Consider the following 57,671-nt stretch of genomic DNA (forward strand, 5'->3'; position numbering starts at 1 on the left):
AAGGAGCCCTTTCTCTTGTAGTCAGAGATACAGAGCTGAAATCCACTCTGGAAAGTTTCAGAAATCATGGAATCACTCCAAAACTTGTGATCACCGACAGTCAGGTTTTCTCAAAGGTGTCAAAAGATACCCCGGATACGGTTCCTCTCACCTCCTTTTCCATTCTGTTTGCCAGATATAAAGGAGATCTTGCCACAGTGGTACAGGGCGCTGCCGCTCTTGACAACATTCAGGACAACGATAAGATCCTGATCGCGGAAGGATGCACTCACCACCGTCAGTGTGACGATATTGGAACCGTAAAAATCCCTAACTGGATCCGAAGCTATACAAAAAAAGAACCGGAGTTTGTTTTCACCTCCGGAACAGAATTTCCTGATGATCTGAAGGATTACAAACTGGTTGTACACTGCGGCGGCTGTATGCTGAATGAAAGAGAGATGAAATACCGGATTGCCTGCTGTCAGGATCAGAACGTTCCTGTTACAAATTACGGTATTCTGATCGCCCGGGTCACAGGAATCCTGAAAAGAAGCCTTGAACCATTTCCTGATATTTATAAACTGATATAAAATTTCTGGAATTTTTATTCTGATTTCACAAAACCATAACATTTTATCTCTATACTTGATACCGTTATCCGGGAATGAGTATAAATAGTACATAATGAGGAGGAACTCTATGAAGTTTACAAAAATGCAGGGTATTGGAAATGATTATGTATATGTCAACTGCTTTGAAGAAACCATTGCCGATCCTTCGGCTGTTGCAAGATTTGTCAGCGACAGGCACTTCGGTATCGGCTCTGACGGTCTGATCCTGGTCAAGCCTTCCGATGTGGCAGACTGCGAAATGGATATGTATAATCTGGACGGCTCGCAGGGAGCCATGTGCGGAAACGGGATCCGCTGTGTGGCAAAATTCGCCTACGATCACGGCATCGTCCATAAAAAGAATATTACTGTTAATACAAAAAGCGGAATTAAATATCTGGATCTTGATATCAAAGACGGAAAAGTCTCCTCTGTAAAAGTAAATATGGGTTCTCCCATTCTTACTGCAAAAATGATCCCTGTCGTATCAGACAAAGAACAGGTGATCAACCAGCCACTTGACGTAAACGGAACTATCTGGAATATCACTGCTGTTTCCATGGGCAATCCTCATGCAGTTACCTACATGGAGGATGTAAACAGTCTGGACATTGAAAAGGTAGGGCCTATGTTTGAAAACCACATTAATTTTCCGGACAGGATCAACACAGAATTTGTCAAAGTCATTGACAGACGCACTCTCCAGATGCGTGTATGGGAAAGAGGCTCCGGAGAGACACTGGCCTGCGGAACAGGCGCCTGCGCAGTAGCTGTGGCCTCCACCTTAAACGGCCTGGTTGACGAGGACGTGCCTATTACCGTTAAACTTCTGGGCGGAGATCTTCAGATCCTCTGGAACCGCCAGGAAAATCTTGTTTACATGACAGGCCCGGCAACTACAGTGTTCGAGGGCGAAATTGATCTTTCTTCTATATAAAAGAGTACAGAAACAGTAACAAAACAAGACGGACACACTCTGACTGAGAGAATAAAGTGAAATCCTCTCAGCGAGTTGTCCGTCTTGTTTATATCTTATAGATTTTATGTGTAATCAGCCCTGCTGTTCCTGGAATTTACGGTATTCTTCTACGGGCATGTCCAGGCCTGTATACAGCTTATAGGCTGCCGCGCCCTGCCACAAAAGCATTCCCCTGCCGCCAATGGTTTTGCAGCCGGCCTCCTTTGCTTCACGGAGAAGCCTTGTCTCCTCAGGATTGTAGACCACATCAGCCACAACCAAATCCGGGCGGAACATACTCTTATCTGTAATGAGAGTGGTGTCTTCATGGGGCTTCATGCCTGCCAGAGTGCCATTTACCAGAATATCCGCCTGGGCAATTTCTTCTCTCAGTCTGTTTTCATCATCCAGGCAGAATACCTGAACCTTACATTCCGGAGCCTCTTTTTTCAGCTTCTCCGCTGTCTGATGAGCTCTCTCAAGAAACGGATCATCAGGATTAAAAACAGAAATAGAAGCAGCTCCGTCAAGGGCGCACTGTACCTGAATGGCTGTAGCTGCTCCGCCTGCTCCAAGAACCACCATTTTCTTTCCTTTTACCTCAACTCCATGCTCCTTCAGGTTCTGTACAAAACCAGTTCCATCTGTAATATGACCTACAAGCTTCCCGTCCTCATTTACAATGGTGTTTACTGCTCCAATAATCCGTGCTGCCGGTGAAAGCTCGTCTACCAGTCTTGCAGCCTCATTTTTGCAGGGCATGGTAACATTGGCTCCTCTCATCTTAAAAAGCCGCATGGCATCCAAAGCTGCGCCTACCTGGTCTTCCTTAATATCAAAAGCCATATATGCATAATCCTGTTTATGATACCGGAAGCTGAAGTTATACATATCCGGTGAACCGGAATGTCCTACCGGGCTTCCGATCAGCATCATAAGTCCTGTTGTTCCCTTTATTCTCTGTTCCATATCTTCTGTCCTCCTGCCATTTTCTGCACCAGCTCTTCACAGATTTCCTGAGTGCTTTTTTCGTCTGTCTCAATGATCAGATCAGCAGCAGCCTCATATTTTTCGCGGCGTTTTTCCATCAGCTCAGAAATATAGGAAACTGTTTTATTTCCCTCCAGAAGCGGCCGGTCATGGCTATCTTTTACCCGCTCCAGAATCGTTTCCGGTGCAGCGGTAAGAAGAACCACGCATCCGTTTTTCTTCATTTCCTTTACGTTTCTCTCTCTCATGGGAACACCGCCGCCGCAGGAAATTACTGTGTTGGTCTTTGCCTGCATTTCAATAAGCAGATTTGTTTCCAGATCCCGGAAATATTCTTCCCCATGCACTGAAAAAATATCGGAAATGCTCATTTTTTCTCTTTCTGCAATAATCTGATCCATTTCCACGGTATCCATATTGTATTTTCTGCTGAGGTATTCAGAAACCGTACTTTTTCCCGCGCCCATAAAGCCTATCAGAACAATATTACAGGAAAACGGCTTATTGTGAGCCTGCTGCGTTTCCTTTATCAAATTTTCTTTCATTCATTTTACCTTCCGTTCCTTATTTTCCCGGTATCCTGTGACCTGCTTATGCCCAAACAGGTATACCATTTTCTTAAAGTATAACACTTACGTATCACTTTAACAATATAAAGTGTAAAAAGGTTCTGTCTGAAAGCTTACACACTCTCAGACAAAGACTTTCCACTTATTTTATATTATCCCAGAAATCCAAGAATCTGCTCTGCCACAAACACTGCCACGCAGGCGCAGAGAGCTACCGTAAGAAGACTTTTTTCCCGGTATGCTGCGATCAGAGCAGCGCCAAGGCCTGCTGCCCCGGCAATCATTCCGGAAGACGGCGCGGTAAGTATGGCCGGAAATGTCATTGCTGCCAGACAGGCATAAGGCACATAAAATAAAAAAGACTTCACAAACGGACTTGTAATCTCCTTTTTAAAAAGCACCAGCGGAAGCATACGGATCAGATAAGTAACTCCCGCCATAACCAGTATATAAACATAAACACTATGATTCATGAGTTTCCTCCTCTCCGTCCCCTATAGGACAGAAATAAGCTGCAGCCCCGGCTACGATCAGTGTTGTAAAAATAATCACAAAGCCGGATGATATCCTGTTCAGCACCGGAACCACTGCAAAAACAGCGCTGATAGCCATGGCTCCTGCCACTACCGCCCGTACCGGTCTGTGTTTCTTTGCCGGAGGTATGATCAGCGCCAGAAACATACCGTAAATAGCCACGCTCAAAGCGCTGGACAGAAAGCCCGGCATGATATTTCCTGCCATTGCCCCTACAAAAGTTCCCAGTGTCCAGCCCGGAATCGCTGCGCACATTGCCCCGTAGTGATACCAAGGATTCAGTTTTCCACTTCGGCTTATACTGAGTCCAAAGATCTCATCCGTCATACCAAAAGCCACAAGAAATCTGTGCCCTGACGGTATATTTTTCTGCAGCTTCTGAGAAACAGAAAAAGACATCAGACTGTATCTCAGATTGATCACAAGCTGCGTAAGAGCCATTTCCCACAGAGAACCGCAGGCAATAATAATCTCCAGACCTGCAAACTGGCCTGCCGAGGTAATATTGGTCAGAGAAAGAAGGGTTGCCTGCCATACAGACATTCCTCCCGCAACTGCCATCATTCCAAAGGTAAAGGATACTGCAAAATATCCCAAAGAAACAGGAACCCCATCCCGGAGTCCCTGCATGAACTGTTGTTTATTTGTGTTCTGTTCCATTGTATCTCCACTCCTCATTTATGTATGATTATACATTTTTCCGGTGGAATTGTAAACAGAAATTTTTTGTCTGCATAATGTGTTTTTGCGTATTTTTTCACAAATCTTCTGTTTATAACCCTGATAACAGAAGTCAGATATTGCTGCTCCTTCCGTTCCCGGTAATCCGGTCAGAATATATTCCAAATCGCCTTCCGCCATGACATTTTGCCCTGTATTAAAATTATACAATGTATAAAAATGCAATATTCTTTATAAAACGCTCCTTCCGGAAGCGTTCTTTTTCCGTTGCGGTACACGCCAGAAACGTGTATACTGATAAATGAAATTTTATTCACCTTTTTTACAGGTATACACTTTAAGGAGGTTTTCCATGGAAGAGGAAATCATTGAAATCAATCTCTCCGGTTTTTGCCGTACCTGCAACAGCATGCAGACTGTCACCTGCGAATATATTCCCACCGAAAGCGGCAGGAAACTGGATGTTATGAACTGCGCCCACAAAACCTGCCGTCATCATGCAGCCTGCGCTATTTACCGGGAAGCCCATGAAAACGAGCAGATATGAATTCTCTCATATCTGCTCGCTTTTTCCATCTTTCCTTTACTCTGCTTTTTCCAAAATCCTGTAATAGGATCTTGCTGTCACTGCATAGATCACGCCATAGACTGCTGCAAATATAATCACTGTTACTGCCGTACATATAAGAAACAGCCTGGTATTTGACATGCCCACCAAAAGAAGCAGCCTTTTCATCAAAGGAAATGCCATTCCAATATGGACACATGCCGTAATCAGCGGAAGGAAAAATACCATAAGAATCTGTCTGTGAATCGAGGCTTTTACTTCTCTGCGGCTCATTCCCACTTTTCTCATGATCTCAAAACGCGCCTTATCCTCATACCCCTCAGAAATCTGCTTGTAGTAAATGATCAGCGCTGTTCCCATAAGGAACACTCCGCCCAAAAGGATTCCCACAAACAGCAGTCCTCCATTCAGCCCGTAAAAGTTTTCTCCTTCCTCTGCATAAGAACGACTGGAAACATAATCCTGTTCCTGAGCAAAATATCCCTGCTCTTTAAACTTCTGAATACTGTCATTCAGCATCTGCCTGCACTTAATGGCTGCCGCATCATCTCCCGGCACCTGAACTCCAATGCTGGATGTAATGGAATATCCGCCGCCCTTCGCTTCATTCTGCAACTGATTGATTTTTTCAAAGGTTTTTTCATCTGCTACAAAGTACAGAGTTTTTACAAAATCCATACTCAGCTGACCTGAGATCTCCGGGCGCTTTTTCAGTCTGCCGGATATTTTAAATTCCTGGTTCTCCAGAATAATGCTGTTTTCTTCTGTTCCGTAAGCCAGAAGACTGCCTTCAGGCACATCCTGCTTTTCTCCTGTCACCTGTTCACTGAAGCTGTCCGGAATAATTACCAGCGTTGCAATATTCTGTGTCTGTGACTGTCCTGCTTGCGGATCCATATTTAACCGGTTTCCTTCCATAACGCCTATGAGAGAAAGATAAATCTGAGACTCCACACTTTCTACCGGAATATTTTTTTCTTCCAGTTCCGTTCTTATAAACTCCTGCGCCATATACGCTTCTTCCGGAGAATGTCCGTGGAAATCCACATTTACGTCACAAGGGTACTGAGAACGGATAGTATCCTCGATTCCCATATTCAGGCTTACCGTAGTAGACAGCATCAGAAGCACTCCTGTACTCAGAATACAGATGCTTGCAAGACCTACCGCATTCTGTTTCATCCGATAGAGCATTCCCGAGACACTGGTAAAATTCTGAAGCTTATAATAAAACTTTTTTCTCCTGCGCAGCAGCTTCAAAATCACAATACTGCCTGAAGTAAATACCAGATATGTTCCTGCCATAACAAGAAGGACTGCTATAAAAAAGACTCCCAGCGCATCAATAATCGATTCTGTGGTAACTGCCAGATAATATCCGGTTCCCAGACAGCCAAATCCCGCAATGGCCATAAAAAGCTTGCTTTTTGGTTCCCGCTCTCCTGCATTGCCTCCGGACAGCAGTTCTACCGGCCGGCTGAAATGCACCCGCCTCAGATTATTAAAAAGTGTCAGTACAAGAATCACTCCATAGGATACCGCACAGACCTTGATTCCTTTCCAGGAAATATAAAATCCAAACTTTGCGGGAATACGAAGGATTTTCAGAAGAAGCAAAAGCGCCAGCTTACTTCCAAGGATTCCTGCCGCCAGTCCTCCTGCCAGGCTCGCAATACCTGTGAACACTGTTTCCACAAGCATCAGATGACTGATGTGCCTTTTTTCCATACCAAGTACATTGTAAAGTCCCAGCTCCTTCTGCCTTCTTTTCATCAGAAAGCTGTTGCAGAACAGAAGAAAGATCACTGAAAAAACGCCGAGAATAAAGACTCCCATGCTCACAATGGCTGCCACATCCCTGCCGCCTCTCATATTTACAGTGTCCGGGCTGGTGACAATAAACATCATGATATAAAGGACTGCAATACATCCCATACAGGAAAGCATATACGGAATATAGGTTCCCCTGTTTTTCTTAATATTGGTAAGCGCAAGTCTCAGAAACATCCCTTTACGCATAAGCCTCACCGCCTGTCATCAGAACTGTCAGCGTATCTGAGATCATCTGATACATTTCCTGACGTGATTTCGTTCCTCTGTAAATCTGATGGAACACTTCTCCGTCTTTAATAAAAAGAACTCTGGAGGCATGACTTGCGGCCTGGGCGCTGTGTGTTACCATAAGAATGGTCTGTCCTGCATCATTGATCTCCCCAAACATGGACAAAAGAGAAGCTGCTGCTCTGGAATCCAGGGCTCCTGTAGGTTCGTCTGCCAGAATAATCCTCGGATCTGTGATCAGAGCCCTCGCTACTGCCGCCCTCTGCTTCTGTCCGCCGGAAACCTCATAGGGATATTTCTCCAGGATCTCTGTAATGCGAAGAGCCTTTGCAACAGGCCGGATCTTCTGCTCCATTTCACGGTAATCCTCCCCTGCCAGCACCAGTGGAAGATAAATATTGTCTCTGAGGCTGAACGTATCCAGAAGGTTAAAATCCTGGAATACAAATCCCAGATTATTTCTCCGGAAAGCGGAAATCTCCTTTTCCGTTAAATGGACAATGCTTTTTCCATCAAGAAGCACTTCTCCCTCTGTAGGACGATCCAGAGACGCCAGGATATTCAGAAGCGTTGTTTTTCCGGATCCGGATTCTCCCATGATCGCCACAAATTCTCCGCTTTCTACAGAAAAAGTCACGTTGGCAAGCGCCTGAACCTGATTTCCTCCAAATCGCGTACTGTATATTTTCTTTACATTTGTTACTTCCAGTAAAGCCATGATTCTGTTTCCTCCCGTCATACGCGCCCCTTTCACTTCCATATCTGACATTTCCTGTGTGCAGCGCGCAGTTTTATTTTGTAACCTCAGTATACAGAAAAGAGAAACCGTATGCCATAACTTTGGCTTACAGTTTCTCTCTGTATGTGACATTTTTGTAAGGTTGACAGGAATTACATAGCCTCTAATTCCGGAGTAGCTCTGAAAGCATTTCTTTTTCGGTCCAGAATTACCTGTTTTTCACTTCCAGAATCAAGAACAATATTTTCCTCTGACTTTTCTTCCACAAGAACATGCACTACATCAAGCTTTCTGCGTCTGTCTCTGCCTGTAAGGGCATTTACCTGTGCTGCAAAACATGCCTCCGATGCTTCCGCATCCAATTCTGCCATTGCAACAATATGATTAGAAGCAATGTAGTTACCGTTTCCGGAAATCAGCCGTATGATAACCGGTCTTTTGTCCGCCGGTTTTATCGACTCCAAAGACACTGTTTCCGAAATGTGATTAGCAATAATGGAATTATTACTGCCGCTGATTCTGAGAATACCAAACTGATCATCCAGACCATTATCCACACCGATCAGCGGTGTCCACGGCTCATTATCCCGGAGAAAATGATTAGAAGAAATCATATTTTCCGAACATGCTCCTTCAAACACCAGCATTCCAGGATAAAAACCATGAAATCTGTTTCCTGTGATTGTAGATTTCGCCACATCTTTAAAGGTGACACTGCTGGTTCCACGGGGAAAAATATTGTTGGCATTAATCAAAAGGCCTCCAAAATTCTGTGCAAATATCGAATACCCCTTATATCCGGCTCCCATAAGATTATCCGTAATCTTTGAGGCCTGTCCCCAGCCTCGAAGCTCAATGCAGTTGCCACATTCCGCAATAAAATTATCATGAATGGATAATGCATCTGCATGATAAACTGTAATTCCATGTTCCAGATACACAAATCCCATACCGGTAATCCTGAACGAGTCCTGGGCGCTTCCAACATAAATTCCTGTTTTTCCATTTACATATGTATTTTCCACATTGTCAATATCAGTTCCATCATCCACAAAATGCAGACCGTCAATACAGAAATTTTCAAATTCCACAGAGCTGATCCGGGGATTTCCTTCACGCTTCACATAAAATGCTGCTCCATCTTTCTCATCATCCTCTGGATTTACATCTAAGTCTACGAGAATACGGCTTCCGCCCGGCCAGATCTCATGCAGATCCTTCCACTCCTTTTCCGGAAGATTATAACGGATACTGGAAGATACAAACCCATGGCCTGTTCCCATAATCTTTAAATAGCTGAGATCAATGACCACCTGAGTGCGAAGATGATAATCCCCTGATGGAATAAAGATTACTGCTCCCGGTTTTCCTCCTTCACAATGATCAGAATCAGACTGTCTCCTCTTGATATCTGCTATAATACTATTAAGAACTTCCCCAATATCTTCATATGGATTTCCTGTATCCCAATTTGTCACATCATAATAATTTTTATCGAACATTCTTAAAACCTCCTGTTCCATACTCCTCATCTAATCTAAGACAATTTTAATCCATATGTTTCCAGACCGGATATCACTGCTTTCCCACCATACGCACTCATGAAGATCTGATTCTGTTCATCTGATGCAAATACATTATTGGAATGATTATTACTGTACTGATCTGCAAAAATTTCAACCGAACTGCGATCCACAAAAACATGAACATCCAGTTCATTTTTTTCTTTCAGGTTTAATATACTTCTAGAAATCCCTTTGCTCCATCCGTCTCCAAAATTTCTGTCCACACTCATTTCCCCCTTTTTCAGGTCAAAAAGGCAGACTGTATTTTTTCCGTCTCCACAGCGCAGCTTTATCTCTACCTGATCTGCCGTGGTTTCCTGCAAATCCAGATTAAACTTTATTTCATAACAGATTCCATCACCGGCTTTAATTTCTGTTTCCTGCTCTTCAAGCACAAATTTTTCTTTTTTTATTGGATTCACACGCAGATTTTCCAGCTCTTTTACAGGAACAAACTGAAGTAAGCCATCTGGTTTCTTTCTTACTTCCCTTGGAAGATTAAAAAATCCACTCCATCCCTCTCTGTATGACGGTCCCCAGTCCTTCCATAACGGCATCCATTCCCATTCATTCGCCCAGGCAACCATAATTCTTCTGCCATCCATTGTTTCAAAAGATTGTGGAGCATAGTAATCCAGACCCCAGTCAATTTCCTTACTTATATAATAATCAAATTTTCCAGTTTCATAGTCAAAGTCTCCAACCATATACACAGAGGTATGATCTCCTGCTCCCATAGGGGAGAATGTCAGAACATACTGATCTCCTGCCTGAAAAAAGTCCGGGCATTCCCACATAAATCCCCACTCTCCTCGACTTTCTGCAAGTACATTAAAAAATGACCAGTGAAACATGTCTTTTGATCGGTAAAGCAGGGCAAGACCTTTGTTATCCCGACTTGCACCGCACACCATATAGTACGTGTCACCGTGTTTCCATACCTTTGGATCCCGGAAACAGTCTGCCTTAATCCCTTTGGGAGCTCTCAGAACAGGATTTCCCCCATATTTTTCGAAATGGATTCCATCTGTACTGTATGCAATGCACTGAGTCTGTTCTACTCCATTTCCATTATTTGCCGTCCCTGTATACATCAGGAACAGCTTATCTTCACAGACAATGGCGCTTCCGGAAAAGCATCCGCCCTTAGGATAATCATCATATGACTCACTTGGAGCAAGAGCCAGGGGAAGGTATTCCCAGTGAATCAGATCTTCACTGACCGCATGTCCCCAGTACATACAGTCCCAAAATGCCCCATAAGGATTACACTGATAGAAAAAATGATACTTTCCCCTGAAACAGATCAGTCCGTTCGGATCATTCATCCATCCTGCCTGAGGCATAAAATGATACTCCTGTCTCATGCTTCCTTTGCTGACAAGCTCTTTTTTTCTGTCTATTTCTTCCTGAGCTCTCTGGATATTTAACTGCATTAAATTTCTTTCCATAACCTGCTCCTGTCCTTATCCTTTTACTGCACCGGCAGTCATTCCCTGCACAATATATTTCTGAGCAGCCAGCGAAATGATCATAACCGGGAAACTGAATAGAAATGCTCCTGCACACATAGGTCCTAAATCAAGATTATATGCTGATAAAAATCCTGCCAGGCCTACAGTAAATGTTTTGGCATTTGTGCTGGTCAGAAGAAGAGCAACCAGAAAATCATTCCATGCAAGAAACAGAGTGAAAATAAATGCTGTTGCCAGTCCCGGCTTGCAAATTGGAAGAATCACTCTCCAAAAAGTCTGCAAACTGTTGGCGCCATCCATATACGCTGCTTCGTCCAGCGTAGTGGGAACTCCTTCATAAAAGCTCAGCATAGTCCACATAACAAATGGCATGTTAATGGCTGCATATACAATGATCAGTGCAATTTTTGTGTCATAAAGCCCAAGATTACAGATCAGTTCATAAATCGGCACTACAATGCTAGACGTAGGAATCATTTTCAGACACAGCACCAAAACGATTAACAGAACTGACAGCTTTGCGCCTGATCTCTGAATAGCATAAGCCGCAAGAGAACCAAGGATCAGGGCAATGATTGTGCTGATAAGAGCAACTGTCAGACTGTTGAACAAAAACTTCATCGCATCCATTCTTTCCAACAGTCCGGAAAAGTTTTCAATTGAAAAGACCTTGGGGAAAAATTTCGGCGGAACTGCAATCACCTCTGACCCCGGCTTAAATGCACAGCAAATCACATAAATATATGGAAAGAGCCAGCCCACTGTAAGAATCACTGACAGAGCGATTCCAAGCTTTTTTCCTGTTTCTCCTTTTCTCTTCACTATTTTCGCCTCCTATTACACTGATTAGCTGTTCTTTTTCTTTGGATTCCATAAGCTCTGCATAAAGACCAGGGTAAATACAACCAAAACAACAATGAATACAACTGCCATAGCGCTTGCATAGCCAATATCATTGTACCTTGTCAAAGTTTTATAGATCATAATACTGATCGTTTCCGAAGAACTGTTAGGACCTCCCTCTGTCATAGCCCAGATAATATCAAAGGTTCTGGCAGCATCTATGATTCTTACAGACAAAGCAGTCAGCAAAACTGGTTTAATCACAGGGAGTTTGATATAAAAAATCTGCTGCAGAAGATTTGCGCCATCAATTTTTGCTGCTTCTGTCATACTGGAATCAAGTCCCTGCAGACCAGCCAGTATCATCAGCATCATAAAAGGAGTTGTCAGCCATATATCTGCAATACAGCAGGCAATCAGCGACCATTTTTCGTCTGCAAGCCATAAAATGTCGCTGCTGCTGGATAAAATTCCGATCCGCGCCAGAAGCTCGTTTACTATTCCAAAGCTGGAGCTCATCATTAATTTCCAGGTAAGTCCTGCAACTAAAGGCGCAATCATAAGAGGAGCCATCATAAAGGAACGAATAATCTTGCTTCCCTTATAATCCATTTCAAAAAACAAAGCGAACAGCAGTCCCAGAAGCGTCTCCACACCAACTGCAATCACAATGTACAGCAATGTATTCTTTAACTGTTTTAAGAATCCTCCTGCTGTAAATGCCCGGATATAATTATCAAGCCCTACAAATGTCCTGTCTCCTGTCAGCCCAATATCAAAAAAGCTGTCTGCCACCATGGTTATAATTGGATAGATCAGAAACGCACCCATAAATATCGCGCCTGGCAGGAAAAATAATAATAAGGTTTTCTTTGAAATTAATTTCATACCCTTTACCACCTTTTCGTACAGGGAAAGTCTCCCCTGTTACATTCCGATTGCTTCAATTTCTGTCCTGGCAGCTTCCAGAGTCTCCTGTATATCTGCGCCTCCCAGACAAGATTCTACAACACCAGTAAGAACTTCCTCAATCTGTGCCCAGGTTGTCACCATAGGTCTTGCCTGTGTCTGTTCTGCTCCCAGAGTTTCGAGAACTGCAGTTGTATGCTCATTTCCTTCTGTTTTTCCGGCTTCCTCATAAACAGAAGTTCTTCCCGCAATCTTCAGGGTAAGATCCATGTAATCTGCATTATGATCATACATAAATTCAACATATTTCTGTGCCATTTCCTTGTTCTCAGAATTTTTCATCACACACTCATACCATGGACCTGTGGTTGCTCCGATTCCTGCTTTTCCGGCTATCATCGGCGCACATCCTACCTTGTCCGCTCCCAGTGCTTCAACAGCTGCCGGATACTGATGGCTCCAGTTTAACTGCATTGCCGTTTTTCCATTTGTAAAAAGCTCCTGAGACTCTGTGGCTGCTGTGGAAAGAGAATCTGACGGAGTATAATCTGCCCCTGCAGTATCCACCATAAACTGCAGCGCATCTGCATAAGCCTGGTCAGTGATGTTTACATTACCATCTTTATCAAATACAAGCCCCTCTGCTCCGGCCTGACATGCGAAATCCAGGAAAGAACATACTGCATCTGAACCGCTTCCAAATACTGTAGTTCCATACATATCATCTGTTTTTAATTCTTCTGCAAGAGACTGATATTCTTCCCAGGTTTTCGGTACTTTGTCCTCTGGAATCAGATCCTTTCTGTAAATCAGAATCTTAGAATTTACCCACATGGGATATCCAAGAAGGTTTCCATCAATAGTTCCGCTTTCTTCGAGAGTTGGAAGGAAATCGCTGCTATCTGCATCTTTAAGCGGTTCAATAGCATCTGCAAAAGCTGCCAGCCATACTACATCCATACACGCTACATCATGGGCTGCCTGTTTTGCCTTGATCTCTGTAGACAATTTATCATACATTCCTGTATAGGCAACTGCATCTACAATAACCTCACAGCCTGTTTCCTCTTTAAAATCTGCTGCAGTTTCCTTTGCAAGGGCCTCTGCCGGAGATCCGCTCTCTACTAATACAGTGATACTGTCTTTTTTATCTGCTGTTTTTTCTCCTTCAGTGCTTCCACATCCTGTAAGCATAGTTCCTGCAACTGCTGCCGCCATCACCAGACTTAAAGCTTTTTTTTTCATGTTAAAATTCCTCCTTTTCGCTTATACTTTCCATTCCTTTTGATGGACTCATTATAGTTCATCTGTCTTTTTATGTCAAACGTTTTCATAATATATTTTCATTTATGTCAGTGCGCACAATATTATATTGTATATTTTGTATAGTTTTACCGATATATTTGTCATTTTAATAAGCTATATCAATTCTTTTTCTTCTTTGTTATGAAAATATTTTCATATTATATCAGTGTTTTTTCTTTTATTTTTCATGTAATTATGTTATAATCATACTATCAAGAAAATATTTCCAGCTTCATGACATTCGATATTTTAATAATGTGAGGTTTTATTATGAATAAAGTCAAAATTACAGATATTGCACAAAAAAGCGGTGTTTCCCTTACTACTGTTTCCAGGTATTTTAACCATCCGGAGCTTCTTTCACCGGAAACACAAAATAAAATTAAAGAAGCGATCAAAGATCTTAATTACAGCCAGAATAATCTTGCCCGTATTCTTGTCACCGGTCAGTCCAATCTGGTAGGCGTTATTTTTCCTCACCTTCATTTAAGCTTTTACACAGAACTTCTTAATCAGCTTGTAAAATACGGTAAAGAAAAAGGCTACAGTTTTATTATCTACACCTCTAATAACTCCAAAGAGGAAGAAATGCATCTGATCCAGAACCTGATCTCCTACCGGATCAAAAGTCTTATTTTATTAAGCCATCTTCTTTCTCCCCAGGAGATCGAAGCTCTTCCTGTACCGGTAATTTCAATTGAAAGAGCCGGAGGAAACTTTAAGCAGATTAACAATGATAATTTTACAGGCGGAAAGCTGGCAGCCGATTTGCTGATCCGCAACGGCTGTGAAGTTTTTATCCATATTAATAATGATTTCAGGGAAGACTGGCCTTCCTTTAAGCGTATCCTGGGATTTGAATATGAGGTCAGAAATCTTCCCTATGAGCGTTTTATCCAGACTGATCTTACAGATCCTTATATGCCCTCTGCCACAAAAGCAATGGAAGATCTGGTTACTCATATTACCACAAAATATGCCGGCAAAAAACTGGGCGTGTTCTGTTCCAATGATGACATTGCAGGGCTCTTTGAACGCCAATGTATCAAAAAGGGAATCTCGATTCCGGAAACAGTTGAGCTGATCGGGTATGACAATTCTCCCGGCTCCAACAATGCAATCCTGCCCATCACCTCTGTCGATCAGAATATATCCCTGATGGCACAGATTGCAATCCAGTCTCTGGACAATTATATTCCATATGAAAGCATGGTTCCTGCTGCCCTGATTGAAAAGGAAACAACCAGCCGTTCCCCTCTGTAACTTTCACAGCAATTTACAGTTATTTTCATTGTTCCATATTTTTTACAAAAAAAGAGCGCACCACATGCTGACATGTGATACGCTCTTTTTTCATTCTTTTAAAACAACTCCGCCCTCCGGCGGCCAAGGCTCAGATAAACTCGTGTTCCCTTTCCCGGTTCTGATTCCACGGAAATACCATGATCCAGCCTTTTCATGATCTTTCTGGAAAGGTACAGGCCGATTCCTGAGGATCTGGTCTCCGTTCTTCCATTATATCCGGTAAATCCCTTTTCAAAAATCCTCGGAAGATCTTCCGCGCTGATTCCTGCCCCCGTATCCTCAATCACCAGCGTATGGGGACGGGATTCCGAAAGATAAATCCGTATCTCACCTGTCTTTGTGTACTTTAAGGCATTGGAAATACACTGCCCGATCACAAATCCCAGCCATTTGGGATCTGTCAGAACCTTTTCCTGTGTTCTCTCATAGTCAAGCTGCAGCTTTTTCCCGATAAAAACTGACGCGTATTTGTGAATCTGCTCCCGAATGATCTTATCCAGATCGCACTCTGAAAATTTCATATCCGAAGACATATCCTCAGATCTCAGATACCCCAGAACCATTTCCACATATTCTTCTACCCGAAAAACCTCTGCAAGAGCCGTTTTATTTTCCTGAGGCTGTTCTCCAAGAAGCAGTCTGAGGGCGGCAATAGGTGTTTTTATCTGATGCACCCACATGGTATAATAATCCGCCATCTCTCTGTAAGAGGTCATCCTGGCTTCCTCTGCTTCCATCCTCATTCGGTTCAGTTCATGGATCATCTGCTGAAGCGCCGCCTCGTTGTTGTCCTGGGGCAAAGGAAGCTTTTCCAGATCCAGAGGAATACTTTTTGCAATCTGAGACAAAACCTGCGCTTTGCTGCGGAACCTGAAATATCCATACACAAATGCTCCCGCGAACAAAGCCATACATAATAGGCTTCCATAAAGAACCGGCTCATCAGGACAGTTATACAGCCATAATACCATTGCCATGATTCCGGTTGAAGCCAGGAACAAAGCTGCTGTTTTCCATATTTTTTTCAGATACCCTGCCATTTCTGTCCTCCGTTACTGCACTATGTAGCCCAGCCCTTTTCTTGTGAGAATCATATTTTCAAGGCCGATTCCTTCCAGCTTGCGTCTCAGGCGGTTGACATTTACTGTCAGAGTATTGTCATCTACAAAATCATCATTTTCCCAGAGCATCTGCATAATCGCTTCTCTTGAAACTACGTTTCCTGCCTGAGAAAAAAGAAGGTTCAGTATCCGAAGTTCATTTCTGGTAAGCTCAACGGCCTGTCCCTGATAGCTCAGATTTCCGCTTCCCAGATTCAGGACAGCGCCTCTGTGTTCCAGAAGGTTCCCACTGTTTCCAAAGGAATATGTTCTTCTCAGTATCGCCTGAACCTTTGCAGAAAGGACCTCCAGATTAAAGGGCTTGGCAACAAAATCGTCTGCTCCTCTGGTCATTGCCATAACCATATTCATGTCATCTGCCGCAGAGGAAAGAAAAATAACAGGAACCTGCGATACCCGGCGGATTTCTTCACACCAGTGAAATCCGTTAAAATACGGAAGCTTCAGATCCAGAAGCACCAGATGGGCTTCGGAACGCACAAATTCTCCCATAATATCCCTGAAATCCTCCGCTGCCGTTACCTGATATCCCCAGGATTCCAGATGTTTTGTTATCAGAGAACAGAGCATCTCGTCATCTTCTGCGAGAAATATCCTGTACATTAAAGCTCCTCGTCCACATACTTCTGTATGTTGGATGCATTTACATATTTTTTCAGATGCTCTCCGTCTGTGATCACCAGGGTAGGCGCCTGCATAATGCCGAACTGTCTCGCCATATCCGGGTTCTGTTCTGCGTCAATGATCTCCAGCTCCTCGCCCTCCAGCATTTTTTTCGCCATGCGGCAGTTTGGGCAGGTGCTTGTGGTAAACAGGTATTTATGGGTTTCTACAGGCTGTACCTTTACGTCGTCCTCTGTCATTGTGACTACACTTGTATGGACTTTTTTCAGGGAAGAATGCACAACGTCATAAAGGGTTCTGTTTTTATATTCCTGAGCCTTTCCGTCATTCCAGTTCTGGACCGGACGGTAATAGCCTGTAATACGGCTGTATACCTCAGCCTTTTTGCCGCATTTCGGACAGGTAAAGTGCTCGCCACTTAAATATCCGTGCTCGCTGCATACAGAGTAAGTAGGAGAAATCGTATAATAAGGCAGCTTATAATTTTCTGCGATTTTCCGCACAAGAGAAGCGGCGGCCTTCCAGTCAGGAAGCTTTTCTCCCAGAAATCCGTGGAATACTGTTCCTGATGTATAAAGGGTCTGAAGCTCATCCTGGATATCAAGAGCGTCAAAAATATCCGAACTGAATTCAACCGGAAGATGAGAGCTGTTTGTATAATACGGGGTATCGCCCTCTTTTCCTGCTGTTTTAATGTCAGGCCAGCGTTTTCTGTCATGCTTGGCAAGCCTGTATGCTGTGGACTCCGCCGGTGTTGCCTCCAGATTAAACAGCTCGCCCTGATACTGCTCCTGATAATCGGAGAGCCGGTTTCTCATATGCTCCAGAACTTCTTTTGTAAACTTCTGGGTACGCTCATCTGTCATATCACAGCCCAGCCATCTTGCATTCAGCCCCGCCTCGTTCATTCCCACAAGGCCGATCGTGGAAAAGTGATTGTCAAAGCTTCCCAGATACCTCTTTGTGTAAGGATAAAGTCCCTCATTTAAAAGTCTGGAGATCACCTGTCTCTTGATATGCAGAGATCTTGCCGCAATGTCCATCATATGGTCCAGTCTGCGGTAAAACTCTTCCGGATTTCTTGACTGATAGGCGATTCTCGGCATATTAATGGTAACCACCCCTACAGACCCCGTGCTTTCTCCTGAGCCGAAAAAGCCGCCGCTTTTTTTGCGAAGCTCACGAAGATCCAGACGGAGACGGCAGCACATGCTGCGGATATCACTTGGCTTCATATCACTGTTAATATAATTGGAAAAATACGGCGTTCCGTATTTTGCTGTCATTTCAAAAAGAAGCTGATTATTCAGAGTATCTGACCAGTCAAAATCCTTTGTAATGGAATAGGTGGGAATCGGATACTGGAAACCTCTTCCATTGGCATCTCCCTCGATCATGGTTTCAATAAAGGCGCGGTTTACCATATCCATTTCTTTTTTGCAGTCCTTATATTTAAAATCCATTTCCTTTCCGCCAACAATTGCAGGCAGCTCTGCCAGATCATCCGGGACTGTCCAGTCAAGAGTGATATTGGAAAACGGAGCCTGTGTTCCCCAGCGGCTTGGAGTGTTGACGCCATAAATAAAGGATTCAATGCATTTTTTCACCTCACGGTAAGACAGCTTATCTGCTTTGACAAAGGGCGCAAGATAAGTATCGAAGGAAGAAAATGCCTGAGCTCCCGCCCATTCATTCTGCATGATCCCCAGGAAATTTACCATCTGATTACAGAGTACGCTTAAATGCTTTGCCGGAGCAGAAGTAATCTTGCCTTCAATACCTCCAAGCCCCTCCTGGATCAGCTGTTTTAAGGACCATCCTGCACAGTAGCCTGTCAGCATGGAAAGATCATGGATATGAATATCCGCATTTCTGTGAGCGTCTGCAATCTCATTGTCATAGATCTCAGACAGCCAGTAATTGGCAGTGACAGCTCCGGAATTGCTGAGGATCAGACCTCCTACTGAATAAGTAACTGTAGAGTTCTCTTTTACGCGCCAGTCCTCCACCTTTACATAACTGTTTACTATTTCTTTGTAGTCCAGGATCGTGGATTTCATATTTCGGATTTTTTCCCTCTGCTTGCGGTAAAGAATATACGCCTTTGCCACATCGCTGTAGCCGGCCTGGATCAGAACGTTCTCCACACTGTCCTGAATATCCTCCACAGTGACCCTGTCATCCTGAATCTTATCCTGAAAATCAGCTGTCACACGCAGCGACAGAAGATCGATCATATCCTTGCTGTAATTCTTTTCTTTTGCATCAAATGCTCTGCTGATAGCAGACGAAATTTTAGCCATCTGAAATTCAGCAATTTCCCCATCACGTTTTACTACCTGAAACATAAGTCCTTCTTCCTCCCTTGCTTTGCTCGCTCTTATTTTCTGCTGATAGATTACATTGTAGCAAAGGTCACAGGTTCCGTCAACCGCAAAAACCACCATATATTGTGCGATCATACCTTTCACACTCTATATGATGGTTCTGTTTTCCTGTATTTACAGGCTTTCCGGTGTTTTTCAAAACCCGGAAATTTATTTTTTTATACAAATGTGACCTGCCTTGTTATCCAGGACAGCCAAAATTACAGCGCTCCTGTTACAATCAGCCCCGGGGCATAACATTCACAAAAAACTCTGCAGGGATTTTTGCCTGGACAAAAATTCCGTCCTCTCTGTATTCCTCAGAGAGAAGCTGTCCGTATTCCCGGATCATCTGGATTTTTCCGGCTTCTTTATAAGCATACAGCTCCTCAATATAAATCTGGCTTTCTGCCAGAAGCCGGGATAACAGCTCTCTTAACTCACACAGTCCCCTGCCTGTTCTGGCAGAACATTTTACCGTATAGTCTGCCCGCAGATCACGCAGCTCTGAATCAGGCACAAGATCCTGTTTATTCAGAAGTGTAATGATCTTTTTTCCGGAAACACCCAGCTCCTTCAGAGTTTCATAAACAACCTGCATCTGCGTTTCTGCTCTGGGATTGGAAGCGTCTACCACATGGATGATATAATCTGCATATTTTGCTTCCTCCAGAGTGCTTTTAAAGGCTTCCACCAGATGATGAGGAAGCTTTCTGATAAACCCTACTGTATCTGTCAGAAGGATCTGCTGTCCGTCATCAAGATCCATTACTCTTGTTGTGGGATCAAGGGTTGCAAAAAGTTTATCCTCCGCCTGCACTCCTGCTCCGGTGAGAGTGTTCAGAAGCGTAGACTTTCCTGCATTGGTATACCCCACAATAGCAGCGGTCTTCAGTCTTCCCTTTGATCTGCTGCCGCGGATCAGCTCACGGTGTTTTTCCACCTGTACCAGCTCCGCTTTCAATGCCGAGATTCTGGTGCGGATAAGACGTCTGTCCGTCTCCAGCTTTTTCTCGCCGGGTCCCCTTGTTCCAATACCTCCGCCCAGTCTGGACAGGGAATCTCTTAATCCTACCAGACGTGCGGACCGGTAACGGAGCTGAGCAAGCTCCACCTGGATCTTGCCTTCGCTGGTCACTGCTCTTCCCGCAAAAATATCCAGAATCAGCAGCGTTCTGTCCATAACCTTACATTCCAGCTCCCGCTCCAGATTATTCAGCTGCGATGGTGAAAGCTCATCATCACAGATAATTCCGTTTGCATCAAGAGCAGTCAGGAGATTTTTCACTTCCTGAATTTTGCCTTTTCCGATATAGGTTCCCGGATGTACTGCTTCTCTGTTCTGAATGACCTTTGCCGCAGTTTCTGCTCCTGCAGTTTCTGCCAGCTCCTGAAGCTCGTCCAGGGATGCCTCCACATCATCTCCGATATCAGTCTGAACGCCTACCAGGATCACCCGCTCCTGAATTTCCTTAAAATCATACAACTGCATATCAACCCTCCCAGGATGTCTGTTCTTCTGCCGAAGCTGTGTCCTGTCCTTCTTCCGGGGCAGGTTCCTCTACATTTTCCTGCGCGATCCTGGACTGGAGAAATTCCAGTTCCTTCTTTGCTTCCTGGTCATCGGGATACATTTTCATATACTCCTGAGCCTTTGAAAAAGCGGTGTTAAAGTCAAGCTGTTTCTCATATGCAACAATTTCATTAAATAAAAGCTCCTGCATCTCGTCTGTATCTGCAGCCTCAAGTCCGCTGGCAATATTTACCAGTGCGCTCTGATAATCTCCGTCTGCTATATCACACAGAGCCAGCCCGTTGTATCCCTCTGCCTTACGGCTTTCTTCTGCGTTCAGATAATCCTGATACATGGATCTGGCGGCAGCCGTATCATTCTGTGCAAGGCATACCATTCCCAGTAAAGAAAGTGCCTCCACACTGCCCTTTTCGGAAGCCTTTGTCAGTTCGTTCCTGGCATTTTCATAATCCTGCATATAGTAATAAATACGCCCCCGCTCGCAGTAATCTTCTGCATTCCCGGGCTCAGTTTTCAGAATTGCTTCCAGATACCGTGTCCCGTCAGCCTCCATGCCTCTGCTCTGGTAGGCTTCGTAAATCTGAAGAGCCATGTCATAATCGGCTTTCTCTCCGTATGCCTGTTCAAAATTTGATGCCGCCTCATCATAGGCATCCATTGCAAGCGCCACACAGCCTGTTAAAAAATACAGATCTGCATTCATGGAATAATCAGACGCCAGAGTCTGACAGTCTGCCATGGCGTCATCCGGAAGCCCTGCTTTCAGCTGTGCAGTTGCACGGTATGCAAGCAGATCCTGCCTTATGGATTTTTTTACCCGGTTCTGTGACAGCGCCTGAGTAAAGCTCTCCACAGCTCCCTGATAATCTCCCAGGCGCAGTTTTGCGATTCCTGCGCCTCGTAGAGATTCCACTGTCTTATAGCTGTAGGAAACAGAAGTCTCATAACCTGTCAGCGCTTCCTGATAACTTCCCTGCTCCAGATTTTCTTCTGCCTGCTTATAAGTATTCTGTTTTTCACTTCCGCAGCCTGTAAGGAGAGACGCTCCTATACAGACTGCCAGTATCCGTCCGATTTTTCCTGTTTTCATGTATATCCTTTTTATTCTACAATAAGCCCTTCGGCTTCGATCACCTTTACCACATTGTCCACATGTTCCGCACAGATATCTTCTGTTCCTGCTTCTACCATAACCCGGATCAAAGGTTCTGTTCCGCTTTCTCTTACAAGAATGCGTCCGTCTGTGCCAAGGGCTCTGGCAGCTGTCTCTACAGCCTCTTTTACCTTTGGATTTTCTCTTGCCGCCACTTTATCCGCAACACGTACGTTTCTCAGGATCTGCGGGTAAACCTTCATCTCTTTTGCAAGATCACAAAGAGTGGTCTTTTTCTCCACGCAGGCCTCCATCAGCATCAGAGAAGTAAGGATTCCGTCTCCGGTGGCTGAATACTTGCTGAATATAATATGTCCGGACTGCTCTCCTCCAATACTGTAATTGTTTTCCAGCATATTTTCCGCAACATATTTATCCCCTACTGCCGTCTGCTCATAGCTGATTCCCTCGCGCTCCAGAGCCTTATAAAGTCCCATATTTGACATAACCGTGGTAACTACTGTATTTCCGTTCAGCCTTCCCTGCTCTCTCAGGTATTTGCCGCATACATACATGATCTTGTCGCCGTCGATAATGTTTCCTCTGTGATCCACTGCAATACAGCGGTCTGCATCGCCGTCATAAGCAAATCCCACATCCAGGCCTTTTTCCACAACAAATCTCTGAAGCACCTCAATGTGTGTAGAACCGCAGTTGGTATTAATGTTTGTTCCGTCCGGCTCATTATTGATCACATAGGTTTTTGCCCGGAGAGCGTCAAACACACTTTTGGCAATTGCAGAGGAACTTCCGTTTGAACAGTCCAGACCCACACGGATGTTTTTGAAATCACGGCATGGAATAGAGATCAGATAACCGATATAACGGTTTCTTCCGGAAGCAAAATCTACTGTTCTTCCAATATCCTCGCCGGTTGCCAGAGGAAGCTCTTCCAGCTTTCCATCCAGGTAAGCCTCGATCCTTGCCTCTACCTCGGCTTCGATCTTCTGTCCGTTTCCGTTGAGAAGCTTGATTCCATTGTCATAAAAAGGATTGTGGCTTGCAGAGATCATGATTCCACAGTCAAAATCCTCTGTGCGGACCACATAGGAAACGCTGGGAGTTGTGGTCACATGAAGAAGATATGCATCTGCTCCGGAAGCTGTCAGACCTGCCACCAGCGCGTATTCAAACATATAGCTGCTTCTTCTTGTATCTTTTCCGATTACGATCTTCGCCTTATGATCGCGCCCGTAATACCAGCCCACATAACGTCCTACTTTAAAAGCATGATCTACTGTAAGCTGCACGTTTGCCTCACCGCGAAAGCCGTCTGTTCCAAAATATTTTCCCATAATAATTCCTCCTTGAAGTCCATTGTGCCGACACAACGGGAAACTGCTTATTTATAAAGTGTCTCCGGATAAACGCCCTCTTTTGCAAGTCTGTCAAAAGCAGCGATCACCACTTCTTTGTCTTCCTGATAGGTCACCCCAAACCAGGTATCCTTTGTATCCAGTACATCAACCTTTGCTTTTCCTTCCTTGATCAGACGGTCGATCATCTCCGGCAGAAGATATTCTTTTTTGATATCCGCAGCATCAAGACCCTGAAGAAATTCCACAAAGCCTTTTTCCAGCACATCCATAAATGCAGGAGTCAGGCCCCACATATTCATGGAAACAAGGCTGTTTACATCCAGCTCTTCTGCTGTTCCGTCAGCGCTTCTGGACTCTGCGCCGTTCTCAGTCTTATAAATGTCATGAGTCTCTGTCACGCCAACCAGCGCTCCGTTTTCAATGTGGCAGACGCCTCTGGTTACGCTTCCGTTATCGCTGAGGGTATTTCCAAGACGGAATCCGGCCATACAGATATGAAGAAGTCCATCCTCCGGCTGCTTCTGCACCAGATAGTCATGTACTTTTACATATGCTTCTTTTCCATAATAATCATCTGCATTAATTACCATAAACGGCTCGGACAGAACATTCTTTGCCGCAAGAACTGCCTGACCTGTTCCCCATGGCTTTGTTCTGTCAGCCGGCTTCTCAAAGCCGTCCGGAAGATCTTCCAGTGACTGAAACGCATACTCAACTTCTGTGATCTGTTCAATTTTATTGCCGATCACAGCGCGGAATTCCTCTTCCAGATCCTTTCTGATAATAAAAACAACTTTGTTAAAGCCTGCCTCCAGAGCGTCATAAATAGAATACTCCATAATAATCTCGCCATTTGGGCCAACCGGCGCAAGCTGTTTGATTCCTTTTCCAAAGCGGCTTCCGATTCCGGCAGCCATGATCACCAGTGCTGTTTTTTTCATTTTATTCTCCTCCATTATATATTATCTATGCTGATATCTGTATATTTTACATTTTACAGACTTCAGTACTGTAATATTTTTATTTCTTACGCTTCCTCATTGTTGAGATTTGCCAGTTTAGCCGCCTGATCAGCCGCAATCAGACTGTCAATGATCTCACTGAGGTCGCCGCCCAGAATGCTGTCCAGACGATGCAGGGTAAGCTTGATCCTGTGGTCTGTCACACGCCCCTGAGGGAAGTTATAAGTACGGATCTTCTCGGAACGGTCTCCTGTTCCGATCTGGCTTCTTCTTGCCTCGGCTTCTGCATCGTGCTGTTTTGCAATCTCCATTTCATACAAACGGGAACGCAGTACCTTCAGAGCCTTGTCTTTGTTTTTCAGCTGTGATTTTTCATCCTGACAGGAGATCACGATTCCTGTTGGAATATGGGTCAGACGTACCGCAGAGTCTGTGGTATTGACACACTGACCGCCGTTTCCCGACGCACGGAATACATCAAATTTACAGTCGTTCATATCCAGGTGGAAATCAATCTCCTCCGCCTCAGGCATGATAGCCACCGTACAGGTAGAGGTATGGATTCTTCCGCCTGACTCTGTTTCCGGCACTCGCTGTACCCGGTGAACGCCGCTTTCATATTTCAGTCTGGAATAAGCGCCGTTTCCCTGGATCATAAAAGTGACCTCTTTAAAGCCGCCGATTCCGTTCTCATTGAGACTCATCATCTCTGTTTTCCATCTGAGGCTTTCCGCATATTTCACATACATACGGTAAATTTCCGCTGCAAAAAGAGCAGCCTCATCGCCGCCTGCGCCTGCGCGGATCTCCACAATAACGTTTTTGCTGTCATTTGGGTCTTTGGGAAGAAGAAGGATTTTGATCTCATGCTCCAGCTCCTCCACGCGTTTTTTTGCGTCGGAAAGCTCTTCCTTGAGCATCTCTCTCATTTCTTCATCTTTCTCTCCTTCCAACATGGAAAGGCTGTCCTGAATAGTTTCTTTATTCTCTTTGTATTCTTTATAAGCGTCCACGATCGGCTGCAGATCGCTCTGTTCCTTCATAAGCTTCTGGAACCGCTCCTGATTATCTGTAACTCCCGGTTCTCCCAGCTCATTGAGAACCTCATCAAACCGGATCAGAAGATCCTCCAATTTATCAAACATTCTGTTCCTCCTGTTACTTTATTCTTAGGCAAAAATTTTTGTTCTGGGATTCTGTCCCAGAACCACCCTGTCAAGTCCCGCAAGATCTTTTTTGACCGTTACCTGTTCAAAACCTGCATTTTCCATAATTCCGGTCACTGCCTGGCCCTGATCCCAGCCGATTTCATAGACAAGCCAGCCGCCGGGCTTCAGGTACTTCCTGCACTCCTCTGTAATCCTTCTGTAAAAATACAGTCCGTCCTCTTTTCCGTCCAAAGCCATATATGGGTCATGAGTCCGTACTTCATCCATCAGAGTCTCTATCTCCCCTGTTGGAATATACGGAGGATTTGACACAAGCATATCATACTCTCTCTGTGTTTTTCCACTGGTTTCAGAAAAATATTCCCCGGAAAACAGATCACTGTGTACCAGAACGGCTCTGTGATCCAGTCCCAGCTTCCGAACATTTTTTTCTGCAACCTGAAGAGCTCCCTCCCAAAGGTCTGCCCCCGTGCCTTCTGCCTCCGGAATTTCCTTCAGAATACTCAGAAGGATACACCCGGAACCTGTACACATATCAAGGATACGCGGCTTCTCTGTTTTTTTCAGAAGGTTCAGCGCCTCTTCCACAAGAATCTCTGTATCCTGCCTTGGCACAAGCACTCTCTCATCCACAAAAAAATCATATCCCATAAAGCAGGCTGTTCCGGTCAGATGCTGAAGAGGAATGTGTTCAGCCCTTTTACGGCAAAGCTTAAGATATGCTTTTTCCTGCCCCTCTTCTGTCTCCTGATCCATATGCGCATAATAATATGCCCTGTTTTTTCCAGTAATATATTCCAGAAGGAGCCAGGCATCCAGCCTGGCTTCACCTATTTCTGCTGTCTCCAGGATCTCAGTTCCTTCCCGCAGCAGCATTTCAAGAGTTTTCATTTGTTTCTTCTCCCGGCTTCCAGCCGAATTCCTCTTTCAGATACGCTTTCCAGTCAAAAACTGCTTCTACCGCAGCAATAGCCACCTCAACCATATCCTCCGTAGGTTCTATTGTTGTAAGCTTCTGCATGGCAAGTCCCGGTTTGCTTAAAAGACACGCAAGCTTATTGTCAGTTCTACCTGCCCACTGGATCATCTCAAAAGAAATTCCTGCTACAACCGGCACCATCAGAAGTCTTCCCAGCAGTCTCACCCAGTAAAACGGAACCAGCACAAAAATAAAATGCAGGAAAATGCTGACCAGCATGACCAGAAATAAAAAACTGGTTCCGCAGCGCTTGTGCTGCCGGGAGCTTTTCATAACATTTTCTACGGTAAGGGGCAGTCCGTGCTCAATACAGTTGATACATTTGTGTTCTGCGCCATGATACATAAAGGTTCTCTGGATATCTTTCATTCTGGATATCAGAAGCATATACCCCATAAACAATGCCAGCTTCACAAAGGCTTCCGCCACTGTTATCACAACCTCAGATGCGCCTACATTCTTTAAAAGACTGGCAAGAGCATAGGGAAGCAGCATAAAGGCGGCTACCGATATCACAATGGAAAACGCTACTGTCGCGTAAAGCAGCCATTTAAACTGTCTGTCCTCTTTTCTTTTTTTGGCAGCGCGCTCTTCCTCTGAAAGAGCCGCATTTTTTTCAGCCTCTTTCTCATCCTCTTCATCGCCTGCAATCTCCGCAGAGTACATGAGACATCTGGTTCCCACTACCAGACTGTCCACAAAGCTGACCACACCCCGGATCAGAGGCTTCCGCCAGATTCCGGCATTGCCAAACGTACATTTATAATCTTCTACCTTTAACTCAATTTCTCCGTCAGGACGGCGGACAGCAATGGAATACTTATCCTTATGCCGCATCATGATTCCTTCCATAACTGCCTGGCCGCCGATATTTGATGACTTCATATTTTCATATTCTCCATCTGTCATAAGCTCTTTTGTCTGAAAGCAAAGACAGGTTGAGATTTCCCAACCTCAACCTGTTCTCACGTTTTCATATTGTTTAATTATTTGTTTAAGCCGTATTTTCTGTTGAACTTATCAATACGTCCGCGAGCCTGTGCAGCCTTCTGCTGTCCTGTGTAGAACGGATGGCATTTAGAGCAGATTTCCACATGGATATCTTCTTTTGTAGAACCTGTTACAAATGTGTTTCCACAGTTGCAGGTTACAGTTGCCTGATGATAATTCGGATGGATTCCTTCGCGCATGATTTTCACCTCTCTGTATTTCTTTCTATTATTTTCTATTCGTGTATGAGTAGACGAATTTATTATTTTACAGCCTCCTGAGTATAACATACTCCTTTCATAAATGCAAGATATTTATAAAAATTTCTGTTTTTTTGCAGTCTGTACAAATTCCGCATTTGTTCTGGTTCTGGAAAACATATTCAGAATCTGCTCCACGGCCTCATCTGCCTTCAGACTGTTCAGAGCCTTGCGCATGGAGGATACGGTCTCCTGCTCTTCATGGCTGAGAAGAAGATCCTCGCGGCGGGTTCCGGATTTCTGAATATCAATGGCAGGAAATACACGTTTTTCCTGAAGCCTGCGGTCAAGCACCAGCTCCATATTTCCTGTTCCCTTAAATTCCTCATAGATCACATCGTCCATCTTGCTTCCTGTATCTACAAGCGCTGTGGCAAGGATCGTAAGGCTTCCGCCCTCTCTCATATTGCGGGCTGCGCCAAAAAATCTTTTCGGCATATGAAGAGCCGCAGGATCAAGACCTCCTGAAAGGGTTCTTCCGCTTGGCTGCACACAGAGATTATATGCTCTGGCAAGCCTTGTAATAGAATCCAGAAGAATGGTCACATCCTTTCTGTGTTCCACCAGACGGCGGGCTCTCTCCACAACCATTTCCGATACTCTTTTGTGATGCTCCGGAAGCTCATCAAAAGTGGAATAGATCACCTCAACGTTTGGCCCCTGGATCGCTTCCTTAATATCTGTCACTTCCTCCGGGCGTTCATCGATCAGAAGAATGATCAGATGCATGTCCGGACTGTTTCTTAAAATAGACTTGGCAACATCCTTAAGAAGGGTAGTCTTACCTGCCTTTGGCGGAGAAACGATCATCCCCCTCTGTCCCTTTCCGATAGGACTGATCAGATCCACGATCCTCATTGCCATACTTCCCCCCGGGCGCTCCATCTGAAGCCTTTCATTTGGAAATACGGGAGTCATATCCTCAAAATTATACCGTTTCTGCCCTTCGCTGGGATGAAATCCGTTAATAGAAGTTACATATAAAAGAGCGCTGAATTTTTCCCCCTGAGTTTTAATGCGGATATTTCCCTGAACGATATCTCCGGTTTTCAGATTAAATCTGCGGATCTGGGCCGGAGAAACATAAGTATCATTCTCTCCCGGAAGAAAGTTTTCACAGCGGATAAACCCATATCCGTCCTGAAGGACCTCGAGAATTCCATTGGCTTTCTGGCCGCTGTCCAGCTGCGCTGTTTCTGCCGGAATCTTTGCATCATCCTGCTGTATATAGCTTCCTCTGTTTTCATTCTGACTGCTGAAGGCTCTCGGATTTTCCTCCTGACTGTATCCGCTTCTTCTGTCTTCGTTCTGATTATTATATGTTCTCGGATTCTCCTCCTGGCTGTATCCGCTTCTTCTGCCTTCATTCTGATTATTATATGTTCTCGGATTCTCCTCCTGGCTGTATCCGCTTCTTCTGTCTTCGTTCTGACTATTATAAATTCTGGAATTTTCATCCTGAGTATTTCCGTATCTGCGGCCTTCATTTTGGCTTCCATACGTTCTGAAATTCTCTCCCTGAGTATTTCCGTATCTGCGGCCTTCATTCTGACTGCCGTGATTTTTCGAAAACTCGCTCTGACTGTTGCCGTATCTGCGGCCTTCACTGGCGCTGTTATAGGTTCTCGTTCCGCCCTCCTGCCAGTTATTTTTTCTTCTGTTGTCATAAAATGCCCGGGATTCCTGAACATGTCCATTCTGTCTGTACTGACGCACCGGAGTCTGATGTTCCTCCTGCCTGTCTTTCTTTTCTTCCCGGATTTCTTCTTTCTGTACAGTTTCCGAAATTGCTCCTGTATCTTTCCGCTCCTTTTCATCCTCCTGAAGCATACGTTCAATCAGTGCTGGCTTCCTTAACGTGGAAATTCCTTTCAGGCCTCTTGCCTTTGCCAGCTCCTTCAATGTCGCAAGTGACAAGGATTCGTATTTTTCTCTCATAAAAAATTCCCTCAGCCTTTTCTAAAAATAATACCCGGTTAATTCCGGAACTCTATATTATGATATAAATATTTTACGGGATACTCTGTCGGAACCGACACGAACATCAGAATTCCGGAAAACAGATAGTCCTGTTTTCCGGATAAACCGTCTTTTTCCCGGGATCACTGTCCCTGATACTGTAGATTTTCAAATTTTATTCTAGCATATTTTATTTCTTCTGTCTACCGGATGAAACCTCTTACTTTATTCTGTTCACTAAAGCCCGGTCAAAATGCCTGCCAGAGTTCCCGGCAAAACATCAGCCTGCGGACAATGCCCCATATACGCCATCTTCCGTAGCAGAACAGCTTCATTTCCGATTATCTGTAAAAATAAAATTTTTCATTTTACTTTTTGGTGAAAGATCAGTGAACGATATTTCCTACAAGTCCATAGGATACAACATACATGATCACAGTTGCCATAATAATTCCTCCCAGAATAGCCAGAGAAGATTTTTTGATATCAACTTCCAGAAGAGAAGCGATCAGCGCTCCTGTCCATGCCCCTGTTCCCGGAAGAGGAATTCCCACAAACAGCATCAGCCCCCAGAACTCATACTTTTTGATCTGGTCGCTTTTTCCCATAGCCCTGTTTTCAAGCTTTTCAATCAGACCATGAAAAATCTTTGTTTTTTTCATAAGTTTAAAAATCTGTCTGATAAACAGAAGAATAAACGGAATCGGTATAATATTTCCTATTATACATATGGGAATGGCTGTCGCTGCCGGAATCTTCAAAAGCGAAGCTGCCAGAAGTCCACCTCTCAGTTCCAGAATCGGAACCATTGAAATAATAAAAATAACCATCTCTGCCGAAATAAACTGGGACAGATTATCTGTAAACCACTGTACTAATACTTCCATATTACCTCCTGCTAATTAAATTTTTTGCTCATTCAGATAATTTCTGAGAAATTCTGTAAGAACTTCCATTTCCTTTTGCGTTCCTATTGTAATACGCAGATGATTACCTGTTCTTTTTCCCGGAAAATACCGGACATAAATATGATGCTCTCGAAGCGCCTGGAATAATTTCTCCGCCGGACAGCTCTCATGAGAAGCAAAAATAAAATTTGCCATGGAATCCTCAAAAGAAAATCCCAGCTTTTTCAGTTCTTTTTTTGTCCATTCTCTTGTCTCAATAATTTTACGGCAGGTTCCGTCAAAATATTCTCTGTCTTTTACTGCCGCCACCCCTGCTGCCAGAGCTGTTGTGTCCATCGTATAAGAATTAAAAGAATATTTTACATCATTAAGGTAAGAAATCAGCTTCGAATCGCCAATGGCAAAACCGATCCGCATTCCTGCCATAGATCTTGACTTTGAAAAAGTCTGCACAACCAGGAGATTATCATACTTATCCACAAGAGAAACGGCTGACTGTGCGCCAAAATCCACATATGCCTCATCTACGATCACAACGACCTCTCTGTTATGCGCCACAATCTCTTCCACATCCGCAAGAGACAGGGCTACCCCTGTAGGAGCATTGGGATTGGGAAAAATAATTCCTCCGTTTTCTCTGAAATAATCTTCTTTTTTGATATGGAAATGCTCATCCAGAACCGGACGTTCATAAGGAATCCGAAAAAGCTCCGCCCAGACATCATAAAAAGAATATGTAATATCCGGAAACAAAATCGGCTTTTTACCGTTAAAAAATGTAAGAAAACTCATAGCAAGCACATCGTCAGAACCCACTCCCACAAACACCTGCTGTTTTTTTACTCCGCAGGCTTCTGCAATGGCTTTCACCAGATCATCTGCTGCCGGATCCGGATACAGTCTTAATGACTCCGGTTCAATCCCACTGAGAGCTTTGCACACTCCCGGCGCCGGCGGATAAGGATTTTCATTTGTGTTCAGTTTAATCATGTCCTGATGATCAGGCTGCTCTCCCGGTGTATAGGGAACCACCCTGCGGACATTTGCTTCCCAGGTCTGCATATTTTTCGCCACTCCTTTTCTTTATTCCGCATTACATATCTGCTATTGTACCGATTCTTTTCCCATTTGTCAAAGCTTTCATGAGGGGAGCTCTGCTGTAAAAATAAAAAACCGCCTTCCATTCCGGTAAGCCCAAAATGGAAGGCGGCACAGCTTCTGTACAATATATCAGATTCTTGCCACGCCTGTTTTTCTTGCAGCATCGGCAACTGCCTTTGCAACCGCAGGTCCTACTCTCTTATCAAAAGCCTTGGGGATAATATAATCCGGTGAAAGCTCCTCATCGGAGATCAGCGCTGCCAGCGCCTCAGAAGCTGCAATCTTCATCTCATCATTGATATCTTTTGCTCTTACGTCAAAAGCGCCGCGGAATACGCCCGGGAACGCCAGAACATTATTGATCTGGTTAGGGAAGTCACTTCTTCCTGTGGAAACAACCTTTGCACCGCCTGCTTTTGCTTCATCCGGGAAGATCTCCGGTGTCGGGTTGGCGCAGGCAAAAATAATCGCATCCTCTGCCATTGTTTTTACCATTTCTGTTGTCACAGCGCCCGGCGCGGAAACACCGATAAACACATCTGCGCCTGCAAGCATATCAGCAAGAGAACCTGATTTTTTATCCAGGTTTGTTACCTTGCTCATTTCTTCCTTAACCGCATTCATTCCCTCTGCACGGCCTTCGTAAATGGCACCCTTTCTGTCGCAGAGAGTAATATTCTTAAATCCTGCCTTCAGAAGCAGTCTTGCAATGGAAATGGCTGCTGCTCCTGCTCCGTTCATGACTATGCGAACATCCTCTTTTTTCTTGCCCACAACCTTAAGGGCATTGGTAAGGCCTGCCAGAGTAATGATGGCAGTTCCGTGCTGGTCATCATGGAAAATCGGAATATCACATTTTTCTTTGAGCTTTTTCTCAATTTCAAAGCATCTTGGAGCGGAAATATCCTCCAGATTTACACCACCGAAAGAACCGGAGATGAGATAAATGGTATTGACGATCTCATCTACATCATGGCTTTTAATACACAGAGGAAACGCATCCACATCGCCAAACGCTTTAAAAAGAACGCATTTTCCTTCCATAACCGGCATTCCCGCCTCCGGTCCTATATCACCCAGGCCAAGAACTGCGGAACCATCGGTAACAACAAGACACATGTTCCATCTTCTTGTAAGATCGTATGATTTGTCCACATCCTTCTGGATCTCCAGACAAGGCTGCGCTACACCCGGAGTATAAGCCAGGGAAAGATCATCCTTTGTCTCTACCGGAACAGTTGTCACAACCTCAATTTTGCCTTTCCATTCTCCGTGTAATCTCAGTGATTCTTTTGCGTAATCCATTTTTATATCCTCCTTAGGGATTCTTTTAATAGTTTCCTGTAAAAAACCTGCTGTCCTTTGGAAGCTCATAGTCCTTAAAATACTTGCCGAAATCAAGCTTTAAGTATCCACACAGGTTTGCAAGCTCTACCATAGTGTTGTCATTGACCGGAATACCGTTTTCTCTTCTTTCTTTTTCTGCAAAGACTTCTTTTTCACCATGGGTATAGATGCGATCCTTGCCTTCAGCCCTGGGACTTTCTCTCAGGGCCTCAAGGTAATCGGAAAAATGTTTTCTGATGGCTGCCGGATCACCGAATGCTGCCGGATCAATAGCCATAAAGCCATGGCAGATTCCGGTTTTGTCCGGGAAAGTACAGCAGCTGTCAGAAGTCACGCCCATGGAAAGAATGGAGCTGAACAGCTCGCAGAGCATTCCGTAGCCATATCCCTTATGACTTCCTGTCACCTCTTCGCTTCCGCCAAGGGGCATTATTCCACCACCCTTTTTTGCCACAATATTTGCAAGTACATCAGGAGCGTCCGTGCTTGCATGGCCGTCCTTATCAAGAGCCCAGCCATCCGGCAGCGGTTTTTCCATCTTATTGTACATCTCCAGTTTTCCTCTGGTAACTACTGTAGTTGAACAGTCAAAGAAAAACGGATAGGGATCAGCCGGCATTGCCACTGCAATAGGATTCGATCCCAGCATGGCCTTTTTGCCGAATGTAGGAACCATAATTGCCTCAGAGTTGGTGCATGCCATACCGATCAGCCCCTGATCGCATGCCATTTTTGCATAAAATCCGGCAATGCCAAAATGATTGGACTCACGGACACTGACAATGCCCACACCTGTTTTTTTCGCTTTTTCAATTGCCTTTTTCATGGCAAAAACACTGATCAGCTGTCCCATTCCGTTATGTCCGTCAATAACAGCAGAAATCGGTGTTTCAAATACTACCTCTGGTTTGGCGTCCGGATGGATCGTTCCCTTTTCAATACCCTTGTGATAGCGAACCATTCTCTGCATTCCATGGCTCTCAATACCATAAAGATCTGCTGTCAGAAGCACATCCTTAATTTCTGCGCTCTCTTCATCATTAAAACCAAAAGCCTTAAATACATCGGTACAAAACTGATTTAATGTGTCATATGACCATTTTACATATCCCATGATAGTTCCCTCCGTTTTCTGGTAGTGCCAAACGTTTTATTGGTTATACCAATTTGTAGTTTCATTATAGCATCGGTCATACCAGAGCACAAGAAAAATCTTTTGATTTTTATGCAAAATCATATTATTTTAATGGGATCATTATGTAAAATAGTATCATATAGACAAAATATCAGTTGTCATTCTTCTTCCCGAAGCATTTCCGACATAAATTTCTCCACAGTGACCATATGCTCCGACATACACCTCTCTGCCGCTTCCACATCTCCGTTAATAATTGCTTCCACCAGCCTGTGATGCTGCTCATCCACAACAGCGGCAGACTGATTTTTATGCATGATATAATCTCTGATTCCGGAAATGATACTCTCTGTCAGCTTGTCCGCAGCAGCCAGAACACTGTAGATCATGGGATTGTCTGCAATTTTGGCAATCTTCTGATGAAGTTCTTTATCAAGCTCACCCCTCATCTTCTCATCTTCAGCAGCATCCAGCCTGGCAATGATCATCCACAGCTCTGCCGCATCCAGAGGCGTACACTTTTTTGCAGCAAGAATTGCATTTTCCCTTTCAAGTGCTGCACGAAGCTGCTGGTTCTGGCGGACATAACCATTATTCAGCTGGAAAAGGATGGACAGAGGTCCGATCAGCCAGGTATCAAGATCTTCTGTTATATAATTGCCTCCTCCAGGCACTGCCTTCAGAATTCCCAGAAGCTCCAGTGCTCTTAACACCTCTCTTACAGCAGCTCTTGAAACCCCCATGGTCTCCGCCATAGTACGCTCTGCCGGCAGAGCATCTCCAGCCTTCAGCTTCCCTGTCTGGATATTGTCAATAATCTGCTTCAATATTCCATCAAACGCCCGTTCTTCCCCAATTTTCCTAAACATACTTCTCCTTAATTCTTTTTCATTTAATATGCACCTTTACAGCTCTTTATCAGAAACTTTTGTACGTCATAAGTATATCATTCTGCCTGATAAAAAGGCAAGCATTTAAAGGCGGCTCAGATAGTTTTCCTTCCAAATCAGCATCCGTTTTTTTATTTATGTGCTTCCCATTTACATTCTGTAATTTCCATTTCTGTAAAGGTGGCTTTAAAAGAAGAATTTTCCGGGCTGCACGCATAAATGCCAAAGGTGATCTCCCCTGCACCCTCCCACATATGGCAGATACGCATCTGTTTAAAATTCACTCCGTCTGTGCTGCACTCAATGCAGAAATCACTTTCTCTCCTGCTTAGGCGATACCACATTTCTTTTACAGATGCCGGAATATCCATAGTAGCCCAATCAGAATAGCCATGATTAGTTGCTACACTTCCCAGACGCTGATACTCCTCATTCTCATATTCAACAGAAGCCTTCAGCCAGTTTTCGCTGTCCAGATACACAGCCACTCCGCACTGGTCAAAACGGTGCTTACTCTCAAACCTTGTCCGCACAGTAAAAGAAAAATATGTGTCTGCGGTTTTTGTCTGAAGTACAGGCGCATTATCATTCTGAAATCCATAATAAGTACGCTGCCACAAATCTGTGCCGCACTCAGTAATGATCTCCACCTTTGTTTCATCCATAAATACCCTCTCAGGTTTCCTTGTCCATATCAGTTCCTGTTTTAAAAATTCTGCCATTTTTATCCTCCTCTTTTATTTTTTGTCTCCTGTAATCATTCTGGGAGTCACCGTGATGTCTCTCTGTACTTCTTTTTCTTCCAGAATATCCATGGCAGTATCATAAGCAAGAGATCCAAAATCCGGGCTCTGGATAGTTGCATCCAGAATTTCTTTTTCCACCAGATTCAGTCCGGCGCTTTCTCCCTCAAATCCGTCTACCCCCACAAACTTTGTTCCATTTCCCATACGAAGCTGTTCTCCGGCAATATACGCTCCATACGCCATCTCATCATTAAAGGCGAAAACAATATCAGGAGCGCCATTTACAACAAGGTAATCCTTCATCCGGGCTTCTGCCACATCCCGGAACCAGTCCCCATAATAATACACAATATCTTTTTCTTTGACTTTTTTCTTCACTGCTTCTGTAAAACCGCGAAGTCTGTCCTCTGATATAGGCGAGCCTTCCACGCCCTGAAACACGATAATCTTATCACCCTCTGTATAAAAATTCTCCAGAATATATTCTCCCGCCATCTTGCCAATTCCGTTATCATCTGCCTGTATCACCGTTGTATAAGCCTTTGTCTGCGGCTCCACTCCTACAACCACAATAGGAATTTCCTCAAAAACCTCCTCCATAATCCCGTTCAGCGCATTGCTCCCGTCCGGAGAAACGATTAAAAGATCAATTCCGCATTTCATAAGAGCTTCGATATCCTGTATCTGCTTTTCCGTACTTCCTGCCGCATCCCTGAAAATCAGATTCACATTTTTTTCTGTCTCTGCCCTGCTTCCGATCACCTGAGCCAGGTTGTTCAGCCAGGGTTCCATTACATTGGTAAGACTTACTCCTATCAGATATTCATAGTCGTCTGTCCGTACGCTCTCTGTTCCGCATCCCCCGGTACATAAACAGACAAACAAAAGAAGCGCCAATATCCATTTTTTCACAACCTCACTCCTCCCGGGTCAGAGTTCTCCGAAATTCTGAAGGAGAAAATCCCTGACAGTTTTTGAATGCTGCAGAAAAATAATGCTGATTGCTGTATCCCACCTGTTCTGCAATCTGATTCAGAGAAAGACGGTCATTGCGCATCAGAGAAATTGCCTGGCTGATACGGAGCATTGTCAGAAAATCTTTAAATGAGATTCCCAGCTCCTGCTTCATGATCCGGCTGAGATAAGAGGGATTGCAGCCAATAGCGTCTGCCACCTGGGTAAGATCCAGTTCTCTCTGCTGATAATGAGCATAAATATATTTTCTGGCTTCCATTACAATTGGCCTGCACTCCAGAATCTTTCTGGCACGGGTTCGCAGCTTTTCATGAACATCCGGAATCTCATCCCTTTTACAGGTCTGTATCAGGACACAGCATTTTCCATCTACTGTCTTATTTATTTTTTCTGATATGATTTCCTGAAGGTTCTCTGTTTCACCTTTATAACCTCCGATCATTCCCACAGCATCCTGATACCGGTTCATGAACACATATACAGGCTTGTACTCGCCGATCAAATTCCTCATAATTTTTTCCAGAGTCATTTTGTAAAGCTCCTCAGGAACAGCTCCCGCCGGAATTTTTTCAGTAAATCCGCTCTGCATAGAAACAAGAATCAGCATCACTGTATCCGGAAGTTCAATTTCCAGAAATTCTCTCTGTTCCTGCCATTCTTTTCCGGATAAATTTCCATTGATCCAGTCATTAAAAAACACGTCTCTTATGGTATTTTTATTCTGTACAAACTGCTGCCGCATCAGATTCATAAATTTTCTGGATTTCCGGGTCTGCCACAGTTGCCGGCTCACACTTTCCAGAGCTTCTTTCAGCTCACTGTCTGCAATTGGTTTCAAAAGATAATGAGACACCCCCAGGGTAATAGCCTGCTGTGCATACGCAAACTCATTAAAACCGGAAATAATAATTACTTTACATTCTATAGAAAGCTTTTTCAGCTCTTCCAGAAATTTAATCCCACTGAGCTTTGGCATGCAAATATCTACAAGAAGAATATCCGGCTCATATTCCTTTGCTTTTTCCAGCGCCTCCAATCCGTTTTTTGCCTCTGCGCACACACATAGGGGCAAGTCAAAGGTTTCCAGTGTATTTTTCAGTCCCTGACGAATCTTCGGTTCATCATCTGCAATCAGTACGTTCCACATATGTCCTCCTATTTGCTCCTTTTTATCCTTAATTCTGCAATTACGCCGCCGCCCTCTCTCAGATAATAATGCAGTCCATATTCCTCTCCATAGAACATCCGCACTCTGTCGTTTACATTCAGACTTCCAAATGCATCAACCTCTGCCATCCGTTCTTTCTGAGCAAACCACTGATTCAGCTGTCGACAGCGCTCCTCTGTCATTCCTGCACCATTATCCTCCACTTTCAGAACAACAGAATCCTCCCCTTCCGGATATACCCGAATCCAAATGGTTCCATGCTCTCTCTCGGATTCCTTGATCCCATGATAAAGTGCGTTCTCAATCAACGGCTGGAGAGAAAGCCGCGGAACCTGACACTTAAGAATTGCAGGATCTGTCCAGACCTCATAGTCAAAAAGCTCCTCATACCGGAATTTCTGAATATCCAGATAGCTTTTTACCATGGCAATCTCCTGCTCCAGACTGATAAACTCTTTTCCCTGGCTTAAACTGATCCTGAAAAAATTAGATAATGCCAGTACAATGTCCACTATATCCTGTGCATGATATCCCTTTGCCATCCACTGAATAGTGTCCAGGGTATTATAAAGAAAATGCGGCTTTATCTGCTCATGCAGAATCTGCAGTTCTGCTTCTCGTTTATGTTTCTGCTCCTGATAGACCAGTTTCAAAAGCTCATCTGTTTTTGCCACCATAGAATTAAACGCATCTCCAAGCTGATGGATCTCCCCTTTATAGTGGTTATCAAAACGTACTGTCAGATCTCCCGTCTGCGCCCGCTTCATCAGTCTGGACAATTTAGATATGGGCTTTGTAATTGAGGCAGCAAATACAACAGAGCACACAATGGCAAAAACAGCTATAACTACTGCGATCAGAATTGATGCCATCCTTACCTGCGAGGCACCCTGAATGGTTTTTCCCCAGTCAAACACTCCCACTGCAGTTAAATCAATATAAGAAGAGCGGCTGTAGATTACATTATACATTTCCCCTTCAATATTGCAGCGCACCTGTCCGCTGTCCCCTTGAGAAAACCATTCCGGATTCATCCTGTACACCACCTTGTTTTTCGGCGCATAGAGAACCTTGCCCTGACTGTCCTGAATATAGCTGAAGCCAGTCTGTCCCATGGTAATATCCTCAACAAGATTCTGGATACTCCGGATATCCAAATCGACCAGAATCACTCCCAGAGGCTTTCCGCTTTCTGTATCCGGAACCATCTGCACCGCTGTTACATAGCTGTCTGTACTGTAATTTTTCCAGCTTTTCAGATTTCTTCCCAGAGAGTTTCCAGTCAGTACCAGCTCCCCGTCTGCTTTCAGCGCTTCCTGATACCAGTCTTCTCTGGTAAGAGGAGTTTTCTGAATGCGATAGGAATCATTTGAAAGATAATGCCCTTTTTCGCTGGCTGTCACAATATTAAGATAATCCTCATAATGCTCTGAATAGCGCAGAAGCATATCACGGACTTTACTTTCCAAAATCACACGCTGCGCCTGCTCCTTCTGTTCATCCACTTTCAGATATTCCTGAAATTCCGGCGCAGCGCCCAGGGCTGCCACATTATCAGAAACAGACTGGAAAATCAGATCCAGAGCCTTCAATACCTGATTCTGGATTTCCATTGTGTTTGCATAAGAACTTTCCTCTATGGAATTCTGATAGATTACATTTCCTGTTCCGGTAATCACTACGGTTACAAGAAGGAGGAGACCGCAGTTCAGGGCAGCCATCCTGAACATCATATTTTCCGGTTTAAAAATTTTTTTAATTTTTTCCAACATTCCTTTCCTCCTGACATGCTCTCTATCATACCAGAAAAAGGGCTGCCTGCGCAGTCCCTTTCCTGTAAAAGCTTATTATTATCGTATTATTCTTCTGTCTTCTCTTCTGCTTCTTCTGTTTCTTCTGCCGCACCGTCATCGGATCCGCTGTATTTTGCAAGAAGCTCTTCAGCATTGTCAGGCGTAACGATTTCAGATTGCAGAGTCAGTTCTTTTTCCAGTTCTTTACCTTCTACCAGAAGCTGATATGCGCTCTCAATCGCCTCAGCACCGCCGGTGGGATAAACCTGAGTCATGCTTAATCTGCCGTCCATAACACTTCTGATACCGCCGTCAGGTGTGGGAAGTCCGTCAAAACCAACAAAGAGGATATCTCCTTCTCTGCCTGCATTCTTTGCTGCAATGTAAGCGCCTTCTGCCATCGGGTCATTCAGAGCCAGGAAAAGATCAATCTCATCGTTTGTCTGGAGCATTTCTTCTGCTACGGTGATTGCTTTTTCACGAAGCCAGTCTGCATTGTTTGCTGCAACAATTTCAATATTTTCGTTCTTTTTGATCCCCTCACGGAAACCATTGTCTCTGTCAATACCGCCGGAGGTTCCCTCAAGGCCTTTGATCTCACAAACTTTTCCGCCGTCCGGAAGAAGAACATCTGCAACATACTCTCCTGCTACACGTCCCATATCTACGTTATCAGCGCCGATAAACTGTGTATATTTGTCTCCGTCAATCTTTCTGTCAAGAAGGATGACCGGAATCCCTGCATCATAAGCAGAACTTACCGCATTTGTAAGAGGAGTAGCCTCATTTGGAGAGGCAATGATCAGATCAACACCCATCTGTACAAAGTTTTCAATGTCAGCAATCTGCTTGGAGTTATCCTGTGCAGCGTCCGCAAAAACCACTTCAAACTCCGGATATTTTTCCGCTGCCATTGCGATCTGATCGTTCATTGCAACACGCCATGGCTCGCCAAGGTTACATTGAGACATACCGATCACATATTTGTCTTTTTTCTCTTCTTCTGCATGAACAGTAACTGCCCCTGCTGCAAGACTGGATGCGATCATTGCTGCTGCCAGTAACACACTAATGGTTCTCTTTTTCATATAACCCTACTTTCTCCGACAGTGTATTTATTTTTATTGTTCATTCCTGCCTTCCGCTGCCGACCGGAAGAGAAGAATTTGTTTCACATATGTAATTGTCTGTCAGTCTTTTACCTTATCTGCCTGCATAAATACGGCAATGATAATAAGGAAACCTTTTACTACCAGCTGGAGATTGGAATTTACACCTTTCAGACCAAGTACGTTGTCAAGCATACCGAGGATCAGCGCACCTACCAGTGTTCCGACCAGTGTCCCCTTTCCGCCTGCAAGACTGGTTCCGCCAATGGCACAGGCTGCAACTGCATTCAGCTCATATCCCTGACCTTCGTTTGGTCCGCCCTGGCTGATCTGTGCCGCATGGATCATAGCTGCTACAGATGCAAGCATTGCACAGAGCATAAATGCGTATGTTTTGATTCTGTCTACTTTAATACCGGAAAGATATGCCGCCTGACGGTTTCCTCCAATAGCATAAATCTGACGGCCAAAGGTTGTTTTTGTAAGAACAATGTGAAAAATGATCAACAATATGAGAAAAATAATGGCAGGTACTGGAACCACACCTCCGATTCTCATCTGTAGAACCTCAAATGCCGGCGGAGCCATTCCCTCGCCTTCTCCGTATGCCAGTGGGATACCGATTCCATTTGCCCAGAATCTTGCAAGACCGCGGGCAATGTTCATGGAAGCAAGTGTTACGATAAATGCCTGCAGTTTCAGTTTGGTAATACAGAGACCGTTGAAAAGTCCGAACAGACCGCCGATTACAAGACTCAAAAGAACTGCCGGTACGAATCCAAGTCCGCTCTTTACCATCAGATACGCACAGCCAGTGGAGATCAATCCCACTACAGAGCCAACCGAAAGGTCAATATCTCCCAGAATCAGAATCATGGTCATACCGATTGCAATAATACCATTCTCAGATACTGCTCTCAGAACATTCATCAGATTGCGCAGATCTAAAAAATTGTTTTTACCGTCTTTCACACAGACAACCGACGCTACTACAAATATAATTACCAGAGCGATGACACTTTGCATCTGTTTGAGCATCGCTTTCATTTTTACTTTGTTTTCCATTGTTCACCCTCCCTATCTTGTAGCACTCTGAAGAAGTTTTTCCTGAGTTGCATCTTCCTGCATAAATTCGCCGGTCAGCTCGCCCTCACAGAAAGTAACGATCCTGTCAGAAATGCCAATAACCTCCGGCAGCTCTGAAGACACTACAATAATCGCCATACCCTGTTTTGCCAGGTTGTTGATCAGTTGGTATATCTCGGCTTTTGCACCTACATCAATACCTCTGGTCGGCTCATCCAGAAGAAGGATTTTGGGATGTGTCATCAACCATCGTGCCAGAACCACTTTTTGCTGATTGCCTCCTGAAAGAGAACTTGCCAGTGTTTTATAACCGGGAGCTTTTACTCTCAAAGCCTCCATCTGTTCCTGCCAGACCTTTTTTTCTTCCTGATGCTTCATAAAAAACATGGAGCTGAATTTTTTTAATAATGGAAGGGACATATTCTCCCCAATGGATCTCTGAAGCACCAGTCCGGAGCCCTTTCTGTCTTCTGTTGCAAAAGAAATACCTGCACGGATGGCATCTGCGGGAGTTTTAATAGTCACCGGCCGTCCCTCAATGATGATTTCTCCTCTGGTATCTCCATGGTGCACACCTGCCAGACATTCAAAAAACTCCGAACGTCCTGCGCCTGCAAGTCCTGCAATTCCCAGAACTTCACCGTGGCGCACCTTAAGAGAAATATTCTTTAAAGAACGCCGGAAGCTTCCCATTGGCGGCGTGTATGTAAGATTTTTTACCTCCAGAGCAACTTCACCTTTTTCCGTAGGATCTTTTGGGTACTGCTCACTCATATCACGGCCTACCATCATTCTGATAATCTCATCCTTGGATGTTTCCGCTGCCTTGACTGTGCCGATATACTGGCCATCTCGCATAACCGTAAGCCTGTCCGCAATCTTAAATATCTCTTCCATTCGATGTGTAATATAAATAATTCCTTTGCCTTCACCGCGAAGCCTGCGGATAATGGTAAACAGCTTTTCCGCTTCTTTTTCACTGATGGCGGATGTAGGCTCATCCATGACAATAATCTTGGAATTAAGAGAAATTGCCTTTGCGATCTCCACAAGCTGCTGCTCTCCGATACGGAGATCTTTCAGCTTTTTTGAAGGATCCACATGCACATCCAGCATGTCCAGATATACTTTAGCCTCATCCTTCATTGCCTTGAAGTCTACTGCAGGTCCGGCGGAGGTTTTCCATCGTCCCAGAAAAATATTTTCTGCCACACTGAGCTCCGGCACAATCTGAAGCTCCTGATGAATTTTGGCAATTCCCAGTTTCTTCGCTGCGATCGGATCAGGTACGACGACTTTCTCACCATTTAAGTAAATCTCTCCTTCTGTTGGCTGCAGGGAACCGCTTAAAATATTCATAAGCGTAGATTTTCCTGCACCGTTCTCGCCCATCAGAGCCAGAACCTCGCCTGCATAGAGGTCCAGGGAAACACCCTTCAGAGCCTGAACGTTTCCAAAGGTTTTACTAATATTTTTCATATCAAGTAATTTCTTTTCCATAGCTCCTCCTTATCCGTTCTCATATGATATGTGTATTATACACAAAAAACCACGGCATGTATTTCTAATTTTCGGTGTTCTTTTTATAATTTCTTTACTTTAATTTCATTTTATCATTATTTTTTGTTCATTTTTAACAATCTCTGTTTTTCTTCCGGCATTGACTTTTACCCAGTACCTCCGTATACTTTTTTTATACTGAAAACAGGAGGTTTTTTACCATGAAATACGACTTCACTTCCATTACAGACAGACACGGAAAAGATTCCATTGCAGTAGATGCACTTACAGGCTCAGGCTTTGCTCCTGCTCCTCCCAAGGACGGCTTTGACATCATTCCCATGTGGGTTGCGGACATGAATTTTCCCACTGTACCCACTGTGCCGGAAGCTATCATAAAGCGGACACAGCATCCTTTTTACGGATATTTCTCACCCTCAGAGGAATATTTTGACAAAATCATCCGCTGGCACGAAACACGCAACCATGTTACAGGTCTTACAAAAGAATGTATCGGCTACGAAAACAGTGTTCTCGGCGGTGTGATCTCCGCCCTTACCTCTTTTGCGTCGCCAGGAGATAAAGTCCTTCTCCACAGCCCCACTTATATCGGCTTTACCAACAGCCTCAGAAACAATGGCTTTGACATAGTTCTCAGTCCTTTGATCCAGGATGAAAATGGTGTCTGGCGCATGGACTATGAAGATATGGATAAAAAACTCCGCGAAAACAATATACACGCAGTAATCTTATGCAGCCCCCACAATCCCTGCGGCCGTGTGTGGGAACGGCAGGAGCTGGAAAAAGCCATGGAAATTTACCGGGCAAATGACTGCATTGTAATCTCTGATGAAATCTGGTCGGATATCCTTCTGGATGGTCATAAGCATATCCCCACCCAGTCTGTGAATGAGGATGCCAGAAACCGCACTGTTGCCCTGTATGCTCCCAGCAAGACCTTTAATCTGGCAGGTCTGGTGGGAAGCTATCATATCATCTACAATAAATATCTCCGGGACAGGGTTCAGGCAAAAGGCAGCAAATCCCATTATAATGAAATGAACCTTCTTTCCATGCATGCTCTCCTGGGCGCCTACCAGCCGGAAGGCTATGAATGGGTAGACGAGCTTTGCCAGGTTCTCTCAGGAAATGTCAGCTTTGCCTGCGATTTTATCCGGGAACATTTTCCGGAAATAAAAGTTGTAAAGCCGGAGGGAACCTATATGCTGTTTCTGGACTGCAGCCAGTGGTGCCATTCCCATGAGAAAACTCTTGACCAGCTTCTGAAAGCCGGATGGGATGTAGGTGTTGCCTGGCAGGATGGCCGTCCCTTCCATGGCCCCTGCCATATCCGTATGAACCTTGCCCTGCCTCTTTCCCGGGTGCAGGAAGCATTTGAACGTCTGGACAGATATGTATTCTGATAAAAGGAGAGCCGTGTGAAAAAAATTAACAATCTCCGGTTTCTGCCCCGGATTTCTGAGGCAGAAAAAAGAAGGCGCAATCCCACTTACCGGAATGCCCGTAAAGCATATACAAAAAACCTGCTTTTTTTCTTTCCTGTGTGGATTATCCTTCTGATTATATTTGTTTCTGTGATCACAAATATAGAAAACCGCATTCTGGCAGGTATTGTCGGCCTTTTTCTTGCGGCTTCTCCCATTATGGGCCTTGGGATCGCCTGTAACCTCAGCCTTCGCCTGTGGGTCTGTCCCCACTGTGGAAAGGAACTTCCTGTGCAGCATATTCAGTATGTTTCTCTTCCTGTGTACACCGCTCAGTGTCCCGGCTGCGGATATTCTCTGGAAGAAACAATCCCCTCCAGTGCGTCATTTACACAGACTTCCTGTGAGCAAAATCGCAGGATTGATAAAAAAAGGAAGCTTCCGGCCATAGTTTTCGGTGTTCTTCTGCTTATGTGCGCTGCATTTATGCTGATCACATGCTTTATTTCTATCGGAAAAGATCCCAGATATGCAATTGCAGTCGCTTTTTTCATTACTGCCTTTACTCTGGCTTCCGGAATTTTTCTTTTCATGCCTCATACTCCGGAGAGGCACACGGAAGAAGAACCCTTCTTATATGTACGAACCTCTGTACTAAGACTGGTTGCAGGCAGTTTCCTGTTACCCCTGGGATGGCTGATTCTTTTTGTTGCCACAGCGACTGTCGCCGCGGAGCCTGTTAATATATCCATCTTTTTTATGTTCATAACAGGATTTATATTGTTTCTATGGGGAATATGGTGTCTTCTGGCTTACCAGAACAAAAAGATCCTGCTTTTCCGCAGCGGTAAACTGATATACTCCGCACCATACGGAAGATACAAAGAATTTCATACAAAAACATTTGCCTCAATGAAGTATGGTGCCATGGGTTCTGTCCGGATTCATGATTCAGCCGGAAACCTTCTTTTTTCTTTCCGTGCCTCTCTGCCCGGCGGAGCACAGCTTACAGGCTGGCTGTCAGAACACTGTGAAACAGCTTCTGCTGCCGGACCGGACCAAAATACAAAACAGTCCCGGACAGTCAGAGCTTCCAGAGAGCCTCTGGAATGGAAAGAAGAATACCATACGCCTATGCATGATCACCTGAAAGCAATAAAAGCGGGGCTGATCATCGTTTCTCTTCTTGCGCTTGCAGGAACCATACTTCCGTTTCTTTTTATGACAGAATTCAGTTTAACCTGCGCTGCAATAACTATGACTCTGTCTTTGTTCCTTCCAGTGATCTACTACCTGATTTTTTCCAGTGTTCTGTCTCTGGACGGTAAGCCCCGTCATGCCACTGAAGAATGGAAATCCATGTACATCACCATGCCGGTTTTTCCTCTGGGAATTCTGTTCCTTTTTGTGGTTCAGGTTATCCGCGTTTTTGATAAAGTAAGGCTGACTGTTGCCGATTCCGACCGTTCCCTTATCTGTTGGATTGTCATTGCAGCCATACTTATCGTCATTACCGTAATACGGACACCAAAGCACCTGCGTGGAGAGGGTCTGTTTATATGGGGACTTTTTCTGTGTCTTCTGTCCTATTCACTTTCTTACAGCCTGAATGCCGCCACCTGCTCAGAGGCCGTGCATACCACTGCTGTAATCACTGACAGTTCTGTAGAAAACCGCGACAAAGACGATCCTGACTATTATCTGACTGTCAAACTGTATGATTCTACAGAAGCAGAGATTTGCGTAACAGAAGATCTTTATATGATGTATCAGACAGGACAGCCAATTTCTCTCTGCCAGAGAACAAGCGCTTTTGGAGTACGCATGGTTCAACTTCATACGCCGCTGAATAAAGAGGCTCGCTCCTTTTACAACCCAAAATAAAACCTATACAGATTGTCATAATCTCTCCAGAATATACACTTCTTAAATACTGCAGAAAAGGAACCGGGAATATCCTCCGATGGTATTCCCGGTTCCCCCTTATCAGTTGTTTTATACTGTCCATAAGATTCTTCTTTCTACTTTTCGTATTGCTGTCTTATGTACCCAGAAAATGCCTTCGTCTGTATTTTCCTGGCTCTGCAGTTTCTCCTTTGTATATGCTCCTGTTAAAGACAGGTCTTTTCTCAATATTAATGTACACTGAGAAAAAACCTGTCTGTCATCCTTAAAAGTATATACTTTTACTCCACTGCTGCTTTTTTCACCTGTGCAAGCGCTCTGGCAACTGCAGGAATGGAAATAATGATCACCGTGATCACTCCCTCTGCCAGCAGAAAGCTGTAGTTATAAACAATCGGATACACTGCTTTCAGAGACTGGGGGAAATTTTCCGGCATGTAGCTCATCCAGTAAAGATATCCGCCCAGTGCGTGAAAGGCTCCTCGCGCTATCACTGCTGCAATATAGCCTTTCACAAGTCCATGGCTGCTTTTTGCAAAAAAGCCTGCCACTCCCAGCGCCGCAAAAGCAAGAACATAGTCGCAGCACACCTGGAAAAAGGACAGCACATAGGGTTCCTGGATAAACTGCAGGATTCCGTAAGCCAGACCTACCATTACACCGGTTTTGGGGCCGTACCAGTTGGCAGTAAGCACAATAAAGAGCATACTGCACAGTGTGACACTTCCTCCCCAGGGCAGGTGAAAAATTTTCAGGTAAGACGTAATAAAGGCAAGCGCCACCGCCATGGCGCAGAATACAAGCTGTTTAGCAGACATTTTCTTCTTTTCAGAGCTTTTTCCTGCAAAAAAGATCGCAAGACCGAACAGCGCCACTCCCACTGCAATGCACACAGCATACCCGGCTGTTGTAAGCCCACCGTCTGCATTTACCATAAATTGAAACATAAAAAAACCTCCTTCATCTTCGATTGAAGACAAAGGAGATTTACATCTCGCATTCAGCGCATACCTACGTTGGCATTACCCAAATCAGGTTACGGGTCGAAGTTTACAACTTCCTCTCAGCCTGTGACACAAGCTCCCCTGTCGACAATCCATATGTAATAATTTCAGAAACCGCCATTGTCCTTTAACATCCGGTCAGGCTTCTGTAACGAATCCTATTATATACCTGCCGCTTATAAAAAGCAATGTATTTTCCCTGTCTCAGATTTTTTTCAGCTTGGCAAAACCTGCAAACATCTTTTTTGTTCCTGCTCTGTCAAAGTCTACTGTAACCTCGTAATCTCTTCCACCCTCTACGATGTCCTTTACGATTCCCACACCGAATTTTACATGGCGAACCGTATCGCCCACTCCGTAGTCAAGACTCTCTGCTTTTTTTACCTGAAAGCTTTTGGGCTGGAAGGCCTTTGCCTGAAAAGCCATTTTCATCTGCATATAGCTGCTTTTTGCAGAAGTAGTTTCCGGCATCTTTGGCTTGTGCTCCTGAATGGTATGTCCCAGTTCCACCAGCTCCCGGGGAATCTCTCTTACAAATCTGGAAACACGATTGTACTGGGTTTCACCGCGTACCATTCGCTGCTGGGCGCTTGTAAGGGTCAGCTCCTTCATTGCTCTTGTGATCCCCACATAGCAAAGCCTTCTTTCCTCCTCCATATCCGACAGATCTGCAGAAAAAATACACATACTGCTTGGGAACATTCCGTCTTCCATCCCTGCCAGATATACGTAAGGAAATTCAAGGCCCTTGGCGCTGTGCAGAGTCATAAGAAGAACATAATCCTGATCAGGATCCACAGAGTCAATGTCAGCAACCAGGGCAATTTCCTCCAGAAAACCGGAAAGGGTTGCCTCTCGTCCTTCTGCCGCCATGGCTTCCTGATAGGAGACTGTTTTTGAGATCAGTTCGTCAATATTTTCAATCCTTGCTCTGGACTCTTCTGTATCCTCTTCCTTTAACTCATCCACATATCCGGTAAGATCAATAATCTCCTCCAGAAGTTCTTCCACTGTATATGCAGCCGCCTTGCTTTTCAATGACTGAATAAAAGTCACAAAACCGTCAATTTTTGACTGGGCTCTTCCAAGAGACGGAATTTCCTCAGATACCCGCAGGGCATCATAAAAGCTGATCTGCATATGGTCTGCATACTGCTGAACCCGTCCCACAGTGGTTGCTCCGATTCCCCGTTTCGGCACGTTAAGAATCCTTCGCACAGCCAGATCATCGGAAGCATTGTCAATTGTTTTCATGTAAGAAAGAAGATCTTTAATCTCCTTTCGGGCATAAAAGTTCACCCCGCCTACGATCTTATACGGAATGTTTGCAAGAAGACACTTTTCCTCAAAAAGTCTGGACTGGGCGTTTGTCCGGTAAAGGATCGCACAGTCACGGTAGCTGCATTTGCCCTCTCTCCGCCTGGAGGCAATATCTCCCACCACATACTCAGCTTCTTCAAAGCCGTTCATAAACTGGCGAAAATGGATTTTTTCTCCCTCGGGATTCTCTGTCCACAGAGTTTTGGGCTTTCGCTCCGTATTATTTGCGATCACTTCATTTGCCGCATTCAGGATGTTCTGGGTTGAACGGTAATTTTGTTCCAGGCGAATGACTTTTGCCTCCGGAAAAACCTGTTCAAATCCAAGAATGTTTCCGATATTTGCTCCGCGGAATTTGTAAATAGACTGATCGTCGTCACCTACCACACAGAGATTTTCATATCTGGATGCAAGAATACTTACAAATTTAAACTGGGCCGTATTGGTATCCTGATACTCATCCACCATAATGTAACGGAACCGTTCCTGATAAGACTCCAGAACCTCTCCGCAGTTCTGAAACAGTTCTACTGTTTTTACGATCAGATCGTCAAAATCAAAGGCATTGTTTCTTCTTAATGAAATCTGGTATTCCCGATAGATCTCAGCAACCTTTTTTTCATTAAAATCAGCTGCGTTCATCAGCATTTCATCCGGTGTAACAAGCTCGTCTTTTGCATGAGAGATCTGAGCAAGAAGAGAGCGTTCTTTATATTTCTTGGTATCCACGTTCAGCCTTCTGCACACATCTTTTATGAGAGTTTTCTGATCGTCTGTATCATAAATGGTAAAATTATTATCATATCCGATGCGGTCTGCATGTCTGCGAAGAATTCTCACACAAGTAGAATGGAAGGTAGACACCCAGACACTTCCCCCGTCCAGACCTACGATCTTATCCACACGCTCTCTCATTTCCTGAGCAGCCTTATTTGTAAAGGTAATAGCAAGAATATTCCAGGGGTTTACTCCCTTTTCTGCGATCAGATAGGCGATTCTGTGAGTCAGTACTCTCGTTTTGCCTGAACCTGCTCCTGCCAGGATCAGAAGAGGACCTTCGGTATGGTAAACAGCCTCCTGCTGCATATTGTTTAATGATTCATATATACTCATATTTTCTCCTATATTCTGTCAGTTCATCATTTTTTCCCTGCATGTCTCGGGATTTCGGCATATACATGCCAAGACCCCTGCAGGATAGTGACCTGTAATCAGTAGCTTTTACTTCCAGCGCATTCCTGCATACACTCTGATTTCCTGTATCATGCCCTTCATTGTATCATAGATCTGCGCCTTTATGAATAAAAATATTTCATCCGCATTTAAAACTGCATTTGAAAAAAGCCCGGCATTACGCCAGGCTTTTTTCCAGTTTTTCAATCATTTCATCAATATCTTCTTTTGTGATCACAAGAGGCGGAACCAGTCTCAGTACATCGCTTCCTGCTGAAATCACCAAAAGTCCGTTTTCCAGAGCCTTACTTACAATCGTCCCCACGGAAATACCCTGTATCACAAGTCCCTGCATAAATCCTTTTCCACGTCTCCGGGAGATAATTTCATATTTATCCACAAGAGCGTCCAGTTTTTCCTCCAGATACGGAGTCAGCTCACGGACATGCTCCAGAATATGATCTTTCTCAAAAATATCAAACACCTTGCTCACTGCTGCGCACACAAAGGGATTTCCTCCATAGGTGGTTCCATGATCTCCAGGTTCCAGAGACGCTGCCGCCGCTTTTTCTCCCAGAACAAAAGCGCCTACCGGAACACCGCAGCCCAGAGCCTTGGCGCAGGTCATAATATCCGGCTTTACACCGTAATCCTGCCATGCAAAATATGTTCCCGTACGTCCCATACCGCACTGTATCTCGTCAAAAATCAAAATCAGGTCTTTTTCATCGCAAAGAGCTCTCAACCCCTGCAAAAATCCCGGATCTGCCGGATAAATTCCGCCTTCCCCCTGAACCACCTCTGTGAGAATGGCGCAGGTTTTGTCTGTGATCTGGACTTTTACACTTTCCAGATCATTAAAATCCGCAAATTTCACGCCGCCGATCAGTGGCTCAAAGGGTTCCCGGTAATGAGCGGTCCCGGTAACAGAAAGAGCTCCCATGCTCCTTCCGTGGAAGGAATGGTTCATGGCAATGATCTCATATCTCTCCCCGTTATACTTCGTGCAGGAGTATTTCCGGGCAGCCTTCAGCGCTCCCTCTATGGATTCTGTACCGCTGTTTGTAAAAAACGCCCTGCTCATGCCGCTGGCTTTTGCAAGCTTTTCTCCTGCCTCGCTCATAGGCTCATTATAATAAAGGTTTGAAATATGAAGCAGTTTGTCGATCTGCGCTTTCAGCGCCTCGTCATAGCCGGGATAATGATATCCCAGAGCATTTACCGCAATCCCTGCCGCAAAATCAAGATATTCTTTTCCCTCTGTATCATAAAGCCGGCAGCCTTCTCCACGGTCAAACATGACCGGAAATCGGTTATAGGTATGAAGAATACTTTTTTCTGCCTGCTCCATCTGTTCATGCATGCTCATCATAATATTTTTCGCCGTCCTCTCTTAAAATAGCTGTTCCGATTCCTTTATTTGTAAAGATCTCCAGAAGAAGGCTGTGAGGAATCCTGCCGTCCAGAATATGCACCCGGTTTACTCCGTGTTCAATGGCGTCAATGCAGTTTTTCAGCTTGGGGATCATTCCTCCGCCTACATAGCCGTCTGAGATCAGCTTTTCCGCCTCGTGAATATGTAGCTCGGATATCAGACTTTCCGGATCATTCTGATCCTTGTAAACTCCTTCAATATCAGAAAGAAAAGCAAGCTTTTCCGCATGGACAGCCTCGGCAATGGCGCAGGCAGCGTCATCTGCATTAATATTATAGGAATCATAATTCTCATCATATCCTACCGGAAAAATAATGGGCAAAAAATCCTGTTCCAGAAGCTCATGAAGGATTCTCGGATTGACCTCCTGAATCTCTCCTACATATCCGATGTCCTCTCCGTTTGACAGCTTCTTTGTGCATTTCAGAAGTCCGCCGTCCTTGCCGCTGATTCCAACTGCGTCCACTCCCAGAGATTCTACAAGCGTAACCAGCTCTTTGTTTACTTTTGCAAGAACCATTTCTGCAATTTCCATGGTGTCTTTATCTGTGACACGAAGGCCGTTGACAAATCTGGGCTCCATTCCCACTTTATTTACCCAGCGGCTGATTTCCTTTCCGCCGCCATGAACAATGATCGGTTTAAAGCCTACCAGCTTCAGAAGAACTGCATCCTTAATTACATTTGCTTTCAGCTCCTGATCAAGCATAGCGCTTCCGCCGTATTTGATCACCACGATTTTCCGGTTAAATCTCTGAATATAAGGAAGCGCCTCGATCAGCACCTCTGCCTTGTCCAGATATTTCTGTTTTACCATTTTTTTCCTCCTCGATTTCCTTTTTCTCTCTTCTTCCTTACAGTCCGTTTCTCAGCCACTATGATACAGCCAACCATAACCAGCCACTGCTCTGACAGATCTTAATATCCGTCAGAGCCTTTATTCGTTGTACCTTTTATCTTCCGAATCAGGAACGGTAATCCGCATTGATCTTCACATAATCATAAGTAAGATCACAGCCCCAGGCGGTTGCTGTACAGTCTCCCATTTTAATGTCTGCAATCGCTGTTACCGCATCCTCAGAAAGAATTTTAGTTGCCTCATCCTCACTGTAGCCTGTGGAAACACCGTTCTCAATAATCTTAATCTTTCCGGCTCTGCTCTCAAAATACAGATCAACCTTTTCCGGATCAAACTGGGCGCCGGAATATCCCATAGCGCAGAGGATACGGCCCCAGTTGGCATCATGGCCGTAAATCGCCGCCTTTGTAAGTGAGGAAGTCACCACTGATTTACTTAAAGTCACTGCCTGCTCTTTACTTTCTGCCCCGATGATCTTCACTTCAAAAAGAGCGGTGGCACCTTCGCCGTCTCCTGCGATCTTTTTGGCAAGCTGAGTATTTACATAATTAAGTGCTTGGCAGAAAGCCCGATAATCTTCATTTTTTTCTGTGATCTCCGGATTCCCTGCCATACCGTTTGCCAGAAGGAGAACCGTGTCGTTGGTTGAAGTATCGCCGTCTACAGAAACCATATTGTAGGTATCTTTTACGTCCTGGCTTAAAGCCTCCTGCAGAAGCTCCTTGGAAATATTCACATCTGTTGTGACAAATCCAAGCATGGTACACATATTGGGATGGATCATTCCGGAGCCCTTGCACATTCCGCCTACTGTCACTGTTTTTCCGCCGATCTCAAACTGAACTGCCGCCTCTTTTTCTACGGTATCTGTTGTCATAATGGCTTTCGCTGCCTGATTTCCTGCTTCCAGGCTTCCGTCAAGCTCCGGCGCCATAGCCTCTACACCGGCTGCAAGCTTCTGAACCGGAAGCTGCATTCCGATCACACCAGTGGAAGCCACAAGCACGCTGTCCGGGTCTACCTTGAGGGTTTTTGCTGCTGCCAGGGCTGTCTCTTTGCAGCATTCAAAGCCTTCTTTGCCTGTACATGCATTGGCAATCCCACTGTTGCAGATGATCACCTGAGCCTCCGGCTGATTGTACACAATATCCTGGTCCCATTTTACCGGAGCCGCCTTAACGATATTGGTGGTAAAGGTTCCTGCTGCCTTACAGGGAACCTCACTGTATACCATTGCCATATCCGTTCTTCCCTGATATTTGATCCCGGCAGCTGTAGAGGCTGCCTGAAATCCCTTTGCCGCTGTCACGCCGCCTGTAATGATATTCATAATAATCTTCTCCTCCTTTTTTCCTGCTCCGGAATCCACTCTGTTTTTCCGGTTTCAGAGTTTCTCCGCTTTCTGTCACACACTGTACCTGCAGTACTTCATCGTTATATTTTGTGTTACGGCACCATGGGAATCTGGCGAAGTCCCTCTGCCTCATCAAAGCCGAACATCAGGTTCATATTCTGAACCGCCTGACCTGCTGCGCCTTTTACAAGATTATCCATTGCTCCCATCATAATAATACGTCCGGTGCGGGGATCGATCTTAAAGTTTACATCCACAAAATTGCTCCCTTCCACCCACTTTGTCTGAGGGCATACGTCTTTATCAAGGACACGGACAAACTGTTCTTTTTCATAATATTTATCATAGGCTGCCTTTACTTCCTCATAGGAAACTTTTTTCTTCAGAGAAGCATAGGCAGTGATCAGAATTCCCCTGTTCATTGGGATCAGATGAGGGGTAAAATTCAAAACCACCTCTTCGCCGCAGGCATAGCCAAGCTGATCTTCGATCTCCGGAGTATGTCTGTGTGAAGCAACGCCATATGCCTTGATGTTTTCATTTACTTCACAGAAAAGATTATCCACCTTCGCTCCTCTTCCGGCCCCTGAGGTTCCGGATTTTGCGTCAATTATAATGGTAGACGGATCAATCATTCCCTCTTTAAGAAGGGGATAAATGGAAAGCGTGGAGCAGGTTGGATAACATCCCGGATTGGCGATCAGCCGCGCTCCTTTGATCTTTTCCCGGTTGATCTCACAGAGTCCGTACACGGCCTCTTCGATAAACTGAGGTGCCTTATGCTCTATCCCGTACCACTTTTCATATTTTTTTACATCTTTAATACGAAAGTCCGCACTGAGGTCGATCACCTTTGCCCTGGAAAGAATCCCTTCATTTACAAGAGAAGCGCAAAGCCCCTGAGGTGTTGCGGTAAAAATCACATCCACTTCATCTGCCAGAGCTTCCATGTTATCATCCATACATTTTGCATCCACCAGCTTAAAAAAGTTCTGATAGATTCCTGCGTATTCCTTATCAATATAGCTTCTGGATCCATACCAGACCACTTCTGTTTCTTTATGTCCCAGCAAAAGTCTTGCCAGCTCGTTTCCCGCATAGCCGGTGGCTCCGATAATTCCTGCTTTTATCATAATAAATTCTCCTCCTTTGTCCATACGGCATCTTCTTTTTATGTATGTGTATGCCGTTTCTGTCAGGATGATAAGATTATACATCCATTATGCATAATATGCAATAATTATTTTTCACAATACATTTTATTTTTTCAGTCTCCCTTTATACAAATTGATTATTACCTATAAATATACTGTAGTTTCCAAAAAATCTTTTTAAAGTTTTTTCATTTTGGGTATTGCATATTTATAAAATTTGTTGTATATTATCCATTGTTCCCGGAAACATACAGATTCCGGACTAAAACAAAAAACTTATCGAATAATAATTTTAAATGATAAATAAACAGGAGGGACTCTATTATGAAAGAAAAAGTTGTTTTGGCATACTCTGGCGGCCTTGATACCACAGCGCTGATTCCGTGGCTGAAAGAAACCTTTAATTACGATGTTGTCTGCTGCTGCATTAACTGCGGCCAGGGAAACGAGCTGGACGGACTTGACGAGAGAGCCAAGCTTTCCGGAGCTTCCAAATTATATATTGAAGATATTGTAGATGAATTCTGTGATGAATATATTATGCCATGCGTAGAGGCAGGCGCTGTATATGAGCACCAGTATCTTCTCGGAACCTCTATGGCACGTCCGGCAATTGCAAAAAAACTGGTTGAGATCGCACGTAAAGAGAATGCTGTTGCTATCTGCCACGGCGCTACCGGAAAAGGAAATGACCAGATCCGCTTCGAGCTTGGAATCAAAGCTCTTGCTCCTGACATCAAGATCATTGCTCCATGGCGTATGACTGACGTATGGACCATGCAGTCCCGTGAGGATGAGCTGGCTTACTGCCAGGCACATGGAATCAACCTTCCATTTGATGCCCGTCACAGCTACAGCCGTGACCGTAACTTATGGCATATCAGCCATGAAGGTCTTGAGCTGGAGGATCCTTCCCAGGCTCCAAACTATGACGATATGCTTGTATTAAGCGTAACTCCTCAGAAGGCTCCGGACAAAGAAACAGAGATTACCATGACATTTGAAGAAGGTATCCCGAAAACTCTGAACGGAAAAGCCATGAAAGTATCTGAGATCATTACTGAGCTGAACCGCCTGGGCGGAGAAAACGGAATCGGAATCGTTGATATTGTGGAAAACCGTGTGGTAGGTATGAAATCCCGCGGTGTTTATGAAACTCCTGGCGGAACCATCCTTATGGCAGCTCACGACCAGCTTGAGGAACTGACTCTTGACCGTGATACTATGGAAGCAAAAAAGAAACTGGGCAGCCAGTTTGCGCAGGTTGTTTATGAGGGCAAATGGTTCACACCTCTTCGTGAGGCAATCCAGGCTTTTGTAGAATCCACTCAGAAATATGTAACCGGCGAAGTAAAACTGAAGCTTTACAAAGGAAATATCATCAAAGCAGGAACTACTTCTCCATACAGCCTCTACAATGAGTCTCTTGCTTCCTTTACAACCGGCGATATGTACGATCACCATGATGCAGACGGCTTTATCACTCTCTTTGGACTTCCGCTGAAAGTTCGTGCCATGAAGCTTCTGGAAGTGGAACAGAACAAAAACAATAAATAATCAAAACGAAAAGACTGCTGACAGCAAAGCCCCGGAACATATCCACAGGCTTCTGCTGACAGCAGTCCTTATTTTTTGTATTCAGAAAATCAGTCTTTTATCTGTATATTTCTGCTTTTCAGTCTTTTGTACATCCACTCACGGAACAGCGCATAAAGTACTGATACCAGCGGGATAAATATCAGCATGCCCACAACTCCCATAAGACTTCCGCCTATGGTAACTGCCATCAGCACCCACACAGAAGGAAGTCCCACGGAGCCTCCAACAACATGAGGATAGATCAGATTTCCCTCAATCTGCTGAAGCACAAAGAACAAAATCAGAAACAGCAGCGCCTGTACAGGACTTATCAGAAAAATCAGGATAAAGCTCACTGCACATCCGATAAACGCACCAAAAACAGGAATCAAGGCTGTAAATGCAATCAGAACACCTACCAGCATTGCATACGGGAACCGGAATATGGTCATTGTCACAAAGAACATGGTTCCCAGAATCACAGCCTCAATGCACTGTCCTGTAACAAATCCGGAAAAAATATCATTTGCCAGAGAGCATACATGAAGCACATATTTTACGGCTTTTTTGGGAAACAGAGCATAAAGGGCTTTTTTTATCTGAACCATCAGCTTCTCTTTCTGAAGCAGTACATAGCAGGCAAAAACAAAGCCAATACCAAAGTTCATGGCTGTATTTACAATGCCCAGAGTGACTGTCACAGTAGAAGAAAGAATATTGTTGACTCCCCTCTGAAGCCCTGTCATAACAGAGTCTAACATTTTCTGCGGCTCTATCTCAAGAGAATTGGCCCACTCCGCAATAGCAGAATCCTGTTTGAAATTTTCATCAATCCATATCGTAATATTTGTGATTCCCCGCTCAATGTTTCTTCCAAGGCCCATCACTGTCCGTCCCAACTCAGGAACAACTACGTTTCCAACAATAAAGATCACAAAAGCAGCTACCAGTATGGCAAGCACAAGACTTACCGGTCTGGCAATCTTACGGACAAGCTTCGTATTCTTCCATTTTCCTCTGCCGAATACGTTTCTCTCAATAAACTGCATGGGAACATTTAACACAAATGCAATTCCACAGCCTACAAGAAACGGAAAGAACAGGCCGACGATCCTCATAAGAAAATCAAGTACAACATCCAGATTCTGCAGACCC

The 57,671-nt window shown here is 44.4% G+C and carries 48 protein-coding genes, 1 pseudogene and 1 riboswitch (2 of these 50 cut by a window edge); of the genes and pseudogenes, 7 read left to right on the plus strand and 42 right to left on the minus strand.

What is annotated here, in order from left to right; genetic code table 11:
- On the plus strand, positions 1-572 hold the 3' end of the coding sequence (gene hydF, locus NSA57_RS06405) for a [FeFe] hydrogenase H-cluster maturation GTPase HydF (RefSeq protein WP_173752576.1). 721 nt of this gene lie to the left of the window's left edge; only the last 572 of its 1,293 coding nucleotides appear in the window; the start codon falls outside the window, past its left edge; its stop codon occupies positions 570-572.
- A gap of 109 nt (positions 573-681) precedes the next feature.
- Positions 682-1,530 carry a diaminopimelate epimerase gene (gene dapF, locus NSA57_RS06410; RefSeq protein ID WP_147598741.1) on the plus strand — a complete coding sequence of 283 codons (849 nt, stop codon included), beginning with the start codon at positions 682-684 and terminating at the stop codon, positions 1,528-1,530.
- 114 nt (positions 1,531-1,644) lie between these two features.
- On the opposite strand, the gene aroE is transcribed toward dapF, so the two are convergent.
- From aroE to NSA57_RS06430, 4 genes and pseudogenes are all read right to left on the minus strand, one after another.
- Positions 1,645-2,520 carry a shikimate dehydrogenase gene (gene aroE / locus NSA57_RS06415; RefSeq protein ID WP_257464350.1) on the minus strand — a complete coding sequence of 292 codons (876 nt, stop codon included), beginning with the start codon at positions 2,518-2,520 and terminating at the stop codon, positions 1,645-1,647.
- Positions 2,505-3,044 (minus strand): annotated as a pseudogene (locus tag NSA57_RS06420) (shikimate kinase); the annotation flags it as partial. The pseudogene NSA57_RS06420 and the gene aroE, both read right to left, overlap by 16 nt.
- A 218-nt stretch (positions 3,045-3,262) precedes the next feature.
- A complete protein-coding gene (locus tag NSA57_RS06425) occupies positions 3,263-3,583 on the minus strand; it encodes an AzlD domain-containing protein (RefSeq protein WP_147598744.1) in 321 nt (106 codons plus the stop codon).
- The gene (locus tag NSA57_RS06430; RefSeq protein ID WP_138270354.1) at positions 3,573-4,304 is read right to left on the minus strand and encodes an AzlC family ABC transporter permease; all 732 of its coding nucleotides are present in this window, start codon (positions 4,302-4,304) and stop codon (positions 3,573-3,575) included. The genes NSA57_RS06425 and NSA57_RS06430 overlap by 11 nt, the downstream gene beginning before the upstream one ends.
- A gap of 373 nt (positions 4,305-4,677) precedes the next feature.
- Between NSA57_RS06430 and NSA57_RS06435 the strand changes: the two genes are divergently transcribed.
- Positions 4,678-4,872 (plus strand): hypothetical protein, encoded by a 195-nt coding sequence (locus tag NSA57_RS06435; protein ID WP_173752578.1) that lies wholly within the window; start codon positions 4,678-4,680, stop codon positions 4,870-4,872.
- 36 nt (positions 4,873-4,908) lie between these two features.
- Here NSA57_RS06435 and NSA57_RS06440 read toward each other — a convergent pair whose 3' ends face one another.
- The 7 genes from NSA57_RS06440 to NSA57_RS06470 all read right to left on the minus strand — a co-directional run bounded on the left by NSA57_RS06440 (position 4,909) and on the right by NSA57_RS06470 (position 13,730).
- The gene (locus tag NSA57_RS06440; RefSeq protein WP_257464351.1) at positions 4,909-6,912 is read right to left on the minus strand and encodes an FtsX-like permease family protein; all 2,004 of its coding nucleotides are present in this window, start codon (positions 6,910-6,912) and stop codon (positions 4,909-4,911) included.
- Positions 6,905-7,672: an ABC transporter ATP-binding protein gene (locus NSA57_RS06445; protein WP_138270388.1), complete on the minus strand. Its 768-nt coding sequence runs from the start codon at positions 7,670-7,672 to the stop codon at positions 6,905-6,907. Before NSA57_RS06445 ends, NSA57_RS06440 begins: the two co-directional genes overlap by 8 nt.
- A gap of 173 nt (positions 7,673-7,845) precedes the next feature.
- Positions 7,846-9,195, minus strand: coding sequence for a NosD domain-containing protein (locus NSA57_RS06450; protein WP_257464352.1), 1,350 nt, complete (start codon positions 9,193-9,195; stop codon positions 7,846-7,848).
- Between the two features lie 35 nt (positions 9,196-9,230).
- Entirely contained in the window at positions 9,231-10,709 is a 1,479-nt protein-coding gene (locus tag NSA57_RS06455) for a glycoside hydrolase family 32 protein (RefSeq protein ID WP_257464353.1), read from the minus strand.
- Between the two features lie 15 nt (positions 10,710-10,724).
- Positions 10,725-11,555: a carbohydrate ABC transporter permease gene (locus tag NSA57_RS06460; protein ID WP_147598749.1), complete on the minus strand. Its 831-nt coding sequence runs from the start codon at positions 11,553-11,555 to the stop codon at positions 10,725-10,727.
- 24 nt (positions 11,556-11,579) lie between these two features.
- On the minus strand, positions 11,580-12,464 hold the full coding sequence (locus tag NSA57_RS06465) for a carbohydrate ABC transporter permease (protein ID WP_138270349.1): 885 nt from the start codon (positions 12,462-12,464) through the stop codon (positions 11,580-11,582).
- 39 nt (positions 12,465-12,503) lie between these two features.
- Positions 12,504-13,730, minus strand: a complete 1,227-nt coding sequence (locus NSA57_RS06470) for an ABC transporter substrate-binding protein (protein WP_257464354.1) — start codon at positions 13,728-13,730, stop codon at positions 12,504-12,506.
- 330 nt (positions 13,731-14,060) lie between these two features.
- On the opposite strand from NSA57_RS06470, the gene NSA57_RS06475 reads away from it, so the two are divergent.
- The gene (locus tag NSA57_RS06475; RefSeq protein ID WP_178709774.1) at positions 14,061-15,053 is read left to right on the plus strand and encodes a LacI family DNA-binding transcriptional regulator; all 993 of its coding nucleotides are present in this window, start codon (positions 14,061-14,063) and stop codon (positions 15,051-15,053) included.
- 98 nt (positions 15,054-15,151) lie between these two features.
- Here the strand turns inward: NSA57_RS06475 and NSA57_RS06480 are convergent, their stop codons facing one another.
- The 24 genes from NSA57_RS06480 to NSA57_RS06595 form a co-directional block, all read right to left on the minus strand.
- On the minus strand, positions 15,152-16,135 hold the full coding sequence (locus NSA57_RS06480; protein ID WP_257464355.1) for a sensor histidine kinase: 984 nt from the start codon (positions 16,133-16,135) through the stop codon (positions 15,152-15,154).
- A 12-nt stretch (positions 16,136-16,147) separates the two neighbouring features.
- Entirely contained in the window at positions 16,148-16,819 is a 672-nt protein-coding gene (locus tag NSA57_RS06485) for a response regulator transcription factor (protein WP_257464356.1), read from the minus strand.
- Entirely contained in the window at positions 16,819-19,188 is a 2,370-nt protein-coding gene (locus NSA57_RS06490; protein WP_173752604.1) for a ribonucleoside triphosphate reductase, read from the minus strand. The genes NSA57_RS06485 and NSA57_RS06490 overlap by 1 nt, the downstream gene beginning before the upstream one ends.
- Before the next feature lie 259 nt (positions 19,189-19,447).
- Positions 19,448-20,698 carry a GTPase HflX gene (hflX, locus tag NSA57_RS06495; protein ID WP_257464357.1) on the minus strand — a complete coding sequence of 417 codons (1,251 nt, stop codon included), beginning with the start codon at positions 20,696-20,698 and terminating at the stop codon, positions 19,448-19,450.
- A 1-nt stretch (position 20,699) separates the two neighbouring features.
- A complete protein-coding gene (locus NSA57_RS06500; RefSeq protein ID WP_257464358.1) occupies positions 20,700-21,830 on the minus strand; it encodes a tetratricopeptide repeat protein in 1,131 nt (376 codons plus the stop codon).
- 11 nt (positions 21,831-21,841) lie between these two features.
- Complete coding sequence (gene glmM / locus NSA57_RS06505; protein ID WP_147598757.1) at positions 21,842-23,188, minus strand: phosphoglucosamine mutase; 1,347 nt, start codon at positions 23,186-23,188, stop codon at positions 21,842-21,844.
- Between the two features lie 47 nt (positions 23,189-23,235).
- Positions 23,236-24,153 (minus strand): nucleotidyltransferase family protein, encoded by a 918-nt coding sequence (locus NSA57_RS06510; RefSeq protein ID WP_257464359.1) that lies wholly within the window; start codon positions 24,151-24,153, stop codon positions 23,236-23,238.
- Between the two features lie 86 nt (positions 24,154-24,239).
- The gene (gene prfA / locus NSA57_RS06515) at positions 24,240-25,319 is read right to left on the minus strand and encodes a peptide chain release factor 1 (RefSeq protein ID WP_147598759.1); all 1,080 of its coding nucleotides are present in this window, start codon (positions 25,317-25,319) and stop codon (positions 24,240-24,242) included.
- 24 nt (positions 25,320-25,343) lie between these two features.
- Positions 25,344-26,234, minus strand: coding sequence for a peptide chain release factor N(5)-glutamine methyltransferase (gene prmC, locus NSA57_RS06520; RefSeq protein WP_257464360.1), 891 nt, complete (start codon positions 26,232-26,234; stop codon positions 25,344-25,346).
- Complete coding sequence (locus NSA57_RS06525) at positions 26,221-27,207, minus strand: DUF1385 domain-containing protein (RefSeq protein ID WP_173752585.1); 987 nt, start codon at positions 27,205-27,207, stop codon at positions 26,221-26,223. Before NSA57_RS06525 ends, prmC begins: the two co-directional genes overlap by 14 nt.
- A 101-nt stretch (positions 27,208-27,308) precedes the next feature.
- Complete coding sequence (gene rpmE / locus NSA57_RS06530) at positions 27,309-27,512, minus strand: 50S ribosomal protein L31 (protein ID WP_022068223.1); 204 nt, start codon at positions 27,510-27,512, stop codon at positions 27,309-27,311.
- A gap of 114 nt (positions 27,513-27,626) precedes the next feature.
- Positions 27,627-29,510, minus strand: coding sequence for a transcription termination factor Rho (gene rho / locus NSA57_RS06535; protein ID WP_257464361.1), 1,884 nt, complete (start codon positions 29,508-29,510; stop codon positions 27,627-27,629).
- A gap of 407 nt (positions 29,511-29,917) precedes the next feature.
- Complete coding sequence (locus NSA57_RS06540) at positions 29,918-30,418, minus strand: COG2426 family protein (RefSeq protein ID WP_147598763.1); 501 nt, start codon at positions 30,416-30,418, stop codon at positions 29,918-29,920.
- Positions 30,419-30,433: 15 nt separating this feature from the next.
- Complete coding sequence (gene hisC / locus NSA57_RS06545) at positions 30,434-31,501, minus strand: histidinol-phosphate transaminase (RefSeq protein WP_173752586.1); 1,068 nt, start codon at positions 31,499-31,501, stop codon at positions 30,434-30,436.
- A 168-nt stretch (positions 31,502-31,669) separates the two neighbouring features.
- Entirely contained in the window at positions 31,670-32,845 is a 1,176-nt protein-coding gene (locus NSA57_RS06550; RefSeq protein ID WP_022068227.1) for an NAD(P)-dependent malic enzyme, read from the minus strand.
- Between the two features lie 25 nt (positions 32,846-32,870).
- Positions 32,871-34,001 carry an Ldh family oxidoreductase gene (locus NSA57_RS06555; protein ID WP_147598766.1) on the minus strand — a complete coding sequence of 377 codons (1,131 nt, stop codon included), beginning with the start codon at positions 33,999-34,001 and terminating at the stop codon, positions 32,871-32,873.
- A 179-nt stretch (positions 34,002-34,180) separates the two neighbouring features.
- A complete protein-coding gene (locus NSA57_RS06560; protein WP_138270336.1) occupies positions 34,181-34,891 on the minus strand; it encodes a FadR/GntR family transcriptional regulator in 711 nt (236 codons plus the stop codon).
- 152 nt (positions 34,892-35,043) lie between these two features.
- Complete coding sequence (locus tag NSA57_RS06565) at positions 35,044-35,634, minus strand: DUF1349 domain-containing protein (protein WP_022068230.1); 591 nt, start codon at positions 35,632-35,634, stop codon at positions 35,044-35,046.
- Between the two features lie 15 nt (positions 35,635-35,649).
- Positions 35,650-36,570, minus strand: coding sequence for a substrate-binding domain-containing protein (locus NSA57_RS06570; protein WP_257464362.1), 921 nt, complete (start codon positions 36,568-36,570; stop codon positions 35,650-35,652).
- Positions 36,571-36,574: 4 nt separating this feature from the next.
- On the minus strand, positions 36,575-37,780 hold the full coding sequence (locus tag NSA57_RS06575) for a response regulator transcription factor (RefSeq protein ID WP_257464363.1): 1,206 nt from the start codon (positions 37,778-37,780) through the stop codon (positions 36,575-36,577).
- Positions 37,781-37,788: 8 nt separating this feature from the next.
- Positions 37,789-39,573, minus strand: a complete 1,785-nt coding sequence (locus NSA57_RS06580) for a cache domain-containing sensor histidine kinase (RefSeq protein ID WP_257464364.1) — start codon at positions 39,571-39,573, stop codon at positions 37,789-37,791.
- An 86-nt stretch (positions 39,574-39,659) separates the two neighbouring features.
- Positions 39,660-40,682: a substrate-binding domain-containing protein gene (locus tag NSA57_RS06585; RefSeq protein WP_257464365.1), complete on the minus strand. Its 1,023-nt coding sequence runs from the start codon at positions 40,680-40,682 to the stop codon at positions 39,660-39,662.
- 102 nt (positions 40,683-40,784) lie between these two features.
- Positions 40,785-41,768, minus strand: coding sequence for an ABC transporter permease (locus NSA57_RS06590; protein WP_257464366.1), 984 nt, complete (start codon positions 41,766-41,768; stop codon positions 40,785-40,787).
- A 12-nt stretch (positions 41,769-41,780) separates the two neighbouring features.
- Positions 41,781-43,289, minus strand: coding sequence for a sugar ABC transporter ATP-binding protein (locus tag NSA57_RS06595; protein ID WP_257464367.1), 1,509 nt, complete (start codon positions 43,287-43,289; stop codon positions 41,781-41,783).
- 221 nt (positions 43,290-43,510) lie between these two features.
- On the opposite strand from NSA57_RS06595, the gene NSA57_RS06600 reads away from it, so the two are divergent.
- Together NSA57_RS06600 and NSA57_RS06605 are read left to right on the plus strand one after the other, a co-directional pair.
- The gene (locus NSA57_RS06600; protein ID WP_257464368.1) at positions 43,511-44,713 is read left to right on the plus strand and encodes a MalY/PatB family protein; all 1,203 of its coding nucleotides are present in this window, start codon (positions 43,511-43,513) and stop codon (positions 44,711-44,713) included.
- A 15-nt stretch (positions 44,714-44,728) separates the two neighbouring features.
- Positions 44,729-46,618, plus strand: a complete 1,890-nt coding sequence (locus NSA57_RS06605) for a hypothetical protein (protein WP_257464369.1) — start codon at positions 44,729-44,731, stop codon at positions 46,616-46,618.
- Between the two features lie 302 nt (positions 46,619-46,920).
- Here NSA57_RS06605 and NSA57_RS06610 read toward each other — a convergent pair whose 3' ends face one another.
- From NSA57_RS06610 to argC, 6 genes are all read right to left on the minus strand, one after another.
- Positions 46,921-47,586 (minus strand): energy-coupled thiamine transporter ThiT, encoded by a 666-nt coding sequence (locus tag NSA57_RS06610; protein WP_022068239.1) that lies wholly within the window; start codon positions 47,584-47,586, stop codon positions 46,921-46,923.
- Positions 47,587-47,630: 44 nt separating this feature from the next.
- Positions 47,631-47,736, minus strand: a riboswitch (TPP riboswitch).
- Positions 47,737-47,847: 111 nt separating this feature from the next.
- Entirely contained in the window at positions 47,848-50,076 is a 2,229-nt protein-coding gene (gene pcrA, locus NSA57_RS06615; protein WP_257464370.1) for a DNA helicase PcrA, read from the minus strand.
- Positions 50,077-50,314: 238 nt separating this feature from the next.
- Positions 50,315-51,505, minus strand: a complete 1,191-nt coding sequence (locus NSA57_RS06620) for an aspartate aminotransferase family protein (protein ID WP_257464389.1) — start codon at positions 51,503-51,505, stop codon at positions 50,315-50,317.
- On the minus strand, positions 51,492-52,388 hold the full coding sequence (gene argB, locus NSA57_RS06625; RefSeq protein ID WP_257464371.1) for an acetylglutamate kinase: 897 nt from the start codon (positions 52,386-52,388) through the stop codon (positions 51,492-51,494). The genes NSA57_RS06620 and argB overlap by 14 nt, the downstream gene beginning before the upstream one ends.
- Positions 52,389-52,536: 148 nt before the next feature.
- A complete protein-coding gene (gene argJ, locus NSA57_RS06630) occupies positions 52,537-53,760 on the minus strand; it encodes a bifunctional glutamate N-acetyltransferase/amino-acid acetyltransferase ArgJ (RefSeq protein WP_257464372.1) in 1,224 nt (407 codons plus the stop codon).
- A 116-nt stretch (positions 53,761-53,876) separates the two neighbouring features.
- The gene (gene argC / locus NSA57_RS06635; RefSeq protein ID WP_257464373.1) at positions 53,877-54,917 is read right to left on the minus strand and encodes an N-acetyl-gamma-glutamyl-phosphate reductase; all 1,041 of its coding nucleotides are present in this window, start codon (positions 54,915-54,917) and stop codon (positions 53,877-53,879) included.
- Positions 54,918-55,262: 345 nt separating this feature from the next.
- Between argC and NSA57_RS06640 the strand changes: the two genes are divergently transcribed.
- Positions 55,263-56,495 carry an argininosuccinate synthase gene (locus NSA57_RS06640; RefSeq protein ID WP_147598772.1) on the plus strand — a complete coding sequence of 411 codons (1,233 nt, stop codon included), beginning with the start codon at positions 55,263-55,265 and terminating at the stop codon, positions 56,493-56,495.
- An 89-nt stretch (positions 56,496-56,584) separates the two neighbouring features.
- Here the strand turns inward: NSA57_RS06640 and NSA57_RS06645 are convergent, their stop codons facing one another.
- Positions 56,585-57,671 carry the 3' portion of an AI-2E family transporter gene (locus NSA57_RS06645; RefSeq protein WP_257464374.1) on the minus strand. Its footprint extends 68 nt past the window's final position, so 1,087 of the gene's 1,155 nt are visible here — the last part of the coding sequence; its start codon lies off the right edge, out of view; it ends in the stop codon at positions 56,585-56,587.

Source organism: Blautia caecimuris (assembly GCF_024622975.1).
Lineage (GTDB): Bacteria > Bacillota > Clostridia > Lachnospirales > Lachnospiraceae > Blautia_A > Blautia_A caecimuris.

Bases quoted from the DNA above. Each gene is read 5' to 3' on its own strand.
- dapF (WP_147598741.1), top strand. From the start codon at position 682: ATGAAGTTTACAAAAATGCAGGGTATTGGAAATGATTATGTATATGTC.
- aroE (WP_257464350.1), bottom strand. From the start codon at position 2,520: ATGGAACAGAGAATAAAGGGAACAACAGGACTTATGATGCTGATCGGA.
- NSA57_RS06425 (WP_147598744.1), bottom strand. From the start codon at position 3,583: ATGAATCATAGTGTTTATGTTTATATACTGGTTATGGCGGGAGTTACT.
- NSA57_RS06430 (WP_138270354.1), bottom strand. From the start codon at position 4,304: ATGGAACAGAACACAAATAAACAACAGTTCATGCAGGGACTCCGGGAT.
- NSA57_RS06435 (WP_173752578.1), top strand. From the start codon at position 4,678: ATGGAAGAGGAAATCATTGAAATCAATCTCTCCGGTTTTTGCCGTACC.
- NSA57_RS06440 (WP_257464351.1), bottom strand. From the start codon at position 6,912: ATGCGTAAAGGGATGTTTCTGAGACTTGCGCTTACCAATATTAAGAAA.
- NSA57_RS06445 (WP_138270388.1), bottom strand. From the start codon at position 7,672: ATGGCTTTACTGGAAGTAACAAATGTAAAGAAAATATACAGTACGCGA.
- NSA57_RS06450 (WP_257464352.1), bottom strand. From the start codon at position 9,195: ATGTTCGATAAAAATTATTATGATGTGACAAATTGGGATACAGGAAAT.
- NSA57_RS06455 (WP_257464353.1), bottom strand. From the start codon at position 10,709: ATGGAAAGAAATTTAATGCAGTTAAATATCCAGAGAGCTCAGGAAGAA.
- NSA57_RS06465 (WP_138270349.1), bottom strand. From the start codon at position 12,464: ATGAAATTAATTTCAAAGAAAACCTTATTATTATTTTTCCTGCCAGGC.
- NSA57_RS06470 (WP_257464354.1), bottom strand. From the start codon at position 13,730: ATGAAAAAAAAAGCTTTAAGTCTGGTGATGGCGGCAGCAGTTGCAGGA.
- NSA57_RS06475 (WP_178709774.1), top strand. From the start codon at position 14,061: ATGAATAAAGTCAAAATTACAGATATTGCACAAAAAAGCGGTGTTTCC.
- NSA57_RS06480 (WP_257464355.1), bottom strand. From the start codon at position 16,135: ATGGCAGGGTATCTGAAAAAAATATGGAAAACAGCAGCTTTGTTCCTG.
- NSA57_RS06485 (WP_257464356.1), bottom strand. From the start codon at position 16,819: ATGTACAGGATATTTCTCGCAGAAGATGACGAGATGCTCTGTTCTCTG.
- NSA57_RS06490 (WP_173752604.1), bottom strand. From the start codon at position 19,188: ATGTTTCAGGTAGTAAAACGTGATGGGGAAATTGCTGAATTTCAGATG.
- hflX (WP_257464357.1), bottom strand. From the start codon at position 20,698: ATGCAGTTGTATGATTTTAAGGAAATTCAGGAGCGGGTGATCCTGGTA.
- NSA57_RS06500 (WP_257464358.1), bottom strand. From the start codon at position 21,830: ATGAAAACAGGAAAAATCGGACGGATACTGGCAGTCTGTATAGGAGCG.
- glmM (WP_147598757.1), bottom strand. From the start codon at position 23,188: ATGGGAAAATATTTTGGAACAGACGGCTTTCGCGGTGAGGCAAACGTG.
- NSA57_RS06510 (WP_257464359.1), bottom strand. From the start codon at position 24,153: ATGAAAAAAACAGCACTGGTGATCATGGCTGCCGGAATCGGAAGCCGC.
- prfA (WP_147598759.1), bottom strand. From the start codon at position 25,319: ATGTTTGATAAATTGGAGGATCTTCTGATCCGGTTTGATGAGGTTCTC.
- prmC (WP_257464360.1), bottom strand. From the start codon at position 26,234: ATGAAAACTCTTGAAATGCTGCTGCGGGAAGGAACTGAGATCCTGGAG.
- NSA57_RS06525 (WP_173752585.1), bottom strand. From the start codon at position 27,207: ATGAAGTCATCAAATATCGGCGGCCAGGCAGTTATGGAAGGAATCATG.
- rpmE (WP_022068223.1), bottom strand. From the start codon at position 27,512: ATGCGCGAAGGAATCCATCCGAATTATCATCAGGCAACTGTAACCTGC.
- rho (WP_257464361.1), bottom strand. From the start codon at position 29,510: ATGAGAGAAAAATACGAATCCTTGTCACTTGCGACATTGAAGGAGCTG.
- NSA57_RS06540 (WP_147598763.1), bottom strand. From the start codon at position 30,418: ATGGAAGTATTAGTACAGTGGTTTACAGATAATCTGTCCCAGTTTATT.
- hisC (WP_173752586.1), bottom strand. From the start codon at position 31,501: ATGCAGACCTGGGAAGCAAATGTCCGCAGGGTGGTTCCCTATACACCG.
- NSA57_RS06550 (WP_022068227.1), bottom strand. From the start codon at position 32,845: ATGGATTACGCAAAAGAATCACTGAGATTACACGGAGAATGGAAAGGC.
- NSA57_RS06555 (WP_147598766.1), bottom strand. From the start codon at position 34,001: ATGGGATATGTAAAATGGTCATATGACACATTAAATCAGTTTTGTACC.
- NSA57_RS06560 (WP_138270336.1), bottom strand. From the start codon at position 34,891: ATGTTTAGGAAAATTGGGGAAGAACGGGCGTTTGATGGAATATTGAAG.
- NSA57_RS06565 (WP_022068230.1), bottom strand. From the start codon at position 35,634: ATGGCAGAATTTTTAAAACAGGAACTGATATGGACAAGGAAACCTGAG.
- NSA57_RS06575 (WP_257464363.1), bottom strand. From the start codon at position 37,780: ATGTGGAACGTACTGATTGCAGATGATGAACCGAAGATTCGTCAGGGA.
- NSA57_RS06580 (WP_257464364.1), bottom strand. From the start codon at position 39,573: ATGTTGGAAAAAATTAAAAAAATTTTTAAACCGGAAAATATGATGTTC.
- NSA57_RS06585 (WP_257464365.1), bottom strand. From the start codon at position 40,682: ATGAAAAAGAGAACCATTAGTGTGTTACTGGCAGCAGCAATGATCGCA.
- NSA57_RS06590 (WP_257464366.1), bottom strand. From the start codon at position 41,768: ATGGAAAACAAAGTAAAAATGAAAGCGATGCTCAAACAGATGCAAAGT.
- NSA57_RS06595 (WP_257464367.1), bottom strand. From the start codon at position 43,289: ATGGAAAAGAAATTACTTGATATGAAAAATATTAGTAAAACCTTTGGA.
- NSA57_RS06600 (WP_257464368.1), top strand. From the start codon at position 43,511: ATGAAATACGACTTCACTTCCATTACAGACAGACACGGAAAAGATTCC.
- NSA57_RS06610 (WP_022068239.1), bottom strand. From the start codon at position 47,586: ATGTTTCAATTTATGGTAAATGCAGACGGTGGGCTTACAACAGCCGGG.
- pcrA (WP_257464370.1), bottom strand. From the start codon at position 50,076: ATGAGTATATATGAATCATTAAACAATATGCAGCAGGAGGCTGTTTAC.
- NSA57_RS06620 (WP_257464389.1), bottom strand. From the start codon at position 51,505: ATGAGCATGCATGAACAGATGGAGCAGGCAGAAAAAAGTATTCTTCAT.
- argB (WP_257464371.1), bottom strand. From the start codon at position 52,388: ATGGTAAAACAGAAATATCTGGACAAGGCAGAGGTGCTGATCGAGGCG.
- argJ (WP_257464372.1), bottom strand. From the start codon at position 53,760: ATGAATATCATTACAGGCGGCGTGACAGCGGCAAAGGGATTTCAGGCA.
- argC (WP_257464373.1), bottom strand. From the start codon at position 54,917: ATGATAAAAGCAGGAATTATCGGAGCCACCGGCTATGCGGGAAACGAG.
- NSA57_RS06640 (WP_147598772.1), top strand. From the start codon at position 55,263: ATGAAAGAAAAAGTTGTTTTGGCATACTCTGGCGGCCTTGATACCACA.